49 protein-coding genes, 2 tRNA genes and 1 pseudogene are annotated in these 47,590 nt (G+C 62.0%); 29 read left to right on the top strand and 23 right to left on the bottom strand.

The annotated features are described in order from the left end of the window. Positions 1-1,197: 1,197 nt before the first annotated feature. On the bottom strand, positions 1,198-1,464 hold the full coding sequence (gene rpsT, locus NL528_RS44805) for a 30S ribosomal protein S20 (RefSeq protein WP_074272437.1): 267 nt from the start codon (positions 1,462-1,464) through the stop codon (positions 1,198-1,200). Between the two features lie 370 nt (positions 1,465-1,834). On the opposite strand from rpsT, the gene NL528_RS44800 reads away from it, so the two are divergent. The 3 genes from NL528_RS44800 to NL528_RS44790 all read left to right on the top strand — a co-directional run bounded on the left by NL528_RS44800 (position 1,835) and on the right by NL528_RS44790 (position 3,840). Further along, positions 1,835-2,152, top strand: coding sequence for a hypothetical protein (locus tag NL528_RS44800; RefSeq protein ID WP_309180737.1), 318 nt, complete (start codon positions 1,835-1,837; stop codon positions 2,150-2,152). A 173-nt stretch (positions 2,153-2,325) separates the two neighbouring features. Continuing rightward, on the top strand, positions 2,326-2,982 hold the full coding sequence (gene msrA / locus NL528_RS44795) for a peptide-methionine (S)-S-oxide reductase MsrA (protein WP_309180736.1): 657 nt from the start codon (positions 2,326-2,328) through the stop codon (positions 2,980-2,982). 150 nt (positions 2,983-3,132) lie between these two features. Then, positions 3,133-3,840 carry a polysaccharide biosynthesis/export family protein gene (locus NL528_RS44790; RefSeq protein ID WP_309180735.1) on the top strand — a complete coding sequence of 236 codons (708 nt, stop codon included), beginning with the start codon at positions 3,133-3,135 and terminating at the stop codon, positions 3,838-3,840. A 102-nt stretch (positions 3,841-3,942) separates the two neighbouring features. Here NL528_RS44790 and NL528_RS44785 read toward each other — a convergent pair whose 3' ends face one another. From NL528_RS44785 to NL528_RS44775, 3 genes are read right to left on the bottom strand one after another with little or no spacing between them, the layout of a single operon-like run. Further along, a complete protein-coding gene (locus NL528_RS44785) occupies positions 3,943-4,614 on the bottom strand; it encodes a dienelactone hydrolase family protein (protein ID WP_309180734.1) in 672 nt (223 codons plus the stop codon). A gap of 60 nt (positions 4,615-4,674) precedes the next feature. Beyond that, positions 4,675-5,022 (bottom strand): hypothetical protein, encoded by a 348-nt coding sequence (locus NL528_RS44780; protein ID WP_309180733.1) that lies wholly within the window; start codon positions 5,020-5,022, stop codon positions 4,675-4,677. After that, a complete protein-coding gene (locus tag NL528_RS44775; RefSeq protein ID WP_309180732.1) occupies positions 5,019-5,807 on the bottom strand; it encodes an alpha/beta hydrolase in 789 nt (262 codons plus the stop codon). Before NL528_RS44775 ends, NL528_RS44780 begins: the two co-directional genes overlap by 4 nt. A 166-nt stretch (positions 5,808-5,973) precedes the next feature. Here NL528_RS44775 and NL528_RS44770 point away from each other — a divergent pair, with 166 nt between their 5' ends. The 3 genes from NL528_RS44770 (at position 5,974) to NL528_RS44760 (ending at position 9,033) form a co-directional block, all read left to right on the top strand. After that, entirely contained in the window at positions 5,974-6,171 is a 198-nt protein-coding gene (locus NL528_RS44770; RefSeq protein WP_309185359.1) for a hypothetical protein, read from the top strand. Between the two features lie 311 nt (positions 6,172-6,482). Then, positions 6,483-7,580: an HD domain-containing phosphohydrolase gene (locus tag NL528_RS44765; RefSeq protein WP_309180731.1), complete on the top strand. Its 1,098-nt coding sequence runs from the start codon at positions 6,483-6,485 to the stop codon at positions 7,578-7,580. A 157-nt stretch (positions 7,581-7,737) separates the two neighbouring features. After that, entirely contained in the window at positions 7,738-9,033 is a 1,296-nt protein-coding gene (locus NL528_RS44760; protein ID WP_309180730.1) for a cytochrome P450, read from the top strand. A 210-nt stretch (positions 9,034-9,243) separates the two neighbouring features. On the opposite strand, the gene NL528_RS44755 is transcribed toward NL528_RS44760, so the two are convergent. Continuing rightward, the gene (locus tag NL528_RS44755) at positions 9,244-10,824 is read right to left on the bottom strand and encodes an AMP-binding protein (RefSeq protein WP_309180729.1); all 1,581 of its coding nucleotides are present in this window, start codon (positions 10,822-10,824) and stop codon (positions 9,244-9,246) included. A gap of 225 nt (positions 10,825-11,049) precedes the next feature. Beyond that, entirely contained in the window at positions 11,050-11,466 is a 417-nt protein-coding gene (locus tag NL528_RS44750) for a VOC family protein (RefSeq protein WP_309180728.1), read from the bottom strand. 136 nt (positions 11,467-11,602) lie between these two features. Between NL528_RS44750 and NL528_RS44745 the strand changes: the two genes are divergently transcribed. The 7 genes from NL528_RS44745 to NL528_RS44715 all read left to right on the top strand — a co-directional run bounded on the left by NL528_RS44745 (position 11,603) and on the right by NL528_RS44715 (position 15,938). Further along, positions 11,603-12,574 carry a tripartite tricarboxylate transporter substrate binding protein gene (locus NL528_RS44745; RefSeq protein WP_309180727.1) on the top strand — a complete coding sequence of 324 codons (972 nt, stop codon included), beginning with the start codon at positions 11,603-11,605 and terminating at the stop codon, positions 12,572-12,574. Positions 12,575-12,667: 93 nt separating this feature from the next. After that, a complete protein-coding gene (locus NL528_RS44740; protein WP_309180726.1) occupies positions 12,668-12,925 on the top strand; it encodes a DUF3551 domain-containing protein in 258 nt (85 codons plus the stop codon). 74 nt (positions 12,926-12,999) lie between these two features. Further along, on the top strand, positions 13,000-13,431 hold the full coding sequence (locus tag NL528_RS44735; RefSeq protein ID WP_375143964.1) for an ArsR/SmtB family transcription factor: 432 nt from the start codon (positions 13,000-13,002) through the stop codon (positions 13,429-13,431). Then, positions 13,428-13,772 (top strand): SRPBCC family protein, encoded by a 345-nt coding sequence (locus tag NL528_RS44730; protein WP_309185281.1) that lies wholly within the window; start codon positions 13,428-13,430, stop codon positions 13,770-13,772. Before NL528_RS44735 ends, NL528_RS44730 begins: the two co-directional genes overlap by 4 nt. Before the next feature lie 24 nt (positions 13,773-13,796). Next, on the top strand, positions 13,797-14,534 hold the full coding sequence (locus NL528_RS44725; protein ID WP_309180724.1) for a thioredoxin family protein: 738 nt from the start codon (positions 13,797-13,799) through the stop codon (positions 14,532-14,534). 224 nt (positions 14,535-14,758) lie between these two features. Beyond that, positions 14,759-14,914, top strand: a complete 156-nt coding sequence (locus NL528_RS44720) for a response regulator (RefSeq protein WP_309180723.1) — start codon at positions 14,759-14,761, stop codon at positions 14,912-14,914. Positions 14,915-15,176: 262 nt separating this feature from the next. Continuing rightward, entirely contained in the window at positions 15,177-15,938 is a 762-nt protein-coding gene (locus NL528_RS44715; protein WP_309180722.1) for a tetratricopeptide repeat protein, read from the top strand. A gap of 6 nt (positions 15,939-15,944) precedes the next feature. Here the strand turns inward: NL528_RS44715 and NL528_RS44710 are convergent, their stop codons facing one another. Continuing rightward, complete coding sequence (locus tag NL528_RS44710; RefSeq protein WP_375143963.1) at positions 15,945-16,544, bottom strand: hypothetical protein; 600 nt, start codon at positions 16,542-16,544, stop codon at positions 15,945-15,947. A gap of 343 nt (positions 16,545-16,887) precedes the next feature. Continuing rightward, positions 16,888-17,277, bottom strand: coding sequence for a hypothetical protein (locus tag NL528_RS44705; RefSeq protein ID WP_309180720.1), 390 nt, complete (start codon positions 17,275-17,277; stop codon positions 16,888-16,890). A gap of 409 nt (positions 17,278-17,686) precedes the next feature. On the opposite strand from NL528_RS44705, the gene NL528_RS44700 reads away from it, so the two are divergent. Both NL528_RS44700 and NL528_RS44695 read left to right on the top strand, forming a co-directional pair. Next, positions 17,687-18,955 (top strand): serine hydrolase domain-containing protein, encoded by a 1,269-nt coding sequence (locus NL528_RS44700; protein WP_309180718.1) that lies wholly within the window; start codon positions 17,687-17,689, stop codon positions 18,953-18,955. Positions 18,956-19,052: 97 nt separating this feature from the next. Beyond that, a complete protein-coding gene (locus tag NL528_RS44695; RefSeq protein WP_309180717.1) occupies positions 19,053-19,688 on the top strand; it encodes an aspartate/glutamate racemase family protein in 636 nt (211 codons plus the stop codon). A 67-nt stretch (positions 19,689-19,755) separates the two neighbouring features. On the opposite strand, the gene NL528_RS44690 is transcribed toward NL528_RS44695, so the two are convergent. Together NL528_RS44690 and NL528_RS44685 are read right to left on the bottom strand one after the other, a co-directional pair. Next, positions 19,756-20,103, bottom strand: coding sequence for a hypothetical protein (locus NL528_RS44690; protein WP_309180716.1), 348 nt, complete (start codon positions 20,101-20,103; stop codon positions 19,756-19,758). A gap of 49 nt (positions 20,104-20,152) precedes the next feature. Further along, positions 20,153-20,229 (bottom strand) — tRNA-Arg (locus NL528_RS44685). 326 nt (positions 20,230-20,555) lie between these two features. Here NL528_RS44685 and NL528_RS44680 point away from each other — a divergent pair. Then, complete coding sequence (locus NL528_RS44680; protein ID WP_309180715.1) at positions 20,556-21,494, top strand: metallophosphoesterase; 939 nt, start codon at positions 20,556-20,558, stop codon at positions 21,492-21,494. A gap of 343 nt (positions 21,495-21,837) precedes the next feature. After that, positions 21,838-22,776 (top strand): metallophosphoesterase, encoded by a 939-nt coding sequence (locus NL528_RS44675; protein ID WP_309180714.1) that lies wholly within the window; start codon positions 21,838-21,840, stop codon positions 22,774-22,776. 7 nt (positions 22,777-22,783) lie between these two features. On the opposite strand, the gene NL528_RS44670 is transcribed toward NL528_RS44675, so the two are convergent. From NL528_RS44670 to NL528_RS44660, 3 genes are all read right to left on the bottom strand, one after another. Beyond that, a complete protein-coding gene (locus NL528_RS44670) occupies positions 22,784-23,272 on the bottom strand; it encodes a CDP-archaeol synthase (protein ID WP_309180713.1) in 489 nt (162 codons plus the stop codon). Between the two features lie 421 nt (positions 23,273-23,693). After that, positions 23,694-23,924 carry a hypothetical protein gene (locus NL528_RS44665; protein WP_309180712.1) on the bottom strand — a complete coding sequence of 77 codons (231 nt, stop codon included), beginning with the start codon at positions 23,922-23,924 and terminating at the stop codon, positions 23,694-23,696. After that, on the bottom strand, positions 23,921-24,667 hold the full coding sequence (locus tag NL528_RS44660) for a sulfite exporter TauE/SafE family protein (RefSeq protein WP_309180711.1): 747 nt from the start codon (positions 24,665-24,667) through the stop codon (positions 23,921-23,923). Before NL528_RS44660 ends, NL528_RS44665 begins: the two co-directional genes overlap by 4 nt. A gap of 95 nt (positions 24,668-24,762) precedes the next feature. On the opposite strand from NL528_RS44660, the gene NL528_RS44655 reads away from it, so the two are divergent. From NL528_RS44655 to NL528_RS44645, 3 genes are all read left to right on the top strand, one after another. Continuing rightward, complete coding sequence (locus NL528_RS44655; protein ID WP_074272485.1) at positions 24,763-25,647, top strand: LysR family transcriptional regulator; 885 nt, start codon at positions 24,763-24,765, stop codon at positions 25,645-25,647. Positions 25,648-26,617: 970 nt separating this feature from the next. Further along, entirely contained in the window at positions 26,618-26,932 is a 315-nt protein-coding gene (locus NL528_RS47425) for a phasin family protein (RefSeq protein WP_375144117.1), read from the top strand. Positions 26,933-27,016: 84 nt separating this feature from the next. Continuing rightward, positions 27,017-27,137: transfer RNA gene (locus tag NL528_RS44645), tRNA-Arg, on the top strand. Here the strand turns inward: NL528_RS44645 and NL528_RS44640 are convergent. The 4 genes from NL528_RS44640 to NL528_RS44625 form a co-directional block, all read right to left on the bottom strand. Continuing rightward, on the bottom strand, positions 27,136-27,420 hold the full coding sequence (locus NL528_RS44640) for a GYD domain-containing protein (protein WP_309180709.1): 285 nt from the start codon (positions 27,418-27,420) through the stop codon (positions 27,136-27,138). The genes NL528_RS44645 and NL528_RS44640 overlap by 2 nt on opposite strands. Before the next feature lie 141 nt (positions 27,421-27,561). Beyond that, the gene (locus NL528_RS44635) at positions 27,562-28,011 is read right to left on the bottom strand and encodes an isoprenylcysteine carboxylmethyltransferase family protein (protein ID WP_309180708.1); all 450 of its coding nucleotides are present in this window, start codon (positions 28,009-28,011) and stop codon (positions 27,562-27,564) included. 121 nt (positions 28,012-28,132) lie between these two features. Further along, positions 28,133-28,468, bottom strand: coding sequence for a cupin domain-containing protein (locus NL528_RS44630; protein ID WP_309180707.1), 336 nt, complete (start codon positions 28,466-28,468; stop codon positions 28,133-28,135). Between the two features lie 41 nt (positions 28,469-28,509). Further along, the gene (locus tag NL528_RS44625; protein ID WP_309180706.1) at positions 28,510-29,490 is read right to left on the bottom strand and encodes a tripartite tricarboxylate transporter substrate binding protein; all 981 of its coding nucleotides are present in this window, start codon (positions 29,488-29,490) and stop codon (positions 28,510-28,512) included. A 181-nt stretch (positions 29,491-29,671) separates the two neighbouring features. Between NL528_RS44625 and NL528_RS44620 the strand changes: the two genes are divergently transcribed. The 4 genes and pseudogenes from NL528_RS44620 to NL528_RS44605 all read left to right on the top strand — a co-directional run bounded on the left by NL528_RS44620 (position 29,672) and on the right by NL528_RS44605 (position 33,397). Continuing rightward, the gene (locus NL528_RS44620; RefSeq protein ID WP_309180705.1) at positions 29,672-30,583 is read left to right on the top strand and encodes a LysR family transcriptional regulator; all 912 of its coding nucleotides are present in this window, start codon (positions 29,672-29,674) and stop codon (positions 30,581-30,583) included. 238 nt (positions 30,584-30,821) lie between these two features. Then, positions 30,822-31,121: pseudogene (locus tag NL528_RS44615) on the top strand (cyclic nucleotide-binding domain-containing protein); the annotation flags it as partial. A gap of 165 nt (positions 31,122-31,286) precedes the next feature. After that, on the top strand, positions 31,287-32,720 hold the full coding sequence (locus NL528_RS44610) for a patatin-like phospholipase family protein (RefSeq protein ID WP_309185280.1): 1,434 nt from the start codon (positions 31,287-31,289) through the stop codon (positions 32,718-32,720). Between the two features lie 197 nt (positions 32,721-32,917). After that, positions 32,918-33,397 carry a universal stress protein gene (locus NL528_RS44605; RefSeq protein WP_309180704.1) on the top strand — a complete coding sequence of 160 codons (480 nt, stop codon included), beginning with the start codon at positions 32,918-32,920 and terminating at the stop codon, positions 33,395-33,397. A gap of 40 nt (positions 33,398-33,437) precedes the next feature. Here the strand turns inward: NL528_RS44605 and NL528_RS44600 are convergent, their stop codons facing one another. Then, entirely contained in the window at positions 33,438-33,842 is a 405-nt protein-coding gene (locus tag NL528_RS44600) for a YccF domain-containing protein (RefSeq protein ID WP_309180703.1), read from the bottom strand. 165 nt (positions 33,843-34,007) lie between these two features. Between NL528_RS44600 and NL528_RS44595 the strand changes: the two genes are divergently transcribed. Then, positions 34,008-35,087 (top strand): LLM class flavin-dependent oxidoreductase, encoded by a 1,080-nt coding sequence (locus NL528_RS44595; RefSeq protein ID WP_309180702.1) that lies wholly within the window; start codon positions 34,008-34,010, stop codon positions 35,085-35,087. 32 nt (positions 35,088-35,119) lie between these two features. On the opposite strand, the gene NL528_RS44590 is transcribed toward NL528_RS44595, so the two are convergent. Next, on the bottom strand, positions 35,120-38,227 hold the full coding sequence (locus NL528_RS44590; RefSeq protein WP_375143962.1) for an EAL domain-containing protein: 3,108 nt from the start codon (positions 38,225-38,227) through the stop codon (positions 35,120-35,122). Between the two features lie 292 nt (positions 38,228-38,519). Here NL528_RS44590 and NL528_RS44585 point away from each other — a divergent pair, with 292 nt between their 5' ends. Beyond that, positions 38,520-39,158, top strand: a complete 639-nt coding sequence (locus NL528_RS44585) for a carboxymuconolactone decarboxylase (RefSeq protein WP_309180700.1) — start codon at positions 38,520-38,522, stop codon at positions 39,156-39,158. A gap of 120 nt (positions 39,159-39,278) precedes the next feature. On the opposite strand, the gene NL528_RS44580 is transcribed toward NL528_RS44585, so the two are convergent. The 3 genes from NL528_RS44580 to NL528_RS44570 all read right to left on the bottom strand — a co-directional run bounded on the left by NL528_RS44580 (position 39,279) and on the right by NL528_RS44570 (position 43,073). Continuing rightward, a complete protein-coding gene (locus NL528_RS44580) occupies positions 39,279-40,052 on the bottom strand; it encodes a hypothetical protein (protein WP_309180699.1) in 774 nt (257 codons plus the stop codon). Between the two features lie 100 nt (positions 40,053-40,152). Continuing rightward, on the bottom strand, positions 40,153-41,928 hold the full coding sequence (locus NL528_RS44575) for an EAL domain-containing protein (protein WP_309180698.1): 1,776 nt from the start codon (positions 41,926-41,928) through the stop codon (positions 40,153-40,155). Between the two features lie 182 nt (positions 41,929-42,110). Further along, positions 42,111-43,073, bottom strand: coding sequence for an HWE histidine kinase domain-containing protein (locus tag NL528_RS44570; protein WP_309185278.1), 963 nt, complete (start codon positions 43,071-43,073; stop codon positions 42,111-42,113). Positions 43,074-43,339: 266 nt separating this feature from the next. Between NL528_RS44570 and NL528_RS44565 the strand changes: the two genes are divergently transcribed. After that, the gene (locus tag NL528_RS44565) at positions 43,340-43,843 is read left to right on the top strand and encodes a cupin domain-containing protein (RefSeq protein WP_309180697.1); all 504 of its coding nucleotides are present in this window, start codon (positions 43,340-43,342) and stop codon (positions 43,841-43,843) included. A gap of 202 nt (positions 43,844-44,045) precedes the next feature. On the opposite strand, the gene NL528_RS44560 is transcribed toward NL528_RS44565, so the two are convergent. Continuing rightward, positions 44,046-45,419: a cytochrome P450 gene (locus NL528_RS44560; RefSeq protein ID WP_309180696.1), complete on the bottom strand. Its 1,374-nt coding sequence runs from the start codon at positions 45,417-45,419 to the stop codon at positions 44,046-44,048. Between the two features lie 227 nt (positions 45,420-45,646). On the opposite strand from NL528_RS44560, the gene NL528_RS44555 reads away from it, so the two are divergent. Both NL528_RS44555 and NL528_RS44550 read left to right on the top strand, forming a co-directional pair. Beyond that, on the top strand, positions 45,647-46,471 hold the full coding sequence (locus NL528_RS44555) for a DUF4886 domain-containing protein (RefSeq protein WP_309180695.1): 825 nt from the start codon (positions 45,647-45,649) through the stop codon (positions 46,469-46,471). 255 nt (positions 46,472-46,726) lie between these two features. Further along, positions 46,727-47,134, top strand: coding sequence for a hypothetical protein (locus NL528_RS44550; RefSeq protein WP_309180694.1), 408 nt, complete (start codon positions 46,727-46,729; stop codon positions 47,132-47,134). Positions 47,135-47,590 lie beyond the last annotated feature (456 nt).

Here is a 47,590-nt window from a genome sequence, read left to right as displayed (position 1 = left end):
TGCCTGAAAACTTTTCTGAAAGAGTAGTGGTGTTGTGAAATCGCCGTGCAGGTTTCCTGCCACGGCGCGACCTCAAGCGAAGCTTCCCGCTCCGGACATAGATCAACCGTTCGGCGAAGACGCCGTCGGGCAAATCATCGGCTGGAGAAGAAGCGCCCGCGAGGTCAGCGCGTACTCGACGGTCTTTCCGGAGTTCGCGCAAAGGGCTGGGTAAAAGTGCAATCCAGGGTGTCGGATACGGTTCCGTTTGAAATCTGCAATTCGAATGCCGCGATGATTCCGTAAAGCATACTACCTCCCCCTCCCACCGCGATTACGCGCGGCGAGTTGTCAACTCGAAAGTGTTTTTCAAAGCCAGTCTGCCGCTACCGAACATCACAATGCCCAGCGCTGCCCCGCCGCGTACCTCAGTCTGTCGTCTTCAACCCGTTCGCGGGCTCCGCGTTCCCATGCAATGGTTGTCGGCTGGCGCCGTATCTCCCTTGTCCGTAGCGCACGAAAGCCACGCCGAGAAATTTAGACACAGAACAGCCGTCCTCATATTGCTATGAGTTATCAACTTAGCATCGCTTGGAAAGCGTCGCTAACGCGCACACCGCCGCCGATTTGCACGTCCGCCCTTGGGTCTCAAACCGCGCTGATCTGGAGAGCCGTAGGCGTCGCGAACGATCTAAGAAATACACTATGCGCGAGTTCTGACAATCCGTTGAATCGACGGAGACGAACGAGTCTTCGCCGGTGTTGCCGCGCTGCAATTGCGAAATCGGAAAGCAAGTTTTTGAATCCGTGCACAGAATCGCGCGCGCCGGTCGCCGTCACAAATCTCGCGGCGCCCGCAAAAAATATTCATAAAATATTTACGTTCGATCTCGCGCGAGCCAATTTTCAAACCGCTTGGACTTGCTATGGGGATAAGTGATTAGCGAAGCGAAGTTTTTCGCGGTTGTTTTTTCGGGTAACTCCCGCCCGGCTTTCGCGGATCGGAAACCATGCGCTATGTCGTGTTCCCGGCATAACGAGCCGGTTTCTCGCATTCGAGCGCATAGCACTGCCCGTGCAACAACCGGCACCTCGTAAAAATACGGGCGTGAAGAAGCATGACACGCAGTCAGCTGTGCAGCAATCGAACAATCGAATATCAAAAAAGAAAAGCCCGGCTGAGCCGGGCTTTTTTGACGAATATCTTCTTCAGTCAGTTCATTTCGCAAGCTTGGCGATCTGGTGCGTCAGGCGCGACACCTTCCGGCTCGCGTTGTTCTTGTGAATGATGTTGCGCTGCGCTGCCTGCATCAGTTCTGGTTCCGCTTGCGCCATCGCTTTCAATGCCGCATCGCGATCGCCGCTCTTGATCGCTTCCTCGACGGTGCGAACCGCACCGCGCATCTGGGTGCGGCGCGACTTGTTGATGATGGTGCGGCGGGCAATCTTGCGGGTCGCCTTTTTGGCGGAAGTGGTATTGGCCATGTTCTCAACTATCCTTCGGCGCTGGTCGCTCAGTGGTCGGGCTTGAGCGCGCCGGCCGTTCAAATCGTGTGATCGACGCTGGTGTGTCTTACAAGGGTGTTCATCAAGGGCGTTCTTGAGGATGCCATGCTCCGGAGCGAAAAGGCTCAGACAGCAGCAATGCTCAAAGAACAGCGGCGGCGGGATTGCGCCCGCCGCCATTGGGGGTCTTATAGAGGGCGCGCCCCGCACCGTCAACGCTTTCCGGGCTCCCCGAAGTTGCGGGAATCCAGCCGGAAAGGGCGCATAAGTTGCTGATGAGGTTGAATTTCTCCGGGCCGCCCGCTATTGGCTGACGGCCCAGGGCGCCCGACAGATATTAAGGTGACGCATGATCCGCGGTTTCTTTCGACTTATCGGCCTGCTGCTGCTGGCCGGCGGATTTATCTTCATGGTCTATGACGGCGCCCGCTTCGTGGCCGACCAGACCCTGCGTTTCACCCGGTTCGGCCAGTTCTGGAACGATATTCACCAATCCAGCCAGCTGGCGTTCCGGACCTGGCTGGAGGGCAAGGCACCCTGGCTGTGGAACAGCGTCATCAAGATCATCCTGGACCAGCCGGTGTTTGCCGTGCTGGGCGTGGTCGGCATCTTGCTGATGATCTTGTTCCGGCCGCGCAAGCCGTTGATCGGCTATTCGCGCGACTGACCCCCGAGGTTGGACTGCACCGCAGCACCGGCCCACCAGGACAGCCGATCCAGCAAGGCTGCTGACTTAACAAAGCTCGCGCAATGGGGCTGCGGCGATCGGCGTAAAGATATATAGAAGTCAACCGGCCGACGCCTCTCCACCTCGGCCGATGTTCCGCCTGGAGGTCATCCATGTTGTTCATGCGCAAGACCACTGCGTTGCCGAGTGCCGCTGAAGCGCTGCCCGGCCGCGCCACGCCGATGCCGACCGCCGCCACCCACTTCGTCAATGGCCGCAAGCTGCAGCCGCCTTATCCCGCAGGTCTCGAGCAAGCGGTGTTCGGGCTCGGCTGTTTCTGGGGCGCGGAGCGCAAGTTCTGGCAACTCGGCGAGGGCATCTACGCGACAGCGGTCGGCTATGCCGGCGGCCACACGGCGAACCCGACCTATGAAGAGGTTTGCTCGGGCCGCACCGGCCACACCGAGGTGGTGCTGGTGGTGTTCGATCCGAAGCAGATCGCTTACGAAAAACTCCTGAAGACGTTCTGGGAAAATCACAACCCGACGCAGGGCATGCGCCAGGGCAACGATGTCGGCACCCAATATCGTTCCGCGATCTACACCTTCGGCGACGCCCAGCGTAATGCCGCCGATGCATCGAGATCGATGTATCAGAAGGCGCTGACGGCAAAGGGTCTTCGCACCATCACTACCGAGATCGCGCCGTCGGGCGAATTCTATTTCGCCGAGGACTATCATCAGCAATATCTCGCCAAGAATCCGGCCGGATATTGCGGGTTGCGCGGCACCGGCGTGTCTTGCCCGATCGGTGCGGATTTAGCGGCCTGACTTCTTCCCTCGTCACCTCGCCCGCTAGCGTGGTGAGGCCGAAAAAAACGATTTGTTAACCATAACCGGTGCAAGACTGGAGCTGTCTCGCTTTGAGGGATGGCTCCGGTGCGGGTTGCGCGCGCGTTTCGATTACCGATCACTGCGATCATGACCGCGCTCGCTCTGTCGGGCTGCATGCGCACGACCGGTCCCGTCGCCGTCGCGCAGCCGCAGAGCGATCTCGATTCCATGGCTTACGGCCAGACCTATGCGCCGGCCCCGGTGGCGGTTGCCGATTCCGGCGGCGGCGCGATCAGCGCGCTTCGCTCGGCCTTTGCTGCGGCCCCTCGCGGCTATTACGAGCCGGCGCCAGCCCAGGCGGTCTATGCAGCGCCGGTCGAACCGGTGCGATACGACGCGGGCTATCACCTCGATGCCGGCGACAAGCTGCGCGTCGTGGTCTACGGCCAGGAAGGCCTTACCAATACCTACGCCATCGATGCCGGCGGTTCTATCACCATGCCGCTGATCGGACCGGTGCCCGCGCGCGGCCGCACGCCGGCGGGACTGGCGGCGGGGATATCAGCCAAGCTGCGCGGCGGCTTTATCCGCGACCCCTCGGTCGCGGTGGAAATCGAAGCCTACCGCCCGTTCTTCATCCTCGGCGAAGTCGCCGCTCCCGGCCAATATCCTTACGTCCCCAACATGACGGTCGAGAGCGCGGTGGCGATTGCCGGCGGCTTCTCGCCACGGGCGCGGCGCGACAGCGTCACGCTGACGCATACCGACGAGTCCGGAACGGGGCGCTTTGTGGTTCCGCTCGGCACGCCGCTCAGCCCGGGCGATACGGTGCTGATCGGCGAGCGCTGGTTCTGATGCTTCTCACACTGTCATTCCGGGATGGTCCAAAGGACCAGACCCGGAATCTCGAGATTCCGGGTTCGTGCTAGCGCACGCCCCGGAATGACGCCTACCGCGTCACTTCAGATGCTTCGCAAAGAAATCCAGGCTGCGCGGCCAGGCGATGTCGGCACTGGTCTTGTCGTAGCTTGCGCGTTCGTCGCAGTGAAAGCCGTGCTGCGCGCCGGGATAGACGTGGATCTCGACCTCGGGCCGCTTGGCCTTGATGGTGTCGACATCGGTCAGCGGGATGCCCGCGTCCTTTTCGCCGAAATGCAGTTGCGTCGGTACCTTCGGCTTGTCGTCGGCAAAGCGGACGATGGCGCCGCCGTAATAGCCGACCGCAGCCGACAGGCCCGACAATTTGGTCGCCGCCGCATAGGCGACGCTGCCGCCGAGGCAGAAGCCGACGATGCCGACCGGCCCGACATTTTTGACCGCGTCGATCGCGGCCTGGGTGTCGAGCAGCATCGCGGCCCAGTCGGGATTGGCGACGAATTTGCGCGCGTTGGCAATCTCATCGGGCGAATAGCCACACTGGAAGTCCGGTTCGATGCGGTCGAAGATCGACGGCGCAATGGCGACATATCCGGCGCCGGCCAGGCGATCGCAGACCGCGCGAATGTGGTGATTGACGCCAAAGATCTCCTGGATCACGACGATCGCGGCTTTCGGCGCGCCTGCGGGGTCGGCGCGATAGCCGCCCAGTTTAAAGCCGTCCGAAGCCGTCAGTTTGATATCTTGTCCCACGGGTCATCCATTTGCGTTGAGGGTTGCACGAAGTTTTCTTGAGATGATCAAAGCGGCCGGTTACTGCCACATCCAGTTGTGGCCCCAGTCGCCCTTCCAGCCGGCCAGCCTGCCTTTGCGGAACTGCAGGTAGAGCCGGTCCTTGATGAAGAACAATCCGCTGCCGCCGACATTCCGGAACGTAAGGTAGATTTCATTGCCGGGGCGGCCGCTGACATAATTCAGCGGCGTGCCCAGCGCGCGCGACGCCTGTTCCGCGTCCATGCCGAAGGCCAGCGGCGTATTGTTCGACAAGGTCGCGGTGAAGGATGGCGGGTAGGGGCCGCCGGTCGGCGGCAGGTGTTGCGCACCGGCCGGCACCGAGGCGCCGGCGATCACTAGCCATACGGCGACAGCAGGCGTTTTCATGACGCGGCCCTCTGCGGTGCGCTGGCGTCGAGGCCGTCAAGGAACGGCAGCACCGCGTCGATAAAGGCCTGCGGCTGGTCGATGTTGACGGCATGTCCCGCGGCCGGGATCACCACTTTCCGAGCGCCGAGAATCTTCGCCGCCATGTAGTCGGAGGCGGCCAGGAACGGCGTGTCGTCGGCGCCGACCACGACCAGCGACGGCACTTTGATATCGGGCAGCGATTCGATCACGCGGGCATCGCGCTGGGTCAGCATGCCGCGTGCGGCGCGGGCCAGGCCCGAGGCATCGCGGTGGGTCACGCTGGAGCGTTCGCGGCTGCCGGACTTCAAAACCTCGAGACCCTCGCGCTCAAAACGATCACCGGTGTCATGGGCGCGCTTGTTCCAGATTTCGCGGGCGTCGTCCTTCTTGAAGCCGGGTCCGGTGTCGATGATCAGCAGCGCCCGCACGCGTTGCGGATGGGTGCGATAAAACGCCAGCGACATGTAGCCGCCGAGCGACAGCCCGCCGACGATCGCCTGGGCGGCGCCGACTTCGTCAAGCAACGCGGCCATATCGGCGACCGTCAACGCTTCGCTATAGGCCGCGGGATCGCTGGGGTAGTCGGACTGGCCGTGGCCGCGCATGTCCCACAGCACGAGTTTGTGATGTCTCGAAAACGCCTCGATCTGGCCCTGCCACATGTCAGAGGTCGATGAATAGCCGTGGGTCAGCAACAGCGGTGGGCCATTGCCATGAACCTCGTAATAGATATTGACCCCGTCACGACTGAGCTTTGGCATTGCGGCTTCCCAAAGTGATGATGAGCATTTCGGCCCCGGGCGCATCCTAGCGCGATCCATTCGCCGTTGGGAAATGCAGAAACGGCAGACAATGTCTGCGGCGGCGACCCCCATTGACAATACGATGACAAAATCGTGCCGCACCGCGCAACGTTAGATTTCAAAAATGATGTCTTCGAGCAATTCCAAATTGCATTGCCTCTGGAAAGGAAGCGCCAATGGCGAGAAGGCCACCGGCGTCGGCGAGCCGGCGGTGACGGTGATCGCGCCTGCGCTCGGCAACGCGATCTTCAACGCCTGCGGCGCCCGCGTCCGCTCGTTGCCGATCACGGCGGAAGCGGTGAAGGCGAACATGAAGGCGTAAGGACGCTTGCCTCGCGACAACAACGATCCGCCGGAGGTTCCTCCGGCGGATTTTTTTCGTGGGGCGTTCGTGGGGAGAGTATTGCGTCGCCAGCAGCCGTCATTGCGAGGAGCGTGAGCGACGAAGCAATCCAGCTTGTTGCGCGATGGATTGCTTCGCTTGCGCTCGCAATGACGGCGATGACGGGCCCCGCGATCATTAAAATTGTAACGTCGTCACTAGGTTAACTTTCACGATGCCTCTTAAGCCGCAAGGAACGCCTTCTCCGGTAGCCTTTGGCGTCGGTCACTACCGCAAGGCTCTGGGGTCCCATGACAGCTTTAACCAACAAAACTTCGTCCAAACGCCGGCTGCTGCTGGCGTCGGATCGAAGCGATCAAAGCAGTGAATTGGCCAGCATTCTGCAGTCGGTCGGCCAGGTCGATACCATCACGACATCGCAAATTCCCGACGCGCCGGCGCGCGATCTCTCGGGAATCGTGGTCGATATCAACCTGCGTTCCGCCGAGAGCGTGCAGCTCGTGCGCAACAAGCTGCGGGCCGAAGCCTACCGCGAGATGCCGCGGCTGTTCGTGCTTGCCGATGCGCTTCATCATGGATCGATGCAGGCCTGGGCGCTGGGCGCGACCGACACGATTTCGCGGCCGTTCGACGCGCAGGGCATTTTGCAACGCATCCGCGCCGCGTTTCCGGACAGCGATGGATATGACGAGACCGATCGCGGCAAGGCCCTGAACCGGGGCGTTGCAGCGGCGCACGCCGTGATGGTCAAGATCTTCGAGAAGCTTCCGGCGGGTATTCCGCTGAAATTCAGCGACGTCGTGGAAGCCGAAAACAAGATTCTGAAGGCCATCAAGCACTCCTCGCTGCGCGAATGGCTGACGACGGTCGGCTGTCACCACACCGATACCTATCGCCATTGCCTGTTTGTCACCGGCTTTGCCGTCGCCTTCGCACAGCATCTCGGCATGCGCGAGGACGACCAGCGGCGTCTCGCCCGCGCCGCCCTGCTGCACGATGTCGGCAAGGCGTTCATTCCGGTTAGCCTGCTGGACAAGCCTGGTCCGCTCACCGCGGCGGAAATGGAGCTGATGCGCGAGCATCCGCGCCGCGGTTATGACGCGCTGGCGGCCCAGGGCGGCTTTCCGCCGGAGATGCTGGACGTGGTGTTGCACCATCACGAATTCCTCGACGGCACCGGGTATCCGAACGGGCTGAGCGGCAATCAAATCAGCGACATCGTCCGCCTGACCACGATCGTGGACATCTATGCGGCGCTGGTGGAGAAGCGGGCCTACCGGCTGCAGTTCACCCACGCCAACGCGTTCTCCATGATGGAAGAGATGGGCGGCCAGCTCGACCAGCAATTGCTGCAGGCGTTCCGCCCGGTGGCGTTCGGGTATCATTGAGCACTCACGTCAATCCGGCGCCCACCCTCGCGTCCCCGGGATGATGCCCGCTTGCCGCCAGCCGCTCAGCGCAAGTATTCGGGCTGCTCAGCCGGCTAGCTATCGGTGATCATCGCACGCGCGTTGCGAATTCATGAACGATGGCGGCAGGAAACCCATGGACAGCAGGTTAGCCTCAGACGATGTCGATATCCCAGCCGACATTGCCGCCACCCTCGTCAACCCAGCCGCCTATGCCGATCACCGCATCCATGACAGCTACCGCTGGCTTCGCGCCAACAATCCGCTGGGAATTGCACGGACCGAGAAGTTCGATCCGTTCTGGGTCGTCACCAAGCACGCGCATATCCAGGCCGTCAGCCGCCAGAACGAGCTGTTCCACAATGCCGATCGCCCGACCACGCTGACGACGCGGGCGCTCGAGGAGCGCGTCCGCAAGATCACCGGCGGGCCCAATCTCGTGCGCTCGCTGGTTCAGATGGACGCCCCCGACCATCCGAAATACCGGGCGCTGACCCAGGGCTGGTTCATGCCGGCCAATCTCGGGAAATTCGAGGCGCGGGTTCGCGAGATTGCACGGCATACCGTGGCGCGCATGATCGAAAAGGGCGGGCAGTGCGATTTCGTCGCCGACGTGGCGCTCGGCTATCCCCTGCACGTCATCATGGAAATTCTCGGCGTGCCCGAGCAGGACGAGCCGCGAATGCTCAGGCTGACGCAGGAGCTGTTTGGCGCGCAGGATCCCGACACGGCGCGAATCAGGGAGCAACTGTCGCCAGAACAGTTTTCCGGCATGATGCAGGCGGTCGTGGCCGATTTTGGCACCTATTTCAGGGCCATCACCGAGGACCGGCGCCGCACCCCGCGCGACGATCTGGCCACCGTGATCGCCAACGCCAGGATCGGCGGCGAATACATGCCCGACCATGATGCCACCAGCTATTACATGATCGTCGCCACCGCGGGCCACGACACGACGTCATCCTCGACCGCCGGCGCGATCTGGGCGCTTGCCGAAGACCCCGAACAATTCGCGCGCGTCAGGGCGAATCCGGAACTGATCCCGGGCCTCGTCGACGAAGCGATCCGCTGGATGACGCCGGTCAAGCATTTTATGCGATCGGCCACTGCCGACACCGAATTGGGCGGGCGCAAGATCGCCAGAGGCGACTGGCTGATGCTGTGCTACGCGTCCGGCAATCGCGACGAGGACGTGTTCGAGGAACCCTTCAAATTCCGCTGCGACCGCAAGCCGAACCGGCACATTGCCTTCGGCTATGGCGCGCATCTGTGCCTTGGGCAATATCTCGCCAAGCTGGAAATGCGGATCCTGTTCGAGGAACTGCTGCCGCGACTGAAATCGATTGCGCTCGACGGCGAGGTGAAGATGACGCAGGCCACCTTTGTCAATGGACCGAAGAAATTGCCGATCCGCTTTGAGCTGAACCGATGACGATTCGGCGATAAGTCATCGCGCTCTGGAGCGTGATGATTTCGGGTTGGTTTTGCATTTGTCCCACAGTCGTCTGTCAACAGCCCGTCATTGCGAGGAGCGATAGCGACGAAGCAATCCAGACTTTCTTTGCCGCTCTATGGATTGCTTCGCTTGCGCTCGCAATGACGCGGAAAGATTCCGATTGCCCGTAGTCTTGTCGTCCAACCACTATCCCAGCATCTTGCGCAACTCCGCCTTCGCCACCTTTTCCAGCGTCGAACGCGGCATCTCGTCGACGAAGCGAATCTCGCGCGGCACCTTGAAATCCGCCAGCGACTTGCGGCAGGCGGCCATCACGGTGTCATGCAGATCCTTCGGTGCGCCTTCGATGCCGGCCTGCGGAATGATGAAGACAACCGGCACTTCATCGAGCATCGGATGCTTCTTCGCCACCACCGCGGCCTCGCGCACCCCGGGCACCAGCGCGATCACCTGTTCGATCTCGGACGCCGCGACGTTTTCGCCGCCGACCTTCAGCATGTCCTTGGCGCGGTCGCCGAACTTGAGGAAGCCGTTGTCCAGCAGCGTGACGCGATCCCCGGTGATGAAAAAATCGTGCTCGTCAAAACTCTCGCTGGTGGCCTTTTCATTGTGCAGATACTCCGAAAACAGCGACAGGCCGCGAATGCCCTTGATCAGGAGATTGCCGGTGCCGCCGACTTCGGTAGGCCGGCCGTCATCGTCGGTGACGCGGATGGAATATTCCGCCGCCGCCCGGCCGATCGACATCGGCGTATTGGGCTGGTCGACCTCGCCGATGATGCCGTGGGTGATGGTCTCGGTCATGCCCCACCAGCCGATGATCTTGATGCCGAACACGGCGAATGCGGGCGGGTCGTTCACGGCGGTGCCCCAGAGCCGGAATTTGTGGTTTTTGGGGATCTCGTGCTCCAGCAGCGCCTTCATGCAAAACGGGATGGTCGACGTCCAGGTGCAGTGGTGCTCCAGCGCGACCGGCCAGAAGCGGCTGGCGGAAAACCGCGGCTGGATCACGCAGGACGCGCCGACCCACAGCGCCGCCAGCATCGAATAGGCCAGCGCATTGGTGTGGAACAGCGGCAGATAGGTCTGATGCACGTCGCCTTCATGCAGGTCTTCGTGCGCGGCGTTGACCTTGGCGCCCCACAGCGCGTTGGCATGGGTCCACAGCACCGCCTTCGGGCGCGACGTGGTGCCGGAGGTGTATTGCACACTGCAGGGTGCAAGCGGATCGACGGCGCGGCGCGGCCGGTCGGCGCTGTCGGCGAACAGGGCTTCGAAACGCTCGCCGCGCGGTGCGCCGTTCGTGGGCGCAGCTCCAGCGTCGTGCGAAATCACCGCGAGCCAGCGCAAGCCGCGGCAATGCGCCGAGACCATCTCGGCGTGGGCGGGCTGGGTGATCGCGGCCACCGCGCCGCAATGACCGGCGAAATATTCCATCTCTGCCGGCGCGGAGCGGGTGTTGGTGGTGACTGCGATGGCGCCGAGCTCGACGCAGGCGAACCAGGCCAGCATGGCCTCGATGCAATTATCGAGATGGATCAGGACATATTCGCCCGGCGCCACGCCGCGTTTGACCAGGCCTGCTGCCAGCGCGCCGACGCGGTCGTGGAATTCGCCGTAGGACCAGCGCCGCGCCGGACCTTCGAACGGCGCCCAGATCAGGAACGGATGGTCGCGGCGGGTCTCGGCGCGCATCCGCAGCAGCCACGGCACGTCCATCCCGGCAAACGGTCCGACGATACCCGGCGCTGGCTGTGAAGCGGTCATTGATCCTCCCGGGCAGCGATACGGCCGCCTTGGTTTTGCTTGGGAGTAGTTCTGCCATCGGATGGGGCGTGGGGCAAATCTGCAATTACAGAGCCGTCATTCCGGGGCGATGCGTAGCATCGAACCCGGAATCTCGAGATTCCGGGTCTGGTGCTAACGCACCATCCCGGAACGACAAAGAGTGGATTGCTTCGTCGCTTCGCTCCTCGCAATGACGGGTTGGGGCTAACCCGCACCCTCATACGACGAAATCTCGATCAAGCTCCCGTCCGGATCCCGGCAATAGACCGAGCGCAGCGTGCCGCGGGCGCCTTGCTTGGCGACCGGGCCTTCCTCGATATCAACGCCGTGCGCCTTGAGATGGGCGACCACCTGGTCCGGCGTGCTCGCGGTGAGGAAGCAGAGATCGTCACTGCCTGCGGTTTCGTGATCGGCGGTGAACCATTCGACCTTGTCGGCATCGCGCGGCCGCACATTGATCTTCTGGTTTCCGAACAGCAGCGATGTCCGCGGCGTCTTGCCCTGGCCCGGGTCGAACACCCGGACCTCCATGCCGAGAATCGTGCGGTACCATTCGGCGGAACGCGCCACGTCGGCGACATTGATCACGAGATGATCGAGCGCATTCACCTTGACAGTCATGCCTAATCCTTTCGTCGCGGTCGGGAGTGCAAGTGTCGCACTGGCCGCTTCACGCTTTGTTTGTTACAACGCGGGCCGTTGTCAGTTCAATAGAAACGGATCGGGGTCTGAACCCGGTCATATCGGGAGAAACTAGATGATTTCACGCCGAACCGCGCTGGGCCTGATCGGCACCGGCGTATCCACGCTTGCGATCGGCCGCGCATTTGCAGCGGAGTATCCGGCCCGGCCGGTGCGCTTCCTGGTCGGCTATCCGCCGGGCGGCGCCACCGATATCATTGCGCGCCTGATCGGCCAGCGGCTGTCGGAGAAACTCGGCCAGCAATTCGTGATCGAAAACAAGCCCGGCGCCGGCAACAATATCGGCACCGAGGCTGCTGTTAACGCCGAGCCCGACGGCTACACCGTGTTGCTGGTCAACCCGGCCAACTACATCAACACCACGCTCTACGCCAACCTGAAATTCAATTTCGTCCGCGACGTCGCCCCGATCGCGTCCTTCAACCGGGTGCCGAATGTGATGACGGTTAGCAAGGACGTGCCAGCCAAAACGGTCGCCGAGTTCATCGAATATGTGAAGGCCAATCCGGGCAAGGTGAACATGGCCTCCTCGGGCAACGGCACCTCGGTGCATCTGTCCGGCGAGATGTTCATGGCGATGACGGGCACCAAGATGCAGCACGTGCCCTACCGCGGCGCCGCGCCGGCGATTACGGACATGCTCGGCGGCCAGGTGCAGGTGATCTTCGACAACATGCCCTCGATCATCCAGCACATCCGCTCCGGCGCCTTGCGCGCGCTGGCGGTGACGACGGCAGAGCCGTCCGCGCAACTGCCCGGCGTGCCGACGGTGGCCGAAACCGTTCCCGGCTATGAGGCAAGCGCACTGTTCGGCATGGGCGCACCGAAGAACATGCCAAAGGAGATCGTCGCCAGGCTCAATACCGAGATCAACGCGATACTGGCCGAGCCAGACATGAAGAAGCGCCTGGTCGAACTCGGCGGCGAGCCGCTGATCCAGACGCCGGAAGCCTTTGGCGCCAACATCGTCGCCGAAACCGAGAAATGGAAGAAAGTGGTCGAGTTCGCCGGCCTCAAGGTGGAATAAGGCGCCTTCCCGGAACCTTATGACGGGCATCGCCGTTCTGCATTTCGGGGTGACGCAACGGCCGCTTCCGGCCAATGCGATGGAGGCACGATCATGCGCATGGTGATGTTGGTATTGATGGCGGCCGCTGCCGCCACCTTCGCCGGCTCCGCTCCCGCCGCGGCCTACGATTATCCCTGGTGCGCGCAGGGCAGGGGTTTCGGCTTTCCCGGCGACTGCTCCTATCAGACCTACGCCCAGTGCATGGCGAGTGCGTCCGGCCGCGCACTCTATTGCAACATCAACCCGCGCGCCGCGTACGGCCAGCAGACGCGGCGCGGGCGCCACTACCGGAATTATTACAACGACTGATTTTCGTTGCGGGTCGGCTTGACTCGCGGCGGTTGGGCATTATACTAAACCATATGGTTAAGTATCGAGAAGAAGTGCTGGACCGCACCTTTGCCGCGCTGGCGGATCCGACCCGGCGCGCGCTGCTGGCGCGGCTCGGCGACAAGGAAAGCGTTTCGGTGAGCGAACTGGCGCAGCCCTTTGCGATGTCGCTGCCCGCGATCATGAAGCATCTCGATGTGCTGTCCGATGCCGGACTGATCGCGCGCGAGAAGACCGGCCGGACGGTGGCGTGCCGGTTGACCGCCAAGCCGATGGAGCAGGCGACGGACTGGCTCAATCGCTACCAGCGCTTCTGGTCCGAAAATCTCGATCGCCTTGCCGCTTTTGTGGAGGAAGATCCATGGCCAGCCAACCAAATGTCGCCGCCGCCGATCTCGCGGCGCGACCAAGCCTCACCTTCACGCGCCGGCTCAATGCGAGCCCGGCGAAAGTCTACGCCGCCTGGACCGACCCGCAAAAAATAATTCAATGGTTCGGGCGCGCCGACGCCAGGCGCGATTCGTTTCAAGCCGACATCGACCCGAAGGTCGGCGGGCGCTTCCGTGTCGGCTTCTCCACCGACCAGGAGTATTACCAGGTCGGCGGCGTCTATCGCGAAGTGGTGCCGAACCGGCTTCTGGTGTTCAGCTGGGCGTGGCACTCGACGCCGGAGCGTGAATCGCAGGTGACGGTGTCGCTGCAGCCGGACGGCGATGGCACGCTCATGACCGTGCACCACGAGCAGTTGTTCGATTCTGCCGCGCGTGACAGCCACGAGCGCGGCTGGATGGCTTCGCTCGACCAGCTCGAAAAAAGTCTCGCCTGATACGCAAGAAGCAAGGAGCCTCTCATGCAACCGCACAAAATCGTCTCGCGCGCAGAGTGGATCGAGGCGCGAAAGGCCCATCTGGCGCACGAGAAGGAATTTACCCGCACCCGAGACCGGCTGAGCGAGGAGCGCCGCGCGCTGCCCTGGGTCAAGGTCGACAAGGACTATGTGTTCGACGGGCCTGCCGGCAAACTGACGCTGGCCGATCTGTTCAAGGGCCACAACCAGCTCGTGGTGCAGCATTTCATGTTCGCGCCGGACTGGAACGAGGGCTGCAAGAGCTGTTCGTTCTGGGCGGATGGATTTGAGCGCATGATCCCGCATCTTGCCGCGCGCGACACCGCGCTGGTCGCGATCTCGCGCGCGCCGCTGGAAAAGCTCTCCGCGTTCAAGCAGCGAATGGGCTGGACGTTCGACTGGCTCTCATCGGCGAATAGTGATTTCAACTATGACTTCGCGGTTTCGTTCACGCCGGATGAAATCAAATCGGGCGCCAAGGTCTATAATTTCGGCACCTCCGGCTTTGGCGTCGAGGAGGCGCCGGGAATCAGCGTGTTTTACCGCGACGAGGCCGGCAGCATCTTCCATACCTATTCCTGCTTTGCGCGCGGCCTCGACATGATGAACGCCGCCTATCACTATCTCGACCTGACGCCGCTCGGGCGCCACGAGGAGGGCCTGCCCTATCCGATGGACTGGCTGCGGCTCCGCGACCAGTACCAGCCGGCGCCGGTTCAGGCATCTTGCTGTCACAGCTGACTGGCTTGTGATTCCGGGTTCGCGTCCTCGATGCGCCCCGGAATGACGAAGACTGAATTGCTTCGTGCCGCTGCGCGAAATTCTTAACGCTGCGGATAACTGGCTTCCGCTGCAGTTCGGCCGCGCCCACGCCGGGCCACCGCGTGCCGATCTTCGACTTTTGTTGAACCCTTGCCGCCTCTGACGCGACCCATTCCATGGGGCTGACCTTGGAAAGATCGCAAATGACTGCTTTGGTAAAAACGATTGCCCGTGCGTTTCCCGCTAATTCTCCTCAAATCAATATTCTTCAGCAATTGTTGTTATTCGCGCTGGCCGGCTTGTTCGTGTCGGTCCTTCTTGCAACCTATGGCGTCGATTTGAGTCCGGGGTTGTTCTGACCGATGCAGGCGGACGATCGCGGCTGCGCGCACGTCGCTGCTCTGATCTGGTCTTGTTGGGTGGCAGGGTCTTGTGGAGCTCGTGCTCCGCAATCGCTGCGGCGTCATGGGAGTCCTGCACAAATCGGGGATAGTACGGGGCGGGCCTGCGTGGTTTTGTCTGCCGCGGAAGCCCATGTCGAAGTCCCCACATCTTTCACCCGCCCCTGGACGGCGCAATTCCAGTGATCAGGCGCTCGAAAGGGCGGCTTTTGCGTTGCAAATGCAGAGGCCCGGTGAAGCCGAACGGCTTGCCTCCGGCGTCCTGAGGGCGAACAAGAGCAATACGCTCGCAGCGACGCTTCTTGGTCGTGCGCTGCTGATGCAGAACCGCGCCGACGAGGCGGTCGTGCCCCTCGAGAGGGCGGCGCGTCGCGACGGCAGTTCCAAAACCGAGACGCTGCTCGCCATCGCGCTTGCCGGTGCCGGGCGCCGCGACGAGGCGCTCGACCAATTGCGCCAAACCATAGCGAGGCGGCCGCCGTTTCCGCCGGCATTCCTCGAATTTGCCAGCCAGCTCGCCAAACACGGCAGAGACGACGAGGCCATCTCAGCCCTCAAAAGCGGCCTTGCGCTGACGCCAAACGTCGTCGAACTGCAGATCCGGCTCGCATCCCTCTATCTCGGCCGCAACGACCGGCCCAAGGCGCGCGCCATTCTGGAGCACGCACTCGCCGCGGCACCGGGGCGGCATGATGTCCTGGCGGAACTGGCCCGTGTCATGGTGCTGGACGGCGACTATGGCGCCGCTGCCGAGACCTTTCGGCGAGCATTGGCGCTGCGGCCCGACGATGCCCTGACGCGGGCCAATTTCGGCGTATGTCTGCTCGAAATGGGTGAGCGCGACGCAGGAGAGGTGAGCATACGCGCGGCGGCCCGCGGCAGACCGGAGATGATCGGCCGAGCCATCATGTCGCTTGCGACCACCACGCATGGCCGCTTCTTCATGCGGCCCAGCGCGGTTGCGAAATTCCTGAACGGTTAGCGGATTTCACACCCGGAACTGCCGCCGATAAAGGTCGGGTTCGCGGCCAATGGCGTTTGTAAGTTCGTGCGCCCGCTGGGTGTCCTCCGGGGTGAACGGGGCAGTGCGTCCCACCCAATTTTCTCGTTTGATCGGCAGGCATTGCGCGATCGGTGTGCCCTTCGGCAGCAGGCCGCTGAAATTCACATCATGCCAGCGGGCTGGAAAATGGACCCAGTTGTCGTGGTACCGATCGCAATCGACCACGCCGGTGAGCGTGGTGAAGGGCAGGTCGAAGCGGTTGAACGGATGCGTGAACAGCACCGCGTAGCCGTCAGGCGCCTCGATGGTCCAGAAGTTGTGAAATTTGATCAGGAAGCGGTCGGATTCAAACAGCGGCGTGCCGGTTAGCTGGCTCGCGTCATGAAATCCAATCGGGGAGCGTACAAAGCTTACCGCGCCCCCCGGCGGAAGATCGTTGTCCCAGATGATCTGGCCGTTCTCGAACCTGAGGTCGCAGATCAGGGGAATCAAAAAGCCCGAAGTCATCGCGTCGACGAAAGGCGGGCAACGCTTGACGGTGTTTTCTTCGCGGCCGTGGATGGCGTTGAACGCCTGCGACGGCATCGCCTTGAGCCAGCCGGGAAGACCGAACGAGGCCGGCGCAGGCGCCGGTATCAATCCCTCCAGTTCCGCCGGGCAGCGGAACGTCAGTGTCGCGGGTTCAGAATGATCGGGCACGCTTTTTCTTGTTAGTCTTGTTGGGAGCGCTTCGCTCCGGCTAGTCGTTCGAAGCTATCACGCATCCAGCGTCGGTCTGTAGACGCAAGCGATCAGGGTCTGTTATGCGAAATCTGCGCGCAGCATGAACTGCCGGTAATGTAGGCGCGTGCGACGAGAGATGCTTTTTCGCACGTACAATGCGACGCCCGCCAGCGCCTGGAAACACCGGCGGTCCGATCGCAGGTCGCTACACGCCGCCGGGCTGCACGTAGCAATAGACGTAGCCGCCGCGGCTCAGGAACAGGATCCCGTGCCCGGTCGGATTCGATTTGTCCCATTTGAGCTTGTGGTTCGGAATCTCGATTTCCGTTCCGACGTCGACATGCGGCCGGCGGCGCGGCTCGTCCGGCCGATCGTCCGTGATGGTCGCGTAGGTCTTTCCGTCCCTGACGTGAATCTCGTCGGCCCAATAGGCGTCGGCTTCGCCACAGCACGAAACCGAGGGATTATCCGGCTGCATCAGCGCTTGATACCATTCGCGGATCGCCGGATCTCCCGCCTCCCACTGTCCGAGATCGCGGGCATTTGAAACGCCAAACATGCAACCGAACGCCAGACCGAGGACAATGCGTTTCATTCCGCACTCCCGAGTTTTCCAGCCGCGATATTCAAAAGCAATGTTTGTGCCGCGAATCAGTTAGTATCCGCATGATACGAGAGAAAATCGCGGCAAGGCGTCCCGCAAGACTACGGACACGGGCGTCGCGTGCTGCCGGTGCAATGCGCCAGGCTGCTGCCCGGCGCACTCAAGAATCCCATCCCTGATTTGCAGGGGACGCTTCGCGCCGTCAGCTCCTATCCGAAACCGGATCGGGAATTTTCCGCAATCTTCCGCAGACAAATCCACGCAATCTGCGCGGCTCGATCGCTGCGCGAACAGCGATCCGACAAAATCCGGGTTGGACGAGCCTGCGCTCCGGTATAACAAGGAAGATCAGCCGGACAGGATCGATCAGGACGCCGGCCGAAACCCTGAGTGTCCGTCCATGACAGCTCGGTTCAGCCGGCGTGATGCCCTGGCGAAAACGGCAGCGGTCGCAGCCGCGAATGCGATGCCGGGCTTGTGTTTCCCCGGCCTTGCTGCGCCGCTTCGCGCGCTGTCTCGCGGCAGTGGAATCGACGCGGTCTTGCAAAAAAGCGTCGCGGCGGCGGCGGTGCCTGGCGTTGTCGCAATGGCCGCAACGGCGCAGTCGGTGATCTACCGGGGCGCGTTCGGCATGCGCGGCATGGGCGCGGCGCCGAAGCTCTCGGTTGATAGCGTCTTTCGCATTGCCTCGATGGTCAAGCTGCTGACATCGGTTGCGGCCATGCAGCTTGTCGAAGGCGGCAAGCTTGAACTGGACGCGCCGGCCGAACGGATCGATCCGACGCTGGCATCGCCCTGGGTTCTCGCAGGCTTCGACCAAAAGGGCACGCCGCAATTGCGGCCAGCGCAAAAGCCCATCACCTTGCGCAACCTGCTGTCGCACACATCCGGGTTTAGTTATCAGCTTTGGGACCCCAACCTCGTTCGCTACCTCAAGCTCTCCCGCAAGGACCCTGCGCTGCCCCGAATGCCGCTGACGTTCGATCCCGGCACCAAATGGGCCTATGGCGGCAGCCTCGACCGGGTCGGCCGGCTGGTGGAAATCGTCAGCGGCGAGACGCTGGACCGCTATTTCCACGACCACATTCTTGCGCCGCTCGGCATGAAGGACACCGGCTTCACGGTCACCGAGGAGCAGCGCGCCCGCCAGGCGAGCCTGTATTTGCGCAAAGCGGACGGAGCGCTGGTTCCGCAGCCGATCGAGAAGCGAACGATCCCAAAAGTGTTCTCAGGGGGCGGCGGCATCTATTCGACCGCGCCGGACTACCTGACCTTGCTTCAGGCGCTCTTGAGCGGTGGGAGCCTTGCCGGAAAGAGCATCCTGCGGCCGGAGACGGTTGCGCTGATGTCGGCCAACCAGATCGGCAATATCGAAGCCGGCATTATGAAGACGACCAATCCGGCCTTGTCGAACGACGTCGATTTCTTTCCAGGTGTCCGGCTGCGATGGGGTCTCGGACACATGATCAACCTTGATCCGGTGCGGGAGGGCCGCAAGGCCGGCAGCCTGACATGGGCCGGGCTCTACAATACCTATTACTGGATCGATCCCGCGTCGGATATTGCGGGGGTGATCATGATGCAAATCCTGCCCTTCGCCGACGCGCGTGCGCTCAACGTCTATCGTCAGTTCGAGCAAGGCATTTACCGCGCGCTCAGGCCGGCTTGAATCCAGGCGCCGCGAGCAATTGCTGCGGGCGGCGCCGGCGGCGAACCTTTGCGGGATCGAGGGTTGACACGGGCGGCGCGGCGGCGAGACTTGGGCCATGCGCATCACCCTCGTCCATGCCCTGAAACATTCGATCGTGCCGGTCGAGACCGCGTTCGCAAAACTTTGGCCGGAAGCGCGTCTGATGAATTTGCTCGACGACAGCCTGTCGGCCGATCTGGCGCGCGAGGGCCGGCTCTCCGAGGCGATGACCGAACGCTTTTTGGAATTGGGGCGCTATGCCGCCGGCACCGGCGCCGATGGCATCCTTTTCACCTGCTCGGCGTTCGGCCCCTGCATCGAAGCCGTGGCCCGCGCGCACGCGCCGATGCCGGTGCTCAAGCCCAATGAGGCGATGATCGAACAGGCCGTCGCACGAGGCCGCAGAATCGGCTTGCTGTCGACGTTTCCGCCGACATTGGCGTCGATGCCGCCGGAATTCCCCGCTTCCATCGAGATCGTGCCAAAGCTGGCGGAGGGCGCTTTGGCGGCGCTCGACCGCGGCGACCGCGCCGAGCACGATCGCCTGGTGTCGGAGGCGTCAAAGGATCTGCGCGATTGCGATCTGATCGCGCTGGCCCAGTACAGCCTGGCGCCGGCGGCGGCCATGGTCGCCGAGGCAACCGGACGACCGATCCTCACGACGCCGGACAGCGCGGTGCTGAAATTGAAAGGGATGCTTTCAGGGGGCTAGATGCCGCCGGTGCCGGGTCGCTCCGGTGAGGACGGGTTCGGCGGCGGGGAATATGCGACCGGGGCGGTCAGGCTTCTTTCTTCTTGACCGCTTTCCTGGCGACTTTCTCGACGACTTTCTCGACAGCTTTCTTGGCGGGCATTTTTGCGGGCGGTTGTTCCGCCGCGTTCTTGATCGCCCTTGCGTAGCTATCCGCGGTGTTTTCCGCCGAGTTCTGCAGCCGCTTCGCCGCGGCTGCGCCGTGCAGCATGGTGCTTTTGGCCATCAGCCTGAAGCGGTCCCTGGCTTCCTTGTCCTTCGTCTTGGCCGCCCGGGCCGCATACTGGTCGCGCCGCTTCTTCGCGGCGGCCATCAGGCTCTTGTTTTGCTGCTTTGCGAGCTGCCGGATTACGACGTCTAGATCGGCTTCAGCCATTCCGGGTCACTCATCACCACGCTGGCACCCCTCGGGGGTGCGAAAATCCTGGCGCACCCGACACGATTCGAACGTGTGACCTTTGCCTTCGGAGGGCAACGCTCTATCCAGCTGAGCTACGGGTGCGTAGGGGCTCATTTAGCCGATTGGCCGGAGGTGGGCAACGGCCTTGCGGGGGCTGATTTGGCAGCAGCAAGGCCCCAAATGGCAACGATCACACCTTCCGAATCGTGTCGGGGGCCTGTGCCGAGCGTGCCGGGACTGTGGCGCGGGTGATCCTTGGAAGGGATGTCGCGGAATATAGTTCATCGCCGGCCGGGAGTTGCCGGGGAGGGCAAATCAGCCATGCTGTCAGGTAAAACAAACTGTTTGCCCGAAGGGAATACTTTGTAGTGTCTGGCAGCGCCTGATGTTCCCATGGAAGATCGAGCCATTGCGGAGGAACTTCTTCCATGGACAAGGATATCTTACGCAAACTGGAGGAACGTCTCGGGCCGCTCCACGCAAGACAGCGATTGGGGATCGAGGCGGATCACGAAGCACAAGTCTTTGGCCAGGGGCTTACCTTCTTTCATTTAGAGAACTTGTATCTGGCGCCCGCGATAATTCGAAATGCGCTGAAGCTAACGGGCCTCTATTGGCGTGCTCGCCGGAATGCAGAACGGATTATTGTTCGGCGAAACGACGTGAAGTTTGCGGCGCTACCGTCGGTTTTCGACCGCTACGTCATTCTGCATATCAGCGACCTGCATGTGGACATGAATGAGGTTGCGATGCGGAACCTGATCCAACTGGTCGGCAGTCTGCAATACGATCTGTGTGTTCTAACCGGCGATTATCGAGGAAAGACTTTTGGACCGTTCGAGGCGGCCATAGAGGGCGTAGCAAAACTGCGAGCTCATCTAAAGCCGCCGATCTATGGTGTGCTCGGCAACCACGATACAATTCAAATGGTTCCGGCGATGGAAGCGATGGGAATACGGATGCTGCTCAACGAATGTGAAGTGATCGCGCGCGGCGATCAGCGCATCTTTCTGGCCGGCATCGATGACGCGCACTTCTTTCGGGTCGATAATATCGAAAAAGCGGCGTCGCAGATCCCCGATGGTGAGTTTTCTATATTGTTGTCGCATACACCGGAAGTGTATCGCCAGGCTGCGCATGCTAATTTCAACCTGATGCTGAGCGGACATACCCATGGTGGTCAGATCTGTCTGCCCGGATCTGTTCCGATCAAGCTGGAGGCAATGTTGCCGCGGCGAATGGGGGCGGGAGCCTGGCAGTATCAAAACATGAGCGGCTACACTTCTGTAGGTGCGGGATCGAGCGTCGTTCCTGTGCGCCTGAACTGCCCGCCGGAAATCACCCTGCATTGCCTTCGGCGCGGCTGACCGCGAGCAATTGCAGTATAAGCAAATGTTGCATCGCGCTCGGCGCGCAATCCTTCGGGGAGCGCCAACCGAACAAGTCCGTTTAGACCTCGCGGGTGTCAATGCTCGCCACGCGCACACCTCCTTTCGGAAAGAGCATCTGATTCCGTCTATTCGGCCAACGTCGCGATGTCGGCCAGCGGCCCCGCGCCGCCGGAGGGTGAGACGCAAATCCAACGCTTGAGCAGACCCGAACCAGAAATGCGAGAGGGGTCGAACCGGAAATGGCCGGAATCCTCTATAGTGCCCGTCAGAGCCGGATGCCCCCAGGGAAGGTCGAGCCGATTTGGGAGGAAGTTATTCCATGGACGAAGATGTCTTGCGCAAACTGGCAGAACGTCTCGGACCGCTCCACGCGAAACAGCGACTGGGCATCGAGACCGACTCCGAGGCGCAAATCTTCGGCCAAAGCCTCTTCCTCCTTCACATCGGGAATTGGTATCCGGTCCCTTCTGTCATTCGAAATACCCTGAAGCTGACCGGTCTCTACTGGCGCGGACGCCGGAATACAGAAAGCATTCTCATCAAGCGCAACGACGTTATGTTCAAGAACTTACCGCCGCTTTTTGACGGCTTCACTATATTACACATCAGCGACATGCATGTGGATATGAATGAGGGTGCGATGCGGCGCCTGATCGAACTTATCGGCGGCATGCGTTATGATCTATGTGTTCTAACCGGCGACTATCGGGGGAAATCTTTTGGACCGTTCGCGGCAACCCTGGAGGGCGTCGCACGAGTGCGAGCTCATCTAAAGGAGCCCGTTTATGGGGTGCTTGGCGATCACGATACCATCCAGATGGTTCCGGGGCTGGAAGCGATGGGAATACGGATGCTGCTCAACGAGTGCGCGATCATCGTGCGCGGTGATCAACAGATCTATCTAGCCGGAATCGATGATGCGCGCCACTATAGGGTCGATAACATCGAAAAAGCTGCGTTGCAGATACCGCATGGCGAGTTCTCCATCCTGTTGTCGCACACACCGGAAGTCTATCGCCAGGCGGCTCATGCCGATTTTAATCTGCTGCTGAGCGGACATACGCACGGTGGGCAGATCTGTCTGCCAGGCTCTATTCCGATCATACTTGAAGCAGTATTGCCGCGACGAATGGGGGCGGGAGCCTGGCAGTATCACGGCATGAGCGGCTACACCTCGGTAGGTGCAGGATCGAGCGTCGTTCCTGTGCGCTTCAACTGTTCACCGGAAATCACCCTGCATTGCCTTCGGCGCGGCTGACTGCAGGCTAATATGGTTCATCGCGCACGTGGACCTTGTATAGAAGGCGGGACAGAATTAGCTCGCCGATAAAAAAGATCCCGACGCCAAGCGCTATGTCTGCGATCGTCAAGGAAAGTAGATCGCGGCATGCCAGCATCGGAAATAAGGATTCGGGCACCTGATCGAGGCAGAGCGCCTGGCTGCTCGGCGGAAAGTTCAGGCGGCGCTTCACGAAACTGGAGAACAGGTCCCCCGCCATTGCCGCGCCTGCCACGATAGCGCCGATGGTCAAATCCAGGCCGATAAGCGGGGCGCTTGCCGTCGTAATGAGGATCGAAGCCGTGATGCCGCGAATGGTTTTCGAGTGACCAAACAACGGCCGCCGATCAAGAAATTTTATTCCGCCATCCAGCGGGCGAGCAAAACGCAGGCCAAATATCTTCTTTGCGACGATCGGCGTGCCGTTGGCCAACGTCAGTAGCGCCAATAACTGCAGTATGAGCAAAAAATGCATCCTCGCAGGCTATCGCAGCCCGCGCCGTTGCGCGACCCCTCATCGCCATCTCGTGATTCGGCGGTCGACGAAGGCGATGGGGATATGGGTCAGTTGTTGGCGGTAGCCGATTGGCCGGAGGTGGGCAACGGCCCGGCGGGGCTTCAGGGGCGAGAAGAAAGGCCACAAAAGGCAAAGGTCACAGGTTCGAATCGTGTCGGGCGCGCCACTTGCCTTTGAGACTCACTGCAGCGGACGCTTTCGCGGAAGGGAGTTGCATTGAGCGACTTCGCCGTCGCGACCCCGGAAGCGCCATCGTGAGGCTTTGGTTGGTCGAAGATCCGGCATGAAGCATCTGCGATTCGTGGCCCTCGAGGGGATGACCAGACGGATCGAGCTACCTTGCGTGCAACGGCGCCAGAAGCGCCAGTCGCATTCCGGATCAATCGTGCCCGATCATGTCGCGCAGCTCCGGCGGGATGACGGGAGCGAGCTGCTCGGTCTCGGCCGAGACGACGACGGTTCTGACTGCGACAGGCGTCTCCGCACGCGAGACGCTCAAGTGTTGCGCTGCCACCGCGACGTCGAGCAGGGCGACGATCATGGCGGCCGCTATCAGGCCCGGGTTGGCCCCGGCAAAGATGGCGTCGAGCACTGGTGTCAATCGTTTCATGTCAATCCCCGCAGCAAGAGTTCGCCCCCCAGCACCAGCAGGCCGGCGAAGAAGCCAAGTCGGAAGGTCTCGGGCCGCACCCGTGCGCGGAGCCAACCGCCCAGCACCATGCCAGCGAGCGCCGGCACGAGCGCAAGCAACGAGGCACCCGTGGCTCCCATGTGCAGTGCGCCGTGCCAGGCAAGGCCAGCGGCGAGCGCCAGTGTGGAAATGGTGAAGGACAGGCCGAGCGCCTGAACGAGGTCGTCTCGTTCCAGCGCGAGCGAGCCGAGATAAGGGACGGCAGGGACAACGAAGACGCCTGTCGCTCCGGTGACCAGTCCGGTCACCACACCCGCCAGGGGGCCGGCCCAGGGCTCGGCCGCTGCCGGCACTCGCAGGCGCGGCTTGCGGAGTCCGACGCCGCCGTAGAGCGCGAGAGCGCCGCCGAGTGCGGCAGTCGTCGCGTGCCCTGCCGTGCCGGCGATCAGTCCCGACCCTGCGAGCGTGCCGACAACGACACCAAGCATCATGCCCCAGAGGCGGCGCAGCAGAGCGCCGAAGCGGGGTCCGGTGAAGAGCTGCCAGAGATTCGTCACAAGTGAAGGCACAAGCAGCAGCGCCGCCGCCTGGACCGGCGACATCGCCAGGCCAAGGAGGCCCATGGAGACGGTCGGCAGGCCGAGACCCGTGACGCCTTTCACCAGCCCTGCCAGAATAAAGGTGCCGGTGATGAGCATGATATGGGGTAGGAGATCCGTCATGAACGCAATCTGGTCCCGGACCCACTCTCTCACAATGCGGGAGTTGTTTAGCCTGCCTCAGTCGGAGACGAAGGCAATTCGCCCGGAGGGCCGCTATGCACTTTGATCTAGTCGACTTGCGCCTGTTCCTCCATGTGGCCGAGGCGGGAAGCATCACGGCGGGTGCCGAACACGCCGGCCTTTCCCTGGCGTCGGCGAGCGCGCGGGTGCGGGGCATGGAAGAGCAGGCCGGCGCGTCGCTGCTGGAGCGCGGCCACCGCGGCGTCGAGCTGACGCCGGCGGGCCGGACGCTGTTACATCACGCGCGGCTGGTGACAGGTCAGATGGAGCGGATGCGAGGCGAGCTTGGCGAGTACGCCCGCGGGCTCAAAGGACACGTGCGGTTGCTCGCCAACACCGCGGCCGCGGCGGAATTCCTGCCCGAAATGCTCGCGGCCTTCCTCGCCGCGAACCCGAGCGTGGACGTGGACCTCGACGAGCGGCCGAGCCCCGAGGTCGCGCGCGCCGTCGCTGAAGGGCTGGCGGAAATCGGTATCGCAGCCGACCACGCCGACTTCTCGGGTCTCGTGGCCATGCCCTTCCGCACCGACCGGCTCATGCTGGTTGTGCCCCGCGGACACAAGCTCGCCAACCGGGGACGAGTCGCCTTCGTCGAGGCGTTAGGCAGTGAGTTCGTGGGCCTCTCAGGCGACAGCGCGCTCGGCGGGCATTTGGAGGAGCATGCCGCGCGGACGGGCGCGCTGGTGCGAACGCGCATACGGGTGCGCGGGCTGGATGCAGCCTGCCGCATGGTCGCGCTTGGCGCCGGCGTCGCCGTGATCCCCGAAGCTGCGGCGCGGCGGTGGACGGGAGAGGGAGCGCTCTCCCTCGTCCAGCTGGAGGACCCCTGGGCCGAACGCCGTTTGATGGTGATCGTGCAGCGGCTCGACACGCTGCCATCCCATGCGCGGCGTCTCGCGGAGCACCTTGCGGCAGCATGATGGAGTCCAACGATGGGGGGCCGTGATGCCGGCGCAAGGTGAACCTCGTGCGCACGTCGCGCGACGTTAGTCCGTCATAGCGCCACGGCGAAGCAATAGTGCCCATCTTCATCGGCCGTGGCGCGCCATTCTCCTTGCGCTACAGTAGGCTGCAGCGCCGATAGACCGTCGATCCAGCACCTCTGAACCCTACGCGCGGACGCCATGGGATATGAGATTCACGCCGTGCGTCGCACTCGTGAAGGTCAAATCCGGCCACTCCCACTTTCCGAGTGGCATGCAGTCGTACAGCAGACTCAAAATGTACGCATGGCTGAAGGAGACTTCGAGATAGCCAACCCGAGCACCGGTGAAATCATCAAGGTTCGCAACACCGGCGGCGACGCTGAGGTTTGTTTCGAAACGAATAAGTGGCTGCGTGTGTTTCGCTGGTCACCCTCCGGTCGAATCTCGTTCAGGGCACCCCCGCGATTTTGATCTGCCCATCTCCGGTATCCGGTACCTATCCAGGGAACTTGCTCTCGCCCTGGGAGCATCAGTTGTCGGAGATGAAGGGGCGATTTACGACCGATCGCCGGGCCCATACTTCAGTGACCGCAGTTCAGAGTTCCAGTCACCACATCAACGCCGCGTAAGCAGCAAACCAGAACCGCGATTTGATCGCAAACATGGCGGAGTTTTGGCGTTTGGTTTGATTCGGAAACAGCGGGGTTCAACACAGGGGAGTTCAACAATGTCGACTAGACCCCAGGACAAATCGACCGGGAAGCCCCGCCAGCGTAGCCGGAAGGCGGACCAGCGGAGCCAGAAACCTGATCAACAGCAGAGCGCGAAGCTCGACCAGCGGGATGAAGATCAAATCGGCACAATGGTCGTGTCAGCTGACGCCCCCGCGAACCACGCGGCCGCGCCGGCGGAGCTCCCCTCAAGCGGGGCAACGCCGACGGATGTGCCCCTAATCGGCGAAATCATGCCGACGGAGGCCCCCTCAATCGTCGCAGTTGCGCCGACGGACAACCGTCCAATCATCATTCAAACGATCGCGAATGCCTACCGGGATTACACCAGGAAGGCGTTCCAGGAGACCATCTCCTTTATCGAGAAGCTCATGGGCGTGCGGTCGTTCGACAAGGCGATCGAGGTTCAGACCGAATTCGCAAGGCAGGCTTATGCGGACTTTGTCGCTGAGTCGCAGAATATTTGTGAACTCTACAGCGAACTTGCGATGCAGTTCTTCAAGCCATGGGAAGGCTTCGCGGCCAAGGCGACCCAAGCCGGGCGCTAGAAAGCACGGGCTCCGGCTTCTCAGGGGCCGTTTTTGCGCCCGACGCGGGCGGCTTGAAAGCATCAGAACTCCGATCGAGCCGCAGGCGCTCGTAGCTCAGCTGGATTGAGCATCGGATTTCGATTCCGAGGGGCGGGAGAAGCCCGCCCAAGCGAGGGTGGCGCAGGTGGTTGGCAGGAAACCTGTGAGCCCCCGCCCGGCGCCTAGCCCGCGGCGTCCTTGATGGCGGTTTCGAAGCTCTTTGCGTCGAAGGCCGGCATACTTTGAATCCGCCCGAGACCCTGGGTCGCGTACCAGACGGAGAACGCGAGCATCGCCCCCGGATTTGGGGCATCGACGATGTCGACGAAATCGTAGTAGCCCTGCGTGTAGTGGATCGACTCGATCTTGATGCCCAACTTGTCGAGCTTTGCCTTGGCCTTGCCGATCCGCTCCGATTGCTTGCTTGCCCACTCCGGGCTCAGATTACCAAGCATCACATATTTCATGGTTACCTCCACATGATGAGGATCATTTTGCGCGAAGGACCATACAATTATACGCCTTCCGGCGGCCCGCGCCCATGCCGTTCCGCGTAGCGGTAGCGGCGAGGCGCGGGTTCTCGGGCCCCGTATCTTGGCCGACAAACCCTACAGCCAGCGCCGTACCCGCGCGCGGCAGCGGCGATAGACGTCCCCGAACTTGCGCTCGAGATAGGCTTCCTCGCGGGTGATCACACCACCGTAGCGGATGACAAGGGCGAAGGGCACCAGCGTCATCAACAGCCAGAGGCTGTTGATGGCAATGGCCAAGCCGATGAGCCCCAGCATCATGCCGAGGTAGATGGGGTTGCGCGTGAAGCGGTAGGGGCCAGTCTCCACGATTGTCGTGGTCGGCAGGCGGGTGGGCACGTTCGAGCCGGCCCGGGTCATGGTTGTGATCGCCCACGCGACCAGCGCCAGTGCAAGGGCAAATACTATCGCGCCGTTGCGACGATCGGCGTGCCGTTGGCCAACGTCAATAGCGCCAATAACTGCAGTATGTGCAAAAAATGCATCCTCGCAGGCTATCGCAGCCCGCGCCGTTGCGCGACCCCTCATCGCCATCTCGTGATTCGGCGATCGTTGCCGGGTGGGGCTTGCACCCACCGGAAGGCGCCGCCTTTGCACGGCGCACACCCGAAGCAGACATTTGACGCCCGGCGCGGCGCGCCGCCCGTCATCAGGTGAGCAGGACAAAATCGTGCTCGCCCATCCTCTGCAAGACCAGAAATACGGCTGAGGTGTCACCGGCATTAGCGACAAGGTGAGGACGTCCCGGACGAACAGAATAGGTCATACCGACCGTCAGGCACACCTCTTCTTCCGGCTCGCGCGTAAAAACACGTATCGTTCCGTTGATGACGTAGAACGTATCCTGCGTTTCCGTGTGGTAATGCCAAGGTACCGTTTGGGTCGGACCGATCTGCATCTCGGCGATGCGGAAACCGGGCCGAGCAGCGTGATAGGCGCGACGTTCAACTTCATACGTCCGGCCTGCGGCGTTGAGCGGCTGCATGTGAACTCTCTCCAATTCTGCGCAATATGCGGCGGTCAACCTCAATCCGGCTTGATATTGGCCAGCCGGATTACTTTGCCCCACTTCCCGGTTTCGTCGGCGATGAGTTTGCCGAAATCGGCGGGCGAGCCGCCAAGCGCGGTGCCATCCAGGTGGGCAAGCCGCGCCTTGAACCCGGGATCGGCGAGTGCGGCGTGGATCTCCCTGTTGAGCTTGTCGATGATCTCGGTGGGCGTGTTCCTGGGCGCTCCGAGACCAAAGACCGAGCTTGCCTCGTAGCCAGGAACGAACTCGCCTACGGTCGGGATGTCCGGCAGCGCCTCCGAGCGCGTCGCCGTAGTTATTGCGAGCGCGCGCAGCTTGCCGGTCCCGATATACCCAATCAATAAGGCGAGGTTAGTAAAGAGGACCTGCACCTGCCCGCCGAGCAGATCGGTGAGCGCGGGCGTCACGCCGCGATAGGGCACGTGCACAATGTCGAGGCCGCCGGCCTCTTGCTTGAATAGCTCGGCGGTGATGTGGGTGATCCCGCCGACGCCGCCCGACCCGTAGGAGAGCTTGCCCGGATTCGCTTTGGCATAGGCGATGAATTCGGGAAGCGTCTTGGCCGGAACCGAGGGATTTACCACCATGACGAGGGCGCCGCGGATGAGGCCCGCGACGGGCGCGATGTCGCGAATGAAACTGAAATTGAGGTTGTCGTAAAGCGTCGCATTGATCGCGTTCGGCGTACCGACCAGGAGCAGCGTGTAACCGTCCGGAGGCGCGCGCACGACCGCCTCGGTGGCGATATTGCTGCCTGCGCCTGCCCGGTTCTCAATGACGAATGGCTGGCCGAGCCGCTCCGACAACCATTGACCGATCAGACGTGCGAGGATGTCGTTCGGGCCGCCGGCGGCAAATCCGACGATGATGCGCACCGGTCGCGACGGATAGGTTTGCGCCCAGGCGAAGCCCGATACGGCAGGGAGGGCCGCGGCGGCGGCTGCCAGATGCAGAAATTGGCGGCGTCGAAGGTTCATGGCGTCCTCCTCCGGTTCCGGGCTTGCGAGAGGTGCGGTCCTGGGTGGCCGGCTGTTCCGCGAGGTCGACGGCGAAAATACGTGAATGCTGCTATACGCGTATAATGCTATGTTTTGATATGGCTATATCAGTCTTGCAATGGGTGCCGGGATGCAGTTGAGCGATCGTATCGGACTCCGGATGAAGCTGCACGACCTCCATGTCCTGATGGCTGTCGTGCAGGCCGGCAGTATGAGCAAGGCGGCCGCACTCCTCAACACAACCCAACCTGCCATTTCCAGATCAATCGCGGAATTGGAACGTACCATCGGCGTGCGACTGCTTGAGCGCAACCCCCAGGGCGTCGAGCCGACCGAGTGCGGTCGCGCCTTGCTCGATGGCGGAGCGGCCGTATTCGATGACCTGCGCCAGGCGGTGAAGAACATCGAGTTTCTCGCTGATCCTACGGCCGGGGAAGTGCGGATCGGATGCACGCCCATTCTGGCCGCAAGCTTCGTTTCTGCCGTCGTTGATCGGCTATCCCGGCGCTATCCGCGCATCGTGTTTCACCTCGTGACCGCATATCTGGAGCCACTGCGCCGTGAATTGAGCGAGCGTAACGTCGATCTCTTGATCGTACGGAGATTCGGCCCCGCTGCAGACGAGCGACTGGACTTCGAATTTCTCTTTGATGACTCCTATGTCGTCGCGGCGGGCGCGCAAAATCAGTGGGTTCGGCGGCGCAGGATCGAGCTTGCTGAACTGGCGAGCGAATCGTGGACGCTGCCACCGCCGAAAAGCGTGATTGGGTCGATCGCAATAGAGGCTTTTCGCGCCTGCGGGCTCGATTATCCCCGCACGACTGTGGTTACCGATTCCCCCGAGGTGAGGATTAGTCTCCTGGCGACCGGGCGCTTTGTCACGATTTTCCCGGCTTCCATATTGAGATTTCCCACAATGCGCCCGGAGATCAAGGTCTTGCCCGTCAAACTGCAGATGGCCCAGGTGCAAAACGTAATCGTCACCCTCAAGAACCGCGCGCTCAGCCCCGGGGCGCGGCTTTTCATTGACTGCGCCCGCGAACTCGCAAAGCCGCTGGCGAAGCGAAAATGATAGATGCCCTGTCGAGTTGTGGCCCATCGTGTCGATCCCCGGGGTGGTACGGCACGGCGGCTATCGAGGGGGTCGTCTTCCGAGGTGGCGCCTCAGAGGCGGCGGGGTGTTTCGCGGTCCATGTTGCAGCGCTTCCATAAGATGCATCGCAGCGGCGGGCGCCGCACCGCCCCTTTACCGCTCGCAGGGAGGGCCGCCCGGCGCTAACATCGGGCGGCGCAATCGAACTGGATGGCCAATGAGCGGAGCGAGCGCGACATTTGCCTGGGGTAACGTGTCGGAGGACTTCGCTCTGTTCAGAACGCTCAGTTCGGAACAGCGGCTGAGGGCGCTCAACGCAATGGTCCGCCGCGATCTCGTGCGCGGGCAAATGCTCGTTGCACAAGGCGGCCCATCCGACTCATTATTTCTGGTGCTGCATGGCGCGCTCGCGGTGCGCAGACACGGCGACCTCGAACCTATCGCCGAGCTGCGCGCCGGCGAAATAGTCGGTGAAATCGGCTTCTTCGCAAATGTTCCGCGCACCGCCGATGTGATCGCCATCCGCGACACCAGCGTGCTTGCGCTGACGCGCGCAGCCTACCAGGAGCTTGCCAGGGACGCCCCGGCCATCGTCGAGGCACTGCTTGCGGCCCTCGCGCGCCGTTTCGCCAAGGAGACCGCGCGCCTCACGCCGCTTCGCGCCTCGCCGAAGGCGCGAACCGTGGCCCTGATCGACGGCGGACGCGAGCCGGTGCCAGGCGCCTTTGATCGTCGAATGCGTGATGGGCTCGCCGCTATCAATGCCGAGATCGTCGATCCCGTTCGTGTCAACGCCATATTTCCTGGGCGCGCGCTGGACGCGCCAGAGGTCGCTGACTGGCTTAACAGACTCGAACACGCCGCGCCGCTGGTGGTTTACCTCGGAGCTCGCGAATCGTTGGCATGGGCGCGCAAGGCTATCCGCCAGGCCGACATGGTTGTGTTCGCGTGCCGTGGAGATGCGCCCGCGGGAGCCTTGACGGACGTCGAAGCGTTCGCTTGCGAGGTTCATCCAATGTCGGCGCGCCGCCTCGTTCGCGTTCATGACCGACGGAGCAGTCAGGTCAGTGGCACCGCGGCCTGGCTTGCCCGGCTGCCCTCCTTCATGCATCACCATGTTGCTCTGGAAGATCAGGTTGATATCGACAGTCTGATCCGTTTTCTGTCCGGCCGCGCGATTGGATTCGTGGCCGCTGGCGGCGGTAGCTTTGGAACCGCACATGTAGGTATCTACAAAGCCTTTCGTGAGCTCGGCGTGATGTTCGATATCTTTGTCGGCACCAGTGTCGGCTCAGCCATGGCGGCGGGATTTGCCAAGAATTTCGAGGCCGAGGATCTTGAGCGCGGCACACACGAAATTTTCGTCAGAAGCCGCAGCTTCCGGCGGCCAACCTGGCCGCGCTACGCCCTGCTGGATCACAAGGCTTTCGATCGTGCACTCGCCGATCAATACGGCCGCGACTGCCGGATCGAGGATTGCTGGCGGCCTTTCGCGGCGGTCGCAACCAATCTTTCGACTCACAGTCTGGAATTGATCCGGTCCGGACCGCTGTGGCAGGCGGTGCGTGCATCGAGTGCAATTCCCGGACTGTTGCCGCCGTTCTATACGGCAGAAGGCGCGATGCTTGTCGATGGATGCGTGATCGATAATGTGCCGCTGGCGCCGATGCATCAACTAAAAAGCGGTCCCAATCTGGTCGTGCATTTCGGCGAGCCGGCGGCCGAGATGTTCGATGTCGCGTATGAGGCGCTGCCTGGACGGATCGAGCTCTTTGCAGCAATGCTGATGCCGTTCCGCAAGAAGCTGCTTCCCGCCGCACCGAGTGCGGTCAACGTGCTGTGGCGAAGTCTCGTCGCGCATCAGCGTTACGATACTCTGCCGACCGCGCCGCTCGATTTGGTCATGCGGCCACCCTGTCCGCCCGGAATCGATGTGACAGATTTCGACCGCCATACGGAGATTTTTGACGCGTCTTACCTGTGGGCTCGACAGGCCATCGCTGCGCTCGAAGCAGAGGGCAACGCGGCAGTCGCCGCCATCCTCGCCGCCGGCAAGCCGGCCACAGAACGACCTCGCCATCTCGTCGAATTCGCCGGCAACGCCCTATCCAGCTGAGCTTCGGGTGCGCAGGGGGCCATTTAGCCGATCGGCCTGATGCGGCAACCGCCTGGCGGGGGGCTCGGAAAAGGGAGACCCGGGCGGAGGCCGCCGCCTTTTGCCTGGGTCTAAACTTGCGAAGGGCCAAAAATCTGATCCGCCCCGGCCGATTGGTGCTAGTCTTTGCTCGTCTCGACCATCAATGGGAGCGCCTGATGTATAGGAAGGTTCTTCTCGCCTATGACGGGTCAATCGAGGGTCGGCGCGCCTTGCGGGAGGGCGCAAAGCTCGCGCAGCTTTGCCGTTCCGAGGTCTTTCTGCTCGCGGTCGTCGAGATCTCGTCCATCATGACCCCCGAAGCTGGGCTTGCGATCCCGATCGAGCAGCAAGCCGACGATTACAAAGCGATCCTGAACGAAGGCTCGGAGCGGCTGAAGGCGTTGGGCTTCTCCCCGACTTCGCGGCTGGAAGTCGGAGATGCCGGGCAAAAGATTGCGGAAGTCGCCGAGCAAATCGGGGCCCACCTCGTCGTGGTCGGTCATCGTCCGCAAGGGCCGCTGGCGCGATGGTTCGGTTCGGTCGGCAGCTACCTGGTCAAGCGGCTCCGCTGCAGCGTGCTGGTCGCCCAGACCGAGATCAGCGACGACGAGTTCGAACAGCTGAAGCCGCCGATGGAAAGGGCGGCCTTGCGCTAGAGATGACACCGCGCCGAGATTATCAGGCCTTGGGTAATTCTCAGGCTGGAACGATGATCTTGCCGATCGGCCACAGCGCGATGCCGGCCAGCTTCAAATGGGCCCAGGCGAAGGGGATGCCGACGATGGTCAAGGCCATCAGGATCGCGGTGATGACATGCCCGAGTGCCAGCCACCATCCCGCGAGCACCAGCCAGATGATGTTGCCGATCACGCCCAGCGGGCCGGTGCCGATATCGGGCTGTCCGGTGTAAGCCTCGCGTGACACGGCTCTATGACCGAACGGAAACAGGGTGTAGGCCGCGATATTGAACGCGGCCCTGGCCCAGGGCAGCCCGATAATCGTGATCGCCATGATAACAGCGGCGACCAGCCAGCCGACGGCCATCCATGCGCCGCCGATGACGATCCAGAGAATATTCAGAAGCAATGAGACCGGGGACATGAAGCCATCTCCATCTTGCCGGCGGTACGATTGAAATCAAAAATCGCGCCGGCGCCGAAACCGGCTCGCATCGCGGCCCGCATCAACCCGATTGCCGCCGGGAACCCAGACGGTAAACTGTTTCCCAACACGATCAAGCAACCCGCCCAAAAGGGAGAAGCGTCGATGCGTCCGCTCGAATTCGGCTGGTATCTGCCCACGCATGGCGACACCACGGCCTATGGCCTGATGGAGGCGCAAATCGCCGGGTCGCCTGAATTGTGCGACCGCGTGGTGCAGGCGGCGGAACTGGCCGGCTTCGAATATCTGCTGATCCCGGTCGGTTCGACCTGCTGGGAGGCCTGGATATCCGGAGCGTTCATGGCGGCGCGTTCGTCGAAGATCAAGCCGCTGATCGCGGCGCGGCCGGGCTATATCAATCCGGTGCTGCTGGCCAAGATGATCTCGACCTTCGACCAGATGTCGGGCGGACGCATCTGCATCAATCTGATCGCCGGCCAGAACGAGAGTGAAGTCGTGGCTGAGGGCGTGCGTTATGCCAAGGAGGAGCGCTACGCGCTGATGGAGGAGGAGGTCTCGATCCTCAAGGCGCTCTGGACGACACGCGGCCCGCTGAATTTCGAGGGCCGGTTTCACAAGCTGTCCGGCGCGCATATAAGGCCGCGGCCGCTGCAGCAGCCATTTCCAAAATTCTATCTCGGCGGCGGCTCGCGCCAGGCCTGGGAATTGTCGGCAAAGCATTCCGACGTGCATCTGTTCTGGGGCGATCTGCCGGAGCGCATCGCGCAGAACATCGCCGAGATCAGGCGGATGGCGCGCGCGCATGGCCGCGAGAACGAGATCGGCTTCGGGATGCGGCTGCAGGTGATCTGCCGCGAAAATGAAGCGGATGCGTGGGAGGCCGCAGATCAACTGGTGCGTCACGCCACCGAGCGGCAGAAGCAGGAGATGAAGACGCTCTACAACAGGTCCGAGGCGAACCAGCGCGTGCAGCAGCTCGCCCGCGAACATGGCGACCTGCTGCTGCCGCATTTATGGACCGGCATCACGAAAGTCCGTCCGGGCGCCGGCATCGCCGTGGTCGGCAATCCCGCCCAATGCGCCGGCACGCTGCAGCAATTCATCGATGCCGGCTGTCATTCGTTCTGCCTGTCCGGCTATCTGCATGACGAGGAGGCCGAGCGTTTTGGGCGGCTGATCCGGCCCATTCTCGCCGAAACCAATCGCAACCGGTGGGCGGCGTAAGGCGCGCCCGATGGTCGTTGCAGCCGACGACGTCAGGCCAGCGCCTGCGCCCTTTCGCGGTGCGCGCCGAGCAATCGCCTGACCTCGAGGGCTGGCTTGGCCGCGCTGAACAGGTAGCCCTGCATCTCGGTACAGCCGAGCTTCCGCAGTATTTCCCTCTGCGGTTCGGTTTCGACGCCTTCGGCCGTCGTCGTCATATTGCGCGCCGCGGCGATGTTCACCACCGCCTGCACGATTGCCGCCGAGCCGTCGACCTCGATATCGCTGACGAAGCAGCGGTCGATCTTGATCTTGTCGAACGGGAACCGCTTCAGATAGCTCAGCGAGGAGAAGCCGGTGCCGAAATCGTCGAGCGCGATGCGCACGCCGATGGCGCGCAGCTGATGCAGGATCGCCAGCGCGGTCTCGTCGTCATGGATCAGCACCGCCTCGGTGATCTCGATCTCCAGCCGGCTTGGATTGAGACCGGAGGCCGCGAGCGCGCCCGCAATCCGCAGCGCCAGCGTCTGGTTTTTCAACTGTATCGGCGAGACGTTGACGGCAAGCCGGATCTGATGCGGCCAGGTGGCGGCCTCGGCGCAGGCGGTTTGCGGCACCCAATCGCCGAGCTCGTTGATCAGGCCGGTGTCCTCCGCCAGCGGGATGAACTCCGCGGGCGAGACCATGCCGCGTTCGGGATGACGCCAGCGCAACAGCGCCTCGCAACCCGTTATCTCGTTGCTGCGGAGATCGAGCAGCGGCTGGTAATGGATTTCGAAACCGCCATCGACCATCGCCTGGCGCAGATCCCGTTCCATGGTGAGCCGGGCCTTGGCGCGGGCGTCCATGGCCGGCTCGAAGAAGCGATGGGTCCGGCGTCCTTCGGCCTTGGCGGCGTACATCGCCAGATCGGCGTTCTTGATCAGCTGATCGAGATCGGTGCCGTCCTGCGGCGCCAGCGCGATGCCGATGCTGGCGTCGGTGGAGAGATGATGACCGAGGCATCGGCAGGGTTGCCGGATCGCGTCGTGGATTCGCGTCACGAATTCTATCGTGTCGGCGACACCGCCGACGGCGGTCTGGATCACCGCAAATTCGTCGCCGCCAAGCCGCGCGATGAGATCGGTCGGCTTGATGCAGTGCTTGATGCGGGCTGCCACGGTCTTCAACAGCTCGTCGCCGACATGATGGCCGAGCGAGTCGTTGATACCCTTGAACTCGTCGATATCGATATAGAGCAGGGCGAATTTTTCGCCCTTTACCGCCTTGCGAAGCTCGCGCTCGATTTGCTCGCGGAACAGCACCCGGTTCGGCAGGTCGGTCAGTGCGTCGTAATGCGCGAGGTGCGCGATTTTTTCGTCGGCACGCCGGCGCTCGGTGACGTCGTCGACGACGTGGATGATGTATCGCGTCTCGCCCGCGGAATCGCGAATTCCGATGCGTCTCGACGTGATGTAACGCGCGCCCATCGCCTGGGTTTTCCAGAGGTGTTCGTCTTTGAACAGTCCATCGGTGGATTGCAGCGCGGTCTCGTCATCGGCCGTGACGATCTCGGCGGAAGCCTTCGGAAATATATCGAAGGCCGTCTTGCCGACGATGAGATCGCGTGAAATGCCGAATTGTGCTTCGGCCACGCGGTTGACCAGGAGATAGCGGCGGTCCTGCGTCCCCTTTACGGTGATCTGCGAGGGAATGTGATCGACGATCTCGCGCAGGAATGCATAGTTGCGGTCGCGCTCCTGTTCGAGTTTGCGGCGCTCCGTGATGTCTTCCATCGTGGCGACCCATCCGCCGTGCGCCAGCGGCTTGCTGATAGCCAGAAAGGAGCGCCCGTCCGCACATTGCATGATGCTGTGGTCGACCTGGCCCTGTGCGATGTTATGCATAACGCCGGAACAGAATTCGTCCACCTCGCCTGCAAAGGACCCGGTGTCCTTGCGGTGCTGCATCAGCTCACGGAAATGACAGCCTGGCTTCACGACCTCCGTCGACAGGTTGTACATGTCGACGTAGCGCCGGTTGAAGGTGACAATGCGAGCTGAGGCGTCGAAGAGTACCAAACCCTGGATCATGTTGTTGAGCGCGGTGTCGAGCTGGCCCCTTTCCGATTCCAGCCGCTGCTGCGCTTCCCGGCTCTGCCGGGTCATCTGCCGGATGATCAGAAGCAGGATCAGGGCGATCACCAACGCGGCCAGGGTGGCGGCGGTGATCAGGAATCTGGTTTGCTCGCGCCAGTCGGCCAGCGCGGCCGAGACCGTGTTGGTCGCGACGACGACAATCGGGAAATGGCTGAGCCGTGCCGCGGAACCGAGCCGGTCCAGTTGGTCGACCGGGCTTTGCACCCGCAGCGTCTGCGGGCCTCCCTGACTCAGGACGCGCTGCAGCAGCGGCGCCGTTGGAAACTTCTGCCCGATCAACTGATCGACGTGCGGATAGCGCGCCAGCAGGGTGCCATCGGCATGAAACATGGAAATGGCTGCATCCATTCCGATGGCGACGGAGGCAAAGAATTTCTCGTAATTGGCGGGGTCGATGCGCCGCGTCATCACGCCGAGAAAGATCCCATTTTCCCCGTTCAATCGATGGGCGATGACGGTGTTCAGGTTGCCGTCGAGATGGCTGCGAACCGCCTCGGTCAGAATTGCTTCCGATTGCGGGTTGGATTTGAAGCTCTTGAAGTAGGCCCGGTCGGCGATACTGAGGGGTGGTGCCGGCAAGGGTCTCGACCAGTTGATCAGGTCTCCGCCGGTATCGAGGATGGAGATGTCGCCGAGATAGGACAGGCCGCTGGTTTTGGATCTCAGGATCTCATGCGCTTGCGGACTCGACATCCGTTCCCGGAACGTCTCCGACGAAGCGATGCCGGAAATGCGCAGCTGGGAGATCACATCGGCAGCGATCTTCTCGGAGTCCTCGAACTGCTGGTCGAAGTGGCGTGTGAGCAGCAGAACGGTATTCTGCAGCTCGCGCTCGCTGTTATGCAGCGCGCGCTCGCGGAATTCACCGACCATCATGATGGTGCCGATGAAGATCGCCGCGACCAGCAACCCGCCGCAGAGCGCCAGCCATAGCACCGGGCTCCGGATCGTCGCGGTACGGTCTCGTCCGATCGCTGCGGCTTGTGACATCAAGCCTCTTATGTCGTTAAACGGATTGCGCATTCCCTTCCCCCGAGGCAATTCATACGATGCAGAAATGACATAAGCGGTTAGGAAATCCGGTTACCCGGAACTTAATCTGGCTCGAGGCTTAGTCGGGCTTAATCGGGGTTGCGCGGATCGGTCGCGGCCGCCCTGGATCGCGGCTGTTGCGCGCCCGCTGGCGAAATTGCAGCCCTGATCCCCGGCAGGGGCCGTTCAATACCCCATTGAACCAATCGTCCATCGGGCTAGGCTATTTGCCGCAGGAATCAGCCAATGCGGCGACAAGCCCGCGCCTGTCAGGGAGAGAACAATGAAAAAATGGCTCGCCGTCTTCGGTGTTGCGGCGCTCGTTGCAGCGCCACCCACAAGCCGTGCCGAGGAAATCACCCGCTTTACGCCCTTGAAGACCGAGGAATTGACCCCGCCGCAAAAGGCCTGGGCGGACATGATCGCAGTGCCGCCGCGCAACGCAAAATTCACCGCGCCGCCCTACCGCGCCTATATCCGCAGCCCCGATCTGGCGCCGCGGCTGTCGGCGCTGTCGGACTATCTGCGCTGGAATACCTCGCTGCCGCCGCGCCTGAGCGAACTTGCGATCCTGATCACCGCGCGGCAGTGGACGGCGCAATATGAGTGGTTCGCGCATTATCCGCTCGCGCTCAAGGGCGAGCTCGATCCCAAGGTGGCGGATGCGATCGCGGCCGGCAAGCGGCCCGACAATATGCGGGATGACGAGGCGGCGCTCTATGATCTGGTGACCGCGCTCTACCGCAACCGGAAGGTCACCGACCCCGTCTACAAGGCGGCGCTCGAAAAATTCGGCGAGCGCGGCATCATGGATATCATCGGCATCATCGGCTATTACGACCTGGTCTCGATGACGCTGATCACGATGCAGGCCGGCGCGCCGAACGACAGCGTGCCGCCGCTGCCGGCGCTTTCGAAATAGGTCGGTCAAATGGGAATTCGATCGAGCGGCGGATGCGTCGTTCTTGTCCTCCCTCTCCCCGCAAGCGGGGCGAGGTGACCGGGACGCCGGTGCCGCTTCAACTCATTGCCATCCACCGTGCTAGCCATCCAGGTCTGCAGGCTCGCGGGCGTTTTCGAAGGCGGCCATGGTTCCCTTGAGTTCGTCGAGGGCCGCGCCGAGTTCGCCGGGACGATCGGTGAATTCCTTCGCAAGCGTCTCGCGGCGCTTCTCGATTGCCCGATCGATCGAGGGACCGAAGCTTGCGGCCGACGCGATCTCCTTGGCGAGCCGGGTATATTCCAGCCACACCAGATACAGCATCAGCGGCGGGACCTGCTGCGCTGCCAGCATTTGGCTGTAGCGCGCATCGGCGCCCTCCATCGCCCACCATTGCTGGCCAAGAACGATGATCTTTCTGAAGGCGCTAAGCGTCCCCAGAAATTTCTCCCGGTTGACCTCCACCAGCCCGGCGCAGTGATTCAACCAGTTGAAGCCGGCGACAACAGCGATCGCCAGATCGGCCATCGTTGAACCCGTGAATTCAATCACGGTATCGTCGTGGGGCCGTTGCCGGAGATAGGCGTCGAGCATTTCCGGCTGACGGGCGGGGTCGCCCAACAGTTCGAACTCGCGCCGGGGCACCACCATCACATAGCGCATGGCCTCCAGCCGGGTGTGGTCCCAAATGGCGCTGACATCGCCGCCGGCATCGGAGCGCGCGCGCTTGCAGGCCGGGTAGACCAGCTTGCCCTCATCGACGTCGTCGAGGTACCGCGGAACGCGCGTCTCCAGGTCCTGCAACAGGGCCTGAGGGCCGAAGGGGGGTGCCTTGTGCGCCCGGTCCTTCGGGAGTTGCCAGCCGAACCAGTCCATTCAGACCTCAAACCTCGGGCCTCAAACATCAGGTCTTACTTAACATCAGGTCTTACTTGGGATCACCCGAGCTCCAGTCTAGCGGATGATCGCGTCCCCGTCAGCGCCGATAGCCGCGGCCGCGCGAATAGCCGGCGCGGTTTTCCTGCGCCGGGCGGCTTGCGTGACTGCTGCGGGCCTCGCTGGCAAGCGGGATCGCCGGCGCGAGCTCCTCGAGGAAAATCGGTCGCGAGAAATAATAGCCCTGCGCGTAGCGGATCTTGGTCGCGGCCTGCAGATAGGCCAGCTCCTCGAAGGTTTCGATGCCCTCGGCGATCACGGTCATGCCGAGTGCTTCGCTGAGCGATTCGATCGCCCGCAGAATGCCCTGGCTGCGCGGGCGCTGATGGATATCGGTGATGAAGGAGCGGTCGATCTTGATTTCATCGGCGGTGATGTCGGCCAGCGCCGACAATGACGAATAGCCGATGCCGAAATCGTCGATCGAGACACCGACGCCGAGCTTGCGAAAGATCGGCAGGATTTCATCCTGGAAAAGCGTCTTGGTGACGAAGGCGTCTTCCGTCACTTCGATCATGAACCGGCCCGGAAATCCGGTCGCCTCGAGCGCCTCCGCGAACGGCCGCATGAACTCGGGATTGCCGGCCTGCTTGGCCGCGACATTGATGCTGATCGTGGTATCGGGACCGAAGGTCTCGTTGATCAGGTCGATCGATTTGACGATTTCTGCCAGCACCAGATGGGTCAGCTCGTCGATCAGCCCGAGTTCGACCGCGAGATTGATGAACGTGCCGGGGGCCTGGATCACGCCTTCGTCGTCGCGCAGCCTGACCAGCGCCTCGATGCCCTTGACGTCCTTGGTCCGGATATCGACCTTGGTCTGGAAAGCACAGCAGAAGCGCTTTTCCAGAATCGCCAGCCGCAGCGATTGCTCGATCTTCATCCGCGCCAGCGCCTCACGCTCCATGCCGGCGTCGAAAAACGCCGCGGCGCCCTTGCTGCCGTTCTTGACGCGATACATCGCGATGTCGGCGTTCTGGCGCAGCAATTCGTAGCTTTTGCCGTGTTCGGGATAGAGGCTGACGCCGATCGAGGTGGAAGCGAATATCTCGGAACCATCGATGAAGAACGGCGCCTTCAGCCGCTGCAGGATGAAATGGATGTATTCGGCGACCTCGGCCTCGCTCCGGATCGGGTTGAGCAGCAGCAGAAATTCGTCGCCGCTGATTCGGGACAGCACGTCGGATTCACGCAGGTCCAGCGCCAGCCGCTTGGTGATCTCCACCAGCAGCGCGTCTCCGATCGCATGCCCGTAATAATCGTTGATATGCTTGAAATTGTCGACATCGAGAAAGGCGAGCGCGAAATGGCCCTGGACCGACTCGCACTGTAGGAGGCTGTTGACGCGATGCTCGATCACCCGGCGCGTCGGCAGGCCCGTCAGTTCGTCATAATAGGCCGACCGGAACAGCTGGTCCTCGAACGCCTTTTGTTCGGTGATGTCGGCGGAACTCGAAACCAGCAGATTGCGCTCGGCGACCCGGATCGGCCGATGCGCGGTGAGAAACACCTGTTTCACCGCGCCGGCGGTAATCGATTCTTCCAGAACGGCCGAGCGGCCGCAGCGCAGCAGCTCGAGGCAGGTATCGCGGCGATCGCTCGCTTGCGTAGGCGCCGGGGCGCTTGCGGCCATCTGGAGTAATGCTGCGGCGGCATCGTTCACCAGCAGGAATTCGCCACGCTCGTCCTGAACGGTTACGCCCGTTGGAAGCAGCCGGAACACATCCCTCAGAATGCTCAATTCGGAATCGAAAGCGCCTGCGTGGTCGGCCTTCGTCGCGGCGGCCTGAAGATCTGGTTTGGGGGGACTGTGCATGGCCGCCGAGCTTGCCAAAGTCTCTTGTAGTATTGGTTAAGTGGTACTGCGAAAAGCCGCGACAGTCATACACGCTTAGGTTTTCGATTGGTGTCGCCTCGATCGTTGTTAACAGAGTGTCAACGCGATCTGTCAGCGCGTGCGGAAATGATTGCGGTTCGCGCGTCTCGGCGCAAATCCGCTCAGCTCGCAGGGATGCGGCACTGCATCGTGCAGTGAACGCCGGTCTTCAGGAAGCTGATCTCGGTCTTGCCGTCGAACGGCCGGAGCGCGGATTTCAACAGCTTGGTGCCAAAGCCCGGCTTCCCGACGTTTTCGACCGTCGGCCCTTCGGTCTCGTCCCAGGCGATGTTGAGGCGATCGTCCGACACCGACCAGGACACCTGCAACAACCCGCTGGCGGCGGAAAACGCGCCGTATTTGCCGGCATTGGTGGCCAATTCGTGAAACATCAGCGCCAGGCTGACCGCCAGCTTGGCGGGAAGGAACAGCGGGTCGCCGTTCAGGTTGAAGCGGACATGGCCGTAGGGTCCGAGTTCGGAGCGCAACAGATCCTTGATATCGCAACCGCTGACATCGACCCGCGCGATCAGATCGTCGGTCGCCGACAGCGAACGTATTCGATGATCGATGCTGGCCCAGATTTGCGGCTGCTCCTGCAAAACCTGATGCAGGACGGCGTGAATCGTCGATGTCTTGTTTTTCAGCCGGTGCTGCAACTCGTCGACGATGAGCTTGCGGTATTCCTCTTCCTGGATCAGGCGTTTTGCGATCTGGCGCTGCTGCGCGACCATGGTTCGGTAGTGCTCGACGCCCCATACGGTGATGCCGCAGACCGCCCAGAATATGAGCAGAAGCGCGAATCGCGCGGTATCGACCGCCGCCCCGCTGAAATTGACGGCGACACCGAGCGCGCCACCCGCCAGCGCTGTCGCTATCCCGATCCGGAAGCCGCCGAAGGCGGTGGCAAAGAACACGGCTGGAATATACGGCGTGAAAAATACGTCGGGGCGGATTTGGGCCAAACCCCACCGCGCCACGGTCGCAACAGCGAGGCAGCAGCCGGCGAAGCCTGCACCGAACAAGGCTGAGGGTTGGGAAATTCCCTGCCAGCCGCGCCTGAACTCGTCGATCAATTTCATCATCGGTGTCGTCACTTCACGTGATCCGCGAATCCAAAATAAGGCCGGTTGGTGCGGAAAGCGGGTATTTCGAGGCCGCCCGGGGCCGCCAGCGGGATAACGTGCATGGAACGAGCTCGCTTGCCTTGTTCCCGCCGGACGGGAATATTGCCTGATCATCGACCGAGAACCGAGCAACATCAAAGGGGAAACGTTATGGCGCGCCTGGACGGCAAGGTTGTGGGGGCGGTCGACGGCGCGTGCCGGACAACAGTCCAGGGAGAATGACAATGTCCACAACATTTGACACCGGGCTGACGCGGATCGAGGCCCGTCCGATGTATCTGGCGGTCATGGCCGGCCTCGCCTTTGCATTCGTGATCGGAAGGGCTTTGCCGTCGACAATGGAGGCGATCTCGGCCGTGATCGAGCCGCTATGCGCCTCCAGCGATCCCGCGGGATCGACCCTCGATACCGTCGAGCCGATCGGTTCCTACGCCCTGCCCAATGTTCCCGGCAAGCGCGTGACGATCGTGCGGGTGTTCTATGGCCCCGGCGGGTTTACCCATGCGCACCGGCATGCGGGCTCCGTCACCGCCTATATCACCAAGGGCGAGATCCGCTCGCAGCTCGCCGGTGGTCCGGTCGAGACCTTCAAGGTCGGGCAGTCGTTCTTCGAGCCGCCCGGAGCCGTGCATCTGGTCTCGGCCAATGCCAGCAACGCCGAGCCTGCGGAATTGATCGCGGTGTTCGTGGCGGATGAGGGCGCGCAGCTCACGACGTTCGTCGAGTAGTGAAGCGTCACGCTCCAACTGTTTCGTCATCCTGAGAGGCTGTGAAGCTATCTCGGACCTCATCCTGAGGAGCGGCGTCTTCGCCGCGTCTCGAAGGATGGCCGCGAGTCCGTTGTTGCGTCCATCCTTCGAGACGCTTGCTTCGCAAGCTCCTCAGGATGACGGGTTTTGAGTTCGAGTGTGCTGCTTCGGCATTCAGCCTTCACACCGGCTTCAGGATCACCCGCAACCCGTCGCGCGGCTTCGGGATCGGCCACATCTGCCAGTCCGGCGTGTAGCCGGGCTCCAGCGAGACGCTCAGATTCTGCAGGAAATGCCGTGCGAAGCATTTGGCCTGCATATAGGCGAAGTGCAGCCCGAGGCACATATGCGCGCCGCCGCCGAACGGCACCCAGGCGAAACGATGACGGTTGCGCTGCGCCTCTTCGGTGAAACGCGCCGGATCGAATGTTTCGGGCTCGGGCCAGATATCGGGCATGTGGTGGGTGAACAGCGGGTTGACGCCGACCATGGTGCCGGCCGGGATCGCGTAGCCCTTGAAGGTGAAATCGCGGATCGCCCGCCGCGGCATCGATGGCACCGGCGGCTTCAGCCGCAGGGCCTCCTTGAAGGCCATTTCCGACAGCGGCATGGCTTCGAGATTGTCGAAACTCGTCGGCGCGTCAGCGGCGATGCCGAGCTGTGTTACTTCATCGCGCAGCTTCTGTTGCCACTCCGGATGGGCGGCGAGTTCGCCCACGAACGATGTCAGCGACGAGGTCAACGTGTCGTGCGCGGCCATCATCAGAAAGCTCATATGGTCGATGATGTCCTGCGTCGACAACAGCGCGCCATCCTCATGGGTCGCCTGACACAGCTGCGAGAACAGGTCTTGGCCGCCTTTTTCGCGGCGGATCGGAATCTGTTCCGAAAAATAGGCGATGATCCGCTTGCGGCCGTTGACGCCGCGGGCCATCTGGGTGCCGGGTATCGGCCTTCGGATCACGGCGACCGAAGCGGCCACCATATCGACGAACGCGCGGGTGATGTCGTCGACCTCGGGACCGATATTGGCGCCGAGGAATGACGTGGCGGCGAGATCGAGCGTCAGCTGTTTCATCGCCGGGTAGAGCAACATCGGTCCTGGCTGCGCCTTCCATTGCGCGACGCGGCCGGCGATGCCCTTATCGAGTTCGGTCAGATAGGATTTCATCGGCCCGGATTTGAAAGCGACCGACAGCGCACGGCGGTGCAGGCGGTGCTCGTCGAAATCGAGCAGCATCAGGCCGCGCGGAAACAGCAACCCGAGAATCCGGCCCCAGCCGAGCGTGGAGGAGAATTGCCGGGCCTGATCGAACAGCACTAGTTCGTTGGCATCGGGCCCGAGCAGCACCAGGCTGGTCTCGCCGAACAAATGACTACGATAGACCAGGCCGTATTTGGCGGAATTGCGTTCGACATGGCTTTTGGGATCGGCAAGCACCTCGAGCGTCTTGCCGATCAGCGGCCAGCCTTCGTCGCCCGGAATATGTGTCAGCGAATTGCGCTTCGGCGGCGTGAAGCTGTAGGCGGGGGAAGCCACACTCTGCATCGACATGGCAATTGCTCCGGTTGGTCGCGACCGCATAGCCTAGATTCTTGTTTTGACGCGTTTTCTTCACGCGAACCGGTATCCACTTCGCTCGAAAACGCTCTAGTAAATAGCCTCTTGTTTCCCTGCTGCAAAGGCCCAGCACCAAACGCCCTGACATCCAAATCGCGTCGCAAAGCCGCTAGGCTGTGCTAAGGTGGCAGATAATAACAGAAAAGGCAGGGAGAGCTCAGATGTCGAAGATAGTGGGTGGGATCGCGGTCGCGTTGGCGGCGTTCGGCTGGATCGCGGCCGGATCTGTGGCGGGGCTGGCGCAGACCAGGCCTGCGGTCACGAGTTTAGGCCCCGATTTCCCGAAGAGCGGAATCTTCATCGGCAACAGCTTCTACTATTACAACAATGGCCTGCCCGGCCATGTATCGCTGATGGAAAAAGCCGCCGACCCCGATCACAAGCAGGATTACCGAAACACCATGGTGACGATCGGCGGCTCCGGCTTCGACTGGCACGACGTCGAAAGCTATTTCCGGCCCAACGCCATCGGCAGTTATTCCTTCGACGACAACAACAATGTCGTCTTCAACAAGCCCGACAAACTGTTCGACGTCGTCGTCATGATGGATTGCAGCCAGTGCCCGATCCATCCCAGGCTCAAATCCGTCTTTACCGAATATGCCAAAAAGAACAGCGAGATCGTCCGCTCCCATGGCGCGCGGCCGGTGTTCTTCATGTCCTGGGCCTATGCCGACAAGCCGGAGATGACGGCGCAACTGGCCGAGGCCTACACCATCGCGGGCAATGACAACAACGCGCTGGTGATCCCGGCGGGCCTCGCATTTGCGCGCGCCATCAGCAAGCAGCCCGAACTCAATCTCTATGCGCCGGACAAGCGTCATCCGAGCCTGGCCGGCACCTATCTCGCGTCCTGCGTGGTCTATGCGGCGCTGACCGGCCGTTCGCCGGTTGGAAACAGCTACGTCGCCGGCATCGATGCGCCGACGGCGACGTTTCTGCAGACCGTCGCCTGGGAGACCGTGCAGAAATATTACCAGAAGTGACTTTCAGCCTTTGGCGTTCCCCATTTGCATTTTTGATGCTGTTTCTCAGGCGCGTCAGGTCGCGTATAATGTAGCTGCCCTTGAAACGGGACAGCCGAAATCGCCGTCCGGGGCGAACGAGCAGCACTGATGCCATCGGCAGGCACACTCTCTTGAGAGACCGACGCTTTTTTCGGTTCGCACTACCACTCACATTCCATGAAATGCGCGCGCCGCTTAGGTGGCGGCTCGTCGCGCGACCTCAGGAGAATAGCGATGAACAAGATCGATCGAAGGTCAGCATTGGGAATCGGGTTGGCAGCGGCTTCGGCGGCCATAATGAAGCCAGCCGCCGCTCAAACCACGGGCTACAAGGATACGACGCCGTGGCCAGGCGTCGTGGTGCGCGCTTACGATGGCGAGACAGCATCCATCATTCCCGGTTTTAAGACCGTCTCAATGCGTGATGTCATTATGCAGCCGGGATCGAAGACAGCCGGCCCCCCGATGATGAATGCCATGATCTGCCATATCCCCGAGGGGGAGCTTCGGATCGAGCAGGAGGGAAAGACCTTTACGGCCAAGAAGAACTTTGTCTGGACCTGCAACAAGGACACAAAGGAGCAGGCGTACAACGATGGGAACGCGGTCGCAATTATGAGGATCACGGACCTGAAGGCTTAGGGTTCGTTTCTTCGTATACGGACTTTGACTGGACCGTCATCGGGCCGTTGCTTCCGAGCGGTCGCAAGGCGGGCTTACCAGCAAGGTTCACGCTGGGTGGTTGGAAGTTAAAACTGCCCGACGGGCAAATCAGTGAATTTCTGTCAAGCCCACTTCACGAAAATATTCCTCTTGTCGCGTCGGGCAAATCAGTGGTGTTTCTCCGCCCGTCTCACCCGACAAGAGGGGCGTGTCGCGATCGTCACGAAACGCGGGTTGAGATGCGGTGGACGCGGAAGCTGCGACTGACGAGCGCGGCCGATGCGGACGGCGAAGTCGTGTGGTTCTGACACCCCGACGCTGGTGTCAAGTTCCCGGGAAGCGAGCTTCTCGGGGGCGACGGTGGCAAGAAAGCCCGTTCACCGGGGAGAGCACGCTATAAGCCGTAAAACCATTGCGCAGGGAAGGCCGGATGCC

It is taken from the genome of Bradyrhizobium sp. Ash2021, from assembly GCF_031202265.1.
Lineage (GTDB): Bacteria > Pseudomonadota > Alphaproteobacteria > Rhizobiales > Xanthobacteraceae > Bradyrhizobium.
This window is presented reverse-complemented; position numbering and strand designations above follow the sequence as displayed.

Coding starts and splice junctions, on each gene's coding strand:
- NL528_RS44750 (WP_309180728.1), bottom strand. CDS start 11,466: ATGACTGTCAAGGTGAATGCGCTCGATCATCTCGTGATCAATGTCGCC.
- NL528_RS44775 (WP_309180732.1), bottom strand. CDS start 5,807: ATGCCAAAGCTCAGTCGTGACGGGGTCAATATCTATTACGAGGTTCAT.
- NL528_RS44680 (WP_309180715.1), top strand. CDS start 20,556: ATGGACAAGGATATCTTACGCAAACTGGAGGAACGTCTCGGGCCGCTC.
- NL528_RS44575 (WP_309180698.1), bottom strand. CDS start 41,928: ATGCACAGTCCCCCCAAACCAGATCTTCAGGCCGCCGCGACGAAGGCC.
- NL528_RS44590 (WP_375143962.1), bottom strand. CDS start 38,227: ATGCGCAATCCGTTTAACGACATAAGAGGCTTGATGTCACAAGCCGCA.
- NL528_RS44550 (WP_309180694.1), top strand. CDS start 46,727: ATGAACAAGATCGATCGAAGGTCAGCATTGGGAATCGGGTTGGCAGCG.
- NL528_RS44625 (WP_309180706.1), bottom strand. CDS start 29,490: ATGAACCTTCGACGCCGCCAATTTCTGCATCTGGCAGCCGCCGCCGCG.
- NL528_RS44770 (WP_309185359.1), top strand. CDS start 5,974: ATGATGTCTTCGAGCAATTCCAAATTGCATTGCCTCTGGAAAGGAAGC.
- NL528_RS44580 (WP_309180699.1), bottom strand. CDS start 40,052: ATGGACTGGTTCGGCTGGCAACTCCCGAAGGACCGGGCGCACAAGGCA.
- NL528_RS44740 (WP_309180726.1), top strand. CDS start 12,668: ATGCGCATGGTGATGTTGGTATTGATGGCGGCCGCTGCCGCCACCTTC.
- NL528_RS44660 (WP_309180711.1), bottom strand. CDS start 24,667: ATGACGGATCTCCTACCCCATATCATGCTCATCACCGGCACCTTTATT.
- NL528_RS44700 (WP_309180718.1), top strand. CDS start 17,687: ATGACAGCTCGGTTCAGCCGGCGTGATGCCCTGGCGAAAACGGCAGCG.
- rpsT (WP_074272437.1), bottom strand. CDS start 1,464: ATGGCCAATACCACTTCCGCCAAAAAGGCGACCCGCAAGATTGCCCGC.
- NL528_RS44635 (WP_309180708.1), bottom strand. CDS start 28,011: ATGAGGGGTCGCGCAACGGCGCGGGCTGCGATAGCCTGCGAGGATGCA.
- NL528_RS44605 (WP_309180704.1), top strand. CDS start 32,918: ATGTATAGGAAGGTTCTTCTCGCCTATGACGGGTCAATCGAGGGTCGG.
- NL528_RS47425 (WP_375144117.1), top strand. CDS start 26,618: ATGCCGACGGAGGCCCCCTCAATCGTCGCAGTTGCGCCGACGGACAAC.
- NL528_RS44560 (WP_309180696.1), bottom strand. CDS start 45,419: ATGTCGATGCAGAGTGTGGCTTCCCCCGCCTACAGCTTCACGCCGCCG.
- NL528_RS44640 (WP_309180709.1), bottom strand. CDS start 27,420: ATGAAATATGTGATGCTTGGTAATCTGAGCCCGGAGTGGGCAAGCAAG.
- NL528_RS44595 (WP_309180702.1), top strand. CDS start 34,008: ATGCGTCCGCTCGAATTCGGCTGGTATCTGCCCACGCATGGCGACACC.
- NL528_RS44780 (WP_309180733.1), bottom strand. CDS start 5,022: ATGAAAACGCCTGCTGTCGCCGTATGGCTAGTGATCGCCGGCGCCTCG.
- NL528_RS44555 (WP_309180695.1), top strand. CDS start 45,647: ATGTCGAAGATAGTGGGTGGGATCGCGGTCGCGTTGGCGGCGTTCGGC.
- NL528_RS44600 (WP_309180703.1), bottom strand. CDS start 33,842: ATGTCCCCGGTCTCATTGCTTCTGAATATTCTCTGGATCGTCATCGGC.
- NL528_RS44620 (WP_309180705.1), top strand. CDS start 29,672: ATGAAGCTGCACGACCTCCATGTCCTGATGGCTGTCGTGCAGGCCGGC.
- NL528_RS44725 (WP_309180724.1), top strand. CDS start 13,797: ATGCAACCGCACAAAATCGTCTCGCGCGCAGAGTGGATCGAGGCGCGA.
- NL528_RS44695 (WP_309180717.1), top strand. CDS start 19,053: ATGCGCATCACCCTCGTCCATGCCCTGAAACATTCGATCGTGCCGGTC.
- NL528_RS44705 (WP_309180720.1), bottom strand. CDS start 17,277: ATGAAACGCATTGTCCTCGGTCTGGCGTTCGGTTGCATGTTTGGCGTT.
- NL528_RS44585 (WP_309180700.1), top strand. CDS start 38,520: ATGAAAAAATGGCTCGCCGTCTTCGGTGTTGCGGCGCTCGTTGCAGCG.
- NL528_RS44665 (WP_309180712.1), bottom strand. CDS start 23,924: ATGAAACGATTGACACCAGTGCTCGACGCCATCTTTGCCGGGGCCAAC.
- NL528_RS44800 (WP_309180737.1), top strand. CDS start 1,835: ATGATCCGCGGTTTCTTTCGACTTATCGGCCTGCTGCTGCTGGCCGGC.
- NL528_RS44765 (WP_309180731.1), top strand. CDS start 6,483: ATGACAGCTTTAACCAACAAAACTTCGTCCAAACGCCGGCTGCTGCTG.
- NL528_RS44760 (WP_309180730.1), top strand. CDS start 7,738: ATGGACAGCAGGTTAGCCTCAGACGATGTCGATATCCCAGCCGACATT.
- NL528_RS44745 (WP_309180727.1), top strand. CDS start 11,603: ATGATTTCACGCCGAACCGCGCTGGGCCTGATCGGCACCGGCGTATCC.
- NL528_RS44675 (WP_309180714.1), top strand. CDS start 21,838: ATGGACGAAGATGTCTTGCGCAAACTGGCAGAACGTCTCGGACCGCTC.
- NL528_RS44570 (WP_309185278.1), bottom strand. CDS start 43,073: ATGATGAAATTGATCGACGAGTTCAGGCGCGGCTGGCAGGGAATTTCC.
- msrA (WP_309180736.1), top strand. CDS start 2,326: ATGTTGTTCATGCGCAAGACCACTGCGTTGCCGAGTGCCGCTGAAGCG.
- NL528_RS44720 (WP_309180723.1), top strand. CDS start 14,759: ATGACTGCTTTGGTAAAAACGATTGCCCGTGCGTTTCCCGCTAATTCT.
- NL528_RS44655 (WP_074272485.1), top strand. CDS start 24,763: ATGCACTTTGATCTAGTCGACTTGCGCCTGTTCCTCCATGTGGCCGAG.
- NL528_RS44710 (WP_375143963.1), bottom strand. CDS start 16,544: ATGCCGTCGCAGGCGTTCAACGCCATCCACGGCCGCGAAGAAAACACC.
- NL528_RS44790 (WP_309180735.1), top strand. CDS start 3,133: ATGACCGCGCTCGCTCTGTCGGGCTGCATGCGCACGACCGGTCCCGTC.
- NL528_RS44630 (WP_309180707.1), bottom strand. CDS start 28,468: ATGCAGCCGCTCAACGCCGCAGGCCGGACGTATGAAGTTGAACGTCGC.
- NL528_RS44715 (WP_309180722.1), top strand. CDS start 15,177: ATGCAGAGGCCCGGTGAAGCCGAACGGCTTGCCTCCGGCGTCCTGAGG.
- NL528_RS44670 (WP_309180713.1), bottom strand. CDS start 23,272: ATGCATTTTTTGCTCATACTGCAGTTATTGGCGCTACTGACGTTGGCC.
- NL528_RS44755 (WP_309180729.1), bottom strand. CDS start 10,824: ATGACCGCTTCACAGCCAGCGCCGGGTATCGTCGGACCGTTTGCCGGG.
- NL528_RS44565 (WP_309180697.1), top strand. CDS start 43,340: ATGTCCACAACATTTGACACCGGGCTGACGCGGATCGAGGCCCGTCCG.
- NL528_RS44690 (WP_309180716.1), bottom strand. CDS start 20,103: ATGGCTGAAGCCGATCTAGACGTCGTAATCCGGCAGCTCGCAAAGCAG.